Origin of the sequence: Clostridium sp. Marseille-P299, from assembly GCF_900078195.1 — a bacterium.
GTDB lineage: Bacteria > Bacillota > Clostridia > Lachnospirales > Lachnospiraceae > Lachnoclostridium.
In genome coordinates this window covers 130,343-188,013 of the sequence record NZ_FJVE01000005.1, presented here as the reverse complement: position 1 = coordinate 188,013, position 57,671 = coordinate 130,343, and the positions used below count along the sequence as shown (strand labels likewise).

At 31.8% G+C, this 57,671-nt stretch carries 52 protein-coding genes, 3 tRNA genes and 2 riboswitches; of the genes, 40 read left to right on the top strand and 15 right to left on the bottom strand.

Features of this window, described 5'->3' with window-relative positions; genetic code table 11:
• Window positions 1-8: 8 nt before the first annotated feature.
• Window positions 9-518 carry a transcription repressor NadR gene (locus BN4220_RS02665; protein ID WP_066713221.1) on the bottom strand — a complete coding sequence of 170 codons (510 nt, stop codon included), beginning with the start codon at window positions 516-518 and terminating at the stop codon, window positions 9-11.
• 15 nt (window positions 519-533) lie between these two features.
• On the bottom strand, window positions 534-1,226 hold the full coding sequence (locus BN4220_RS02660; protein ID WP_066713218.1) for a 5'-methylthioadenosine/adenosylhomocysteine nucleosidase: 693 nt from the start codon (window positions 1,224-1,226) through the stop codon (window positions 534-536).
• 248 nt (window positions 1,227-1,474) lie between these two features.
• Between BN4220_RS02660 and BN4220_RS02655 the strand changes: the two genes are divergently transcribed.
• Complete coding sequence (locus tag BN4220_RS02655) at window positions 1,475-1,723, top strand: TIGR03905 family TSCPD domain-containing protein (protein WP_066713215.1); 249 nt, start codon at window positions 1,475-1,477, stop codon at window positions 1,721-1,723.
• A 95-nt stretch (window positions 1,724-1,818) separates the two neighbouring features.
• On the top strand, window positions 1,819-2,901 hold the full coding sequence (locus BN4220_RS02650; protein WP_066713211.1) for an undecaprenyldiphospho-muramoylpentapeptide beta-N-acetylglucosaminyltransferase: 1,083 nt from the start codon (window positions 1,819-1,821) through the stop codon (window positions 2,899-2,901).
• Between the two features lie 165 nt (window positions 2,902-3,066).
• Here the strand turns inward: BN4220_RS02650 and BN4220_RS02645 are convergent, their stop codons facing one another.
• On the bottom strand, window positions 3,067-3,483 hold the full coding sequence (locus BN4220_RS02645) for an HIT family protein (RefSeq protein WP_066713209.1): 417 nt from the start codon (window positions 3,481-3,483) through the stop codon (window positions 3,067-3,069).
• Window positions 3,484-3,635: 152 nt separating this feature from the next.
• On the opposite strand from BN4220_RS02645, the gene BN4220_RS02640 reads away from it, so the two are divergent.
• Complete coding sequence (locus tag BN4220_RS02640) at window positions 3,636-4,397, top strand: sensor histidine kinase (protein ID WP_066713207.1); 762 nt, start codon at window positions 3,636-3,638, stop codon at window positions 4,395-4,397.
• 106 nt (window positions 4,398-4,503) lie between these two features.
• Here the strand turns inward: BN4220_RS02640 and BN4220_RS02635 are convergent, their stop codons facing one another.
• The gene (locus BN4220_RS02635; protein ID WP_066713205.1) at window positions 4,504-5,922 is read right to left on the bottom strand and encodes a hypothetical protein; all 1,419 of its coding nucleotides are present in this window, start codon (window positions 5,920-5,922) and stop codon (window positions 4,504-4,506) included.
• Between the two features lie 332 nt (window positions 5,923-6,254).
• Here BN4220_RS02635 and BN4220_RS02630 point away from each other — a divergent pair, with 332 nt between their 5' ends.
• The 3 genes from BN4220_RS02630 to BN4220_RS02620 all read left to right on the top strand — a co-directional run bounded on the left by BN4220_RS02630 (window position 6,255) and on the right by BN4220_RS02620 (window position 11,260).
• On the top strand, window positions 6,255-7,454 hold the full coding sequence (locus BN4220_RS02630; protein ID WP_066713202.1) for a class I SAM-dependent methyltransferase: 1,200 nt from the start codon (window positions 6,255-6,257) through the stop codon (window positions 7,452-7,454).
• A gap of 200 nt (window positions 7,455-7,654) precedes the next feature.
• A complete protein-coding gene (locus tag BN4220_RS02625) occupies window positions 7,655-10,195 on the top strand; it encodes a hypothetical protein (protein ID WP_066713198.1) in 2,541 nt (846 codons plus the stop codon).
• A 48-nt stretch (window positions 10,196-10,243) separates the two neighbouring features.
• On the top strand, window positions 10,244-11,260 hold the full coding sequence (locus tag BN4220_RS02620; RefSeq protein ID WP_066713195.1) for a glycosyltransferase family 2 protein: 1,017 nt from the start codon (window positions 10,244-10,246) through the stop codon (window positions 11,258-11,260).
• A 75-nt stretch (window positions 11,261-11,335) separates the two neighbouring features.
• Here BN4220_RS02620 and BN4220_RS02615 read toward each other — a convergent pair whose 3' ends face one another.
• Window positions 11,336-12,007 (bottom strand): phosphatase PAP2 family protein, encoded by a 672-nt coding sequence (locus BN4220_RS02615; protein WP_066713191.1) that lies wholly within the window; start codon window positions 12,005-12,007, stop codon window positions 11,336-11,338.
• A 195-nt stretch (window positions 12,008-12,202) separates the two neighbouring features.
• On the opposite strand from BN4220_RS02615, the gene BN4220_RS02610 reads away from it, so the two are divergent.
• Together BN4220_RS02610 and dtd are read left to right on the top strand one after the other, a co-directional pair.
• On the top strand, window positions 12,203-13,366 hold the full coding sequence (locus BN4220_RS02610; RefSeq protein ID WP_066713188.1) for a phosphopentomutase: 1,164 nt from the start codon (window positions 12,203-12,205) through the stop codon (window positions 13,364-13,366).
• A gap of 54 nt (window positions 13,367-13,420) precedes the next feature.
• Window positions 13,421-13,876, top strand: a complete 456-nt coding sequence (gene dtd / locus BN4220_RS02605; protein WP_066713185.1) for a D-aminoacyl-tRNA deacylase — start codon at window positions 13,421-13,423, stop codon at window positions 13,874-13,876.
• Window positions 13,877-14,066: 190 nt separating this feature from the next.
• On the opposite strand, the gene BN4220_RS02600 is transcribed toward dtd, so the two are convergent.
• Together BN4220_RS02600 and BN4220_RS02595 are read right to left on the bottom strand one after the other, a co-directional pair.
• Window positions 14,067-14,369 (bottom strand): DUF6514 family protein, encoded by a 303-nt coding sequence (locus BN4220_RS02600; protein WP_066713182.1) that lies wholly within the window; start codon window positions 14,367-14,369, stop codon window positions 14,067-14,069.
• A 144-nt stretch (window positions 14,370-14,513) separates the two neighbouring features.
• Complete coding sequence (locus tag BN4220_RS02595) at window positions 14,514-15,830, bottom strand: response regulator transcription factor (RefSeq protein WP_066713179.1); 1,317 nt, start codon at window positions 15,828-15,830, stop codon at window positions 14,514-14,516.
• Between the two features lie 177 nt (window positions 15,831-16,007).
• Between BN4220_RS02595 and BN4220_RS02590 the strand changes: the two genes are divergently transcribed.
• Window positions 16,008-16,091: transfer RNA gene (locus BN4220_RS02590), tRNA-Leu, on the top strand.
• A gap of 151 nt (window positions 16,092-16,242) precedes the next feature.
• On the opposite strand, the gene BN4220_RS02585 is transcribed toward BN4220_RS02590, so the two are convergent.
• The gene (locus BN4220_RS02585; RefSeq protein WP_066713176.1) at window positions 16,243-16,770 is read right to left on the bottom strand and encodes a nitroreductase family protein; all 528 of its coding nucleotides are present in this window, start codon (window positions 16,768-16,770) and stop codon (window positions 16,243-16,245) included.
• Between the two features lie 211 nt (window positions 16,771-16,981).
• Here BN4220_RS02585 and BN4220_RS02580 point away from each other — a divergent pair, with 211 nt between their 5' ends.
• From BN4220_RS02580 to BN4220_RS02550, 7 genes are all read left to right on the top strand, one after another.
• Complete coding sequence (locus BN4220_RS02580) at window positions 16,982-17,713, top strand: class I SAM-dependent methyltransferase (protein WP_066713173.1); 732 nt, start codon at window positions 16,982-16,984, stop codon at window positions 17,711-17,713.
• Window positions 17,714-17,915: 202 nt separating this feature from the next.
• A tRNA-Asn gene (locus BN4220_RS02575) sits at window positions 17,916-17,987 on the top strand.
• 216 nt (window positions 17,988-18,203) lie between these two features.
• The gene (locus tag BN4220_RS02570; protein WP_066713170.1) at window positions 18,204-19,649 is read left to right on the top strand and encodes a bacterial Ig-like domain-containing protein; all 1,446 of its coding nucleotides are present in this window, start codon (window positions 18,204-18,206) and stop codon (window positions 19,647-19,649) included.
• 578 nt (window positions 19,650-20,227) lie between these two features.
• Window positions 20,228-21,190, top strand: coding sequence for a tyrosine-type recombinase/integrase (locus tag BN4220_RS02565; protein WP_082811993.1), 963 nt, complete (start codon window positions 20,228-20,230; stop codon window positions 21,188-21,190).
• Window positions 21,191-21,196: 6 nt separating this feature from the next.
• Entirely contained in the window at window positions 21,197-21,535 is a 339-nt protein-coding gene (locus BN4220_RS02560; protein WP_066713164.1) for a hypothetical protein, read from the top strand.
• Entirely contained in the window at window positions 21,528-22,649 is a 1,122-nt protein-coding gene (locus BN4220_RS02555; protein ID WP_066713161.1) for a hypothetical protein, read from the top strand. The genes BN4220_RS02560 and BN4220_RS02555 overlap by 8 nt, the downstream gene beginning before the upstream one ends.
• 216 nt (window positions 22,650-22,865) lie before the next feature.
• Entirely contained in the window at window positions 22,866-23,624 is a 759-nt protein-coding gene (locus BN4220_RS02550) for an HNH endonuclease signature motif containing protein (protein WP_066713159.1), read from the top strand.
• A gap of 187 nt (window positions 23,625-23,811) precedes the next feature.
• On the opposite strand, the gene BN4220_RS02545 is transcribed toward BN4220_RS02550, so the two are convergent.
• Window positions 23,812-24,558 carry an Ig-like domain-containing protein gene (locus tag BN4220_RS02545; protein ID WP_066713157.1) on the bottom strand — a complete coding sequence of 249 codons (747 nt, stop codon included), beginning with the start codon at window positions 24,556-24,558 and terminating at the stop codon, window positions 23,812-23,814.
• Window positions 24,559-25,080: 522 nt separating this feature from the next.
• Here BN4220_RS02545 and BN4220_RS02540 point away from each other — a divergent pair.
• The 5 genes from BN4220_RS02540 to BN4220_RS02520 all read left to right on the top strand — a co-directional run bounded on the left by BN4220_RS02540 (window position 25,081) and on the right by BN4220_RS02520 (window position 30,292).
• Window positions 25,081-25,641 carry a recombinase family protein gene (locus BN4220_RS02540; protein ID WP_066713155.1) on the top strand — a complete coding sequence of 187 codons (561 nt, stop codon included), beginning with the start codon at window positions 25,081-25,083 and terminating at the stop codon, window positions 25,639-25,641.
• A gap of 55 nt (window positions 25,642-25,696) precedes the next feature.
• Window positions 25,697-25,951: a hypothetical protein gene (locus tag BN4220_RS02535; RefSeq protein WP_066713152.1), complete on the top strand. Its 255-nt coding sequence runs from the start codon at window positions 25,697-25,699 to the stop codon at window positions 25,949-25,951.
• Between the two features lie 306 nt (window positions 25,952-26,257).
• Window positions 26,258-26,342 (top strand) — tRNA-Leu (locus BN4220_RS02530).
• 192 nt (window positions 26,343-26,534) lie between these two features.
• Window positions 26,535-26,620: riboswitch (cyclic di-GMP riboswitch) on the top strand.
• A gap of 364 nt (window positions 26,621-26,984) precedes the next feature.
• The gene (locus BN4220_RS02525) at window positions 26,985-28,175 is read left to right on the top strand and encodes an IS256 family transposase (RefSeq protein WP_066713149.1); all 1,191 of its coding nucleotides are present in this window, start codon (window positions 26,985-26,987) and stop codon (window positions 28,173-28,175) included.
• 149 nt (window positions 28,176-28,324) lie between these two features.
• Window positions 28,325-30,292 carry a GGDEF domain-containing protein gene (locus tag BN4220_RS02520; protein ID WP_066713146.1) on the top strand — a complete coding sequence of 656 codons (1,968 nt, stop codon included), beginning with the start codon at window positions 28,325-28,327 and terminating at the stop codon, window positions 30,290-30,292.
• A gap of 122 nt (window positions 30,293-30,414) precedes the next feature.
• On the opposite strand, the gene BN4220_RS02515 is transcribed toward BN4220_RS02520, so the two are convergent.
• On the bottom strand, window positions 30,415-30,594 hold the full coding sequence (locus BN4220_RS02515; RefSeq protein ID WP_066713144.1) for a hypothetical protein: 180 nt from the start codon (window positions 30,592-30,594) through the stop codon (window positions 30,415-30,417).
• 253 nt (window positions 30,595-30,847) lie between these two features.
• On the opposite strand from BN4220_RS02515, the gene BN4220_RS02510 reads away from it, so the two are divergent.
• The 5 genes from BN4220_RS02510 to BN4220_RS02485 all read left to right on the top strand — a co-directional run bounded on the left by BN4220_RS02510 (window position 30,848) and on the right by BN4220_RS02485 (window position 36,483).
• Complete coding sequence (locus tag BN4220_RS02510) at window positions 30,848-32,371, top strand: hypothetical protein (protein WP_066713142.1); 1,524 nt, start codon at window positions 30,848-30,850, stop codon at window positions 32,369-32,371.
• 512 nt (window positions 32,372-32,883) lie between these two features.
• Window positions 32,884-34,296, top strand: coding sequence for a group II intron reverse transcriptase/maturase (ltrA, locus tag BN4220_RS02500; RefSeq protein WP_066713136.1), 1,413 nt, complete (start codon window positions 32,884-32,886; stop codon window positions 34,294-34,296).
• 162 nt (window positions 34,297-34,458) lie between these two features.
• Window positions 34,459-34,905 (top strand): GNAT family N-acetyltransferase, encoded by a 447-nt coding sequence (locus tag BN4220_RS02495; RefSeq protein WP_066713129.1) that lies wholly within the window; start codon window positions 34,459-34,461, stop codon window positions 34,903-34,905.
• Window positions 34,906-35,119: 214 nt separating this feature from the next.
• Window positions 35,120-36,142, top strand: a complete 1,023-nt coding sequence (locus BN4220_RS02490) for an SPFH domain-containing protein (RefSeq protein WP_066713126.1) — start codon at window positions 35,120-35,122, stop codon at window positions 36,140-36,142.
• 149 nt (window positions 36,143-36,291) lie between these two features.
• Window positions 36,292-36,483: a hypothetical protein gene (locus tag BN4220_RS02485; protein ID WP_066713992.1), complete on the top strand. Its 192-nt coding sequence runs from the start codon at window positions 36,292-36,294 to the stop codon at window positions 36,481-36,483.
• A gap of 76 nt (window positions 36,484-36,559) precedes the next feature.
• On the opposite strand, the gene BN4220_RS02480 is transcribed toward BN4220_RS02485, so the two are convergent.
• A complete protein-coding gene (locus tag BN4220_RS02480; protein WP_066713124.1) occupies window positions 36,560-37,087 on the bottom strand; it encodes a GNAT family N-acetyltransferase in 528 nt (175 codons plus the stop codon).
• 308 nt (window positions 37,088-37,395) lie between these two features.
• Between BN4220_RS02480 and BN4220_RS02475 the strand changes: the two genes are divergently transcribed.
• From BN4220_RS02475 to BN4220_RS02435, 9 genes are all read left to right on the top strand, one after another.
• The gene (locus tag BN4220_RS02475) at window positions 37,396-38,340 is read left to right on the top strand and encodes a DUF1848 domain-containing protein (RefSeq protein ID WP_066713122.1); all 945 of its coding nucleotides are present in this window, start codon (window positions 37,396-37,398) and stop codon (window positions 38,338-38,340) included.
• Between the two features lie 267 nt (window positions 38,341-38,607).
• Window positions 38,608-38,913, top strand: a complete 306-nt coding sequence (locus BN4220_RS02470; RefSeq protein WP_066713120.1) for a DUF3892 domain-containing protein — start codon at window positions 38,608-38,610, stop codon at window positions 38,911-38,913.
• 287 nt (window positions 38,914-39,200) lie between these two features.
• Entirely contained in the window at window positions 39,201-40,067 is an 867-nt protein-coding gene (locus tag BN4220_RS02465) for a pyridoxamine kinase (RefSeq protein WP_197467880.1), read from the top strand.
• Between the two features lie 10 nt (window positions 40,068-40,077).
• Window positions 40,078-40,752 (top strand): Crp/Fnr family transcriptional regulator, encoded by a 675-nt coding sequence (locus BN4220_RS02460; protein WP_066713116.1) that lies wholly within the window; start codon window positions 40,078-40,080, stop codon window positions 40,750-40,752.
• Between the two features lie 151 nt (window positions 40,753-40,903).
• Complete coding sequence (locus tag BN4220_RS02455) at window positions 40,904-42,097, top strand: anaerobic nitric oxide reductase flavorubredoxin (protein ID WP_066713113.1); 1,194 nt, start codon at window positions 40,904-40,906, stop codon at window positions 42,095-42,097.
• Between the two features lie 36 nt (window positions 42,098-42,133).
• Window positions 42,134-43,348: a DUF438 domain-containing protein gene (locus BN4220_RS02450; protein WP_066713109.1), complete on the top strand. Its 1,215-nt coding sequence runs from the start codon at window positions 42,134-42,136 to the stop codon at window positions 43,346-43,348.
• A gap of 221 nt (window positions 43,349-43,569) precedes the next feature.
• Window positions 43,570-44,901, top strand: a complete 1,332-nt coding sequence (locus BN4220_RS02445; RefSeq protein WP_066713106.1) for a PDC sensor domain-containing protein — start codon at window positions 43,570-43,572, stop codon at window positions 44,899-44,901.
• A 57-nt stretch (window positions 44,902-44,958) separates the two neighbouring features.
• On the top strand, window positions 44,959-45,714 hold the full coding sequence (locus tag BN4220_RS02440) for a methyl-accepting chemotaxis protein (protein WP_066713103.1): 756 nt from the start codon (window positions 44,959-44,961) through the stop codon (window positions 45,712-45,714).
• Between the two features lie 342 nt (window positions 45,715-46,056).
• A complete protein-coding gene (locus BN4220_RS02435) occupies window positions 46,057-47,538 on the top strand; it encodes a glycoside hydrolase family 32 protein (RefSeq protein WP_066713100.1) in 1,482 nt (493 codons plus the stop codon).
• A 268-nt stretch (window positions 47,539-47,806) separates the two neighbouring features.
• A riboswitch (PreQ1 riboswitch) is annotated at window positions 47,807-47,851 on the top strand.
• 284 nt (window positions 47,852-48,135) lie between these two features.
• On the opposite strand, the gene BN4220_RS02430 is transcribed toward BN4220_RS02435, so the two are convergent.
• Window positions 48,136-49,260: an IS91 family transposase gene (locus BN4220_RS02430; protein WP_066713097.1), complete on the bottom strand. Its 1,125-nt coding sequence runs from the start codon at window positions 49,258-49,260 to the stop codon at window positions 48,136-48,138.
• Window positions 49,261-49,447: 187 nt separating this feature from the next.
• On the opposite strand from BN4220_RS02430, the gene BN4220_RS02425 reads away from it, so the two are divergent.
• The 3 genes from BN4220_RS02425 to BN4220_RS02415 all read left to right on the top strand — a co-directional run bounded on the left by BN4220_RS02425 (window position 49,448) and on the right by BN4220_RS02415 (window position 51,766).
• Window positions 49,448-50,437, top strand: coding sequence for a nucleoside hydrolase (locus tag BN4220_RS02425; RefSeq protein ID WP_066713095.1), 990 nt, complete (start codon window positions 49,448-49,450; stop codon window positions 50,435-50,437).
• A gap of 80 nt (window positions 50,438-50,517) precedes the next feature.
• On the top strand, window positions 50,518-51,093 hold the full coding sequence (locus tag BN4220_RS02420; protein ID WP_066713093.1) for an ECF transporter S component: 576 nt from the start codon (window positions 50,518-50,520) through the stop codon (window positions 51,091-51,093).
• A complete protein-coding gene (locus BN4220_RS02415; protein WP_066713091.1) occupies window positions 51,077-51,766 on the top strand; it encodes a radical SAM protein in 690 nt (229 codons plus the stop codon). Before BN4220_RS02420 ends, BN4220_RS02415 begins: the two co-directional genes overlap by 17 nt.
• Before the next feature lie 190 nt (window positions 51,767-51,956).
• Here BN4220_RS02415 and BN4220_RS02410 read toward each other — a convergent pair whose 3' ends face one another.
• The 3 genes from BN4220_RS02410 to BN4220_RS02400 are packed head-to-tail and all read right to left on the bottom strand — an operon-like array spanning window position 51,957 to window position 55,182.
• Complete coding sequence (locus BN4220_RS02410; RefSeq protein ID WP_066713089.1) at window positions 51,957-53,117, bottom strand: ABC transporter permease; 1,161 nt, start codon at window positions 53,115-53,117, stop codon at window positions 51,957-51,959.
• Window positions 53,104-54,240, bottom strand: a complete 1,137-nt coding sequence (locus BN4220_RS02405) for an ABC transporter permease (protein WP_066713086.1) — start codon at window positions 54,238-54,240, stop codon at window positions 53,104-53,106. The genes BN4220_RS02410 and BN4220_RS02405 overlap by 14 nt, the downstream gene beginning before the upstream one ends.
• Before the next feature lie 9 nt (window positions 54,241-54,249).
• A complete protein-coding gene (locus BN4220_RS02400; RefSeq protein ID WP_197467879.1) occupies window positions 54,250-55,182 on the bottom strand; it encodes an ABC transporter ATP-binding protein in 933 nt (310 codons plus the stop codon).
• Window positions 55,183-55,820: 638 nt separating this feature from the next.
• Between BN4220_RS02400 and BN4220_RS02395 the strand changes: the two genes are divergently transcribed.
• A complete protein-coding gene (locus BN4220_RS02395; protein WP_066713083.1) occupies window positions 55,821-56,891 on the top strand; it encodes a sensor histidine kinase in 1,071 nt (356 codons plus the stop codon).
• Complete coding sequence (locus tag BN4220_RS02390; RefSeq protein WP_066713080.1) at window positions 56,888-57,508, top strand: response regulator transcription factor; 621 nt, start codon at window positions 56,888-56,890, stop codon at window positions 57,506-57,508. The genes BN4220_RS02395 and BN4220_RS02390 overlap by 4 nt, the downstream gene beginning before the upstream one ends.
• Window positions 57,509-57,671: the final 163 nt, after the last annotated feature.

Below are 57,671 nucleotides of genomic sequence, written 5' to 3'. Positions count from 1 at the left end.
GCCTTTTCTTATTTAATATATCCTTTTTCTTTAAGAGCAGTTTCAATGCGATCAAGAATTTGCTCGTTATCTGCTTCCACAGTGTGTAAATGGCGATTACATGTAAGCTCTTTTAATGGAACGGTTTTTTTTGCGTTTACCTTTTCCACAAAGTCATAAACATCTTGTCTTGTAGCAATGATTAAATCAACAGAAATTGTTCCATAAATTTCGTGACTAACAATGACATCTAGAACTTTTCCTCCATTATCTACAATAGTGCAAAGCTCATCCTCAATTTGATCAGTAGTATGGAGTACCGAAAAGCAGCGATTTACCTTTTGGTTTTCTCTATGATAGAGCATATAACCTTTCGTGGTTGATAATATATTTTTGTTTACAGCTCTTAGCAATGCGATATCTTGAACAATGACTTGGCGACTAACTCCAAGTCTTTTAGCAAGGTCACTTCCAGAGATGGGAATCATACTTGAGGTTAATAGTTCCAAAATCTTTTCTCTACGTTCTTGTCCCTCCATATTTAACAACTCCTTTTAGATTTCTGAGATTAATGCAGTCATTAATCTAACAGTATGCTCGATTGCTTGAGCTTCAAAAGTAGGATAGTCCATATGTGCACTATCATCCGCTTTATCTGAGATTGCTCGAATAATCAAAAATGGAATATTATTTAGGTATGCAGCCTGTGCAATAGCAGCACCTTCCATTTCAGTACAGATGCCATGAAATTGGCTGGTTAACCAATCTTTTTTGCCTTTATCTGCAATAAATTGATCTCCACTAACAATACGTCCGTTGATAACAGAAATGTCCTTATTTACTTCTTTACAAATGCGTGTTGCAAGTTCAAGAAGGCGCGCATCCGCAGGAAATACGGAAGTCTCCATTCTTGGAATTACACCAAGATCGTAGCCAAATGCAACAGCATCCACATCATGTTGGATGGTATCTGTAGATATTACAATATCACCGATATTAATGTTCGCATCTAAAGAGCCAGCGATTCCTGTATTTATAACTAAAGATACATCAAATAGGTCAATAAGAATCTGAGTGCAAATACCGGCATTTACTTTGCCAATTCCGGAGCGTACAATTACTAACTCTTTTCCATTATATACACCCTTGTAAAAGTCCATTGAAGCTTTTTTAATTACACTGACATCTGTCATAAGCTCCTTTAATTTTGTTACTTCTTCTTCCATTGCACCAATTATTCCTATCATATTTAAACCTCTTTCTTATTTCTATTATATATTCACGTAAAATTATTGTAATCTGTCTATGGTGGATATTATACCCTAAATAAAAATAAATTGCAAAAACCTTTACAATGCGTTAGAATAGAAGTTATGTTAACTGGACAAAAATAATAAGTGTAGCAAAAGAGTAGTTTAAATAATAAAAAAAATTATTTATTTCTTACTTAAGAATATATTAGAATAGGTATAATTTTTTAAAAAAGGAGTAGTTTATGAAATATAAGACAAATGGCGTTTGTGCACGGGAAATTAACATTGAAGTTGAAGAAGTGAACGGAAATAAGATTATAAAATCAGTAGATTTCGTTGGTGGTTGTAGTGGTAATACAGGTGGTATTTCAAAATTAGTTGAAGGAATGCCAGTAGATGAAGTTATTAATCGTCTTGAAGGTGTTAAATGTGGAGTTAAGAATACTTCATGTCCAGACCAATTAGCACATGCTTTACGTGGCTTACAATAATCTATAGAACTACATAGATTTATTCTATAATGTATTCGGGGTAAAATAGTTGATAGTAAAATATAATTAGCCAAATTGAAGAGAGGTTTTTTACGATGAAACGAATCGTTTTAACAGGCGGTGGAACGGCTGGGCATGTAACTCCTAATATTGCGCTGATTTCCAGATTAAAAGATGAGGGGTATGATATAAGATATATTGGCTCTTATAATGGTATTGAAAAAGAATTGATTGAAAAATTAGGAATACCATATTACGGTATATCATCTGGTAAATTAAGAAGATATTTAGACTTAAAGAATTTAACAGATCCCTTTCGAGTTCTAAAAGGATATTTTGAAGCTAAGAAAATTATAAAAAAATTAAATCCTAATATAGTTTTTTCAAAAGGTGGTTTTGTTGCAGTACCTGTTGTACTTGCAGCTAAGAAAAGAAACATTCCGGTAGTAATACACGAGTCAGATATAACTCCTGGGCTAGCAAATAAAATATGTATCCCGTTTGCAACTAAAGTTTGTGCGAATTTCCCTGAAACAATTAATTACTTACCAGAGGGGAAAGCAGTGCTAACTGGAACGCCAATTCGAAAAGAATTGTTTGCTGGGAATCGTATCAAAGGCTTAGAATTCTGTGGTTTTTCTGCGAATATGCCTGTGATTCTAGTAGTCGGTGGCAGTACAGGTGCCTTAAAGGTGAATGAAGCAGTAAGAAATCTCTTACCAACATTATTAAAACGTTTTCAAATTATACATTTATGTGGTAAAGGTAAGCTAGACCCTAATTATGAGAATTTAAAAGGCTATGTTCAATATGAATATATTAGTGCAGAGTTAAGTAACTTATTTGCAGCAGCTGATCTTGTAATTTCAAGAGCAGGAGCAAATGCAATCTGTGAGCTATTGGCATTAAGAAAACCAAATATCTTAATTCCATTATCAGCGAATGCAAGTAGAGGAGATCAGATATTAAATGCTGAATCTTTTGAAAGACAAGGATTTAGCTATGTCATAAAAGAAGAAGTAGTTTCAAATGAGACATTACTTGCTGCTGTGAATAAAGTTTATGAAGATCGTAATCTTTATATCAATAAGATGAAAGAAAGCAACCAGAATGATGCAATTGAAACGATCATAAATCTTTTTAAAGAAGTTGAAAAAAAAGGTTCTGTTACGAAATAGAGGTGTATTTTCTTGTGTTTCCAGAGGTGTGTATATCATTACTATTTGGAAACACAAGTGTATAATCTATTTCAACAGAACTTTTTTTAATGGATTTGTATATACGAGCAGATATACATACGTACAAATTTTCATTAACTTAAAATTAGATTCTTGGCATTAAAACTACAAATTTGCCTTTATTTGATTTGCTAAGCTAGCAGCTTCGCCATCTTCATAAGATCCATTTTTCCAAGGAGTCATTACATGATCATCTGTGTATCTAGGGATGATATGAAAATGTAGATGATTTACGCTTTGACCGGCAGCTTCACCATTATTTTGAACAATGTTTATACCGTCACAATTAAGAACTTCCTTAATTGCAGTTGCTATTTTTTTAATTACGATAAGCGCATTTGTTGCAATTACTTCATCCATTTCAAATATATTTTCGACATGATTCTTCGCTAATACTAAAGTATGTCCCTTACTTGCAGGAGAAATATCAAAAATCGCCTTAAAATTCTCGTCTTCATACACAGTAGTTGAAGAAAATTCTCCCGATATTATTTTACAAAATACGCAATTATTTTCGTTCATATGCCACCTCCATACTTTCTTTTATTATTATATTACACATTTGTGTGAAAGAAAAGCGTTATTTGCTTGCATTTTGTCAGTATCTGTCAATCTTTTTTTCTTGTGAAATAAGTAAAAATTTGCTAGAATTTGTACATGAAAGGGGGGATTTCGTGTTAACAGCAGAAGATTATGAAAAAATGGCACAACTTATGCAACAAAATGATGAATTCTCGTATGTTGTTAGGCAGATAACCGAAGAAAACAAATACTTGCTGTCGAAAACGTCACATGAACTTCGAAATATGCTAACGTTGATAGGGAGTTCACTGCAGTTGATGGAAAAACAGCACCCAGAAGTTGCACAATTTAAATATTGGAACCAAATAACCCAGGATTTAGAAACTACAAACCAATTGTTAGTTGAATTATCTGGCTACAATGAATCAAAAGATATGATTATGCAAAAGGGCGACCTAGCAAAACTAATTTCAAATACAGTTGCTAGTTTTCAGAGTGAATGCCTTAACCGAGGAATTTTGCTAAAAGAGAGTATTAACGAAGAAACACTTGAATATACAAAGGAATACATATTTGATCATTTACGGTTAAAACAAGCTTTGGTAAATTTAATTAAAAATGCTATGGAAGCTTGTGAATATGGAGATACAATAACAGTGTCGATGAATTTAGGTGAAAAGGAAAATGATGGTGATCAGAATTTAATTGTAATATGTATTAGTGATACAGGGACACCCATCGACGAAGAGAATTTGGCTTCAATCTTTGAACCGTATTATACAACGAAAGAAAGTGGTACGGGCCTAGGTTTAGCAATTGTTAAAAGCATAATTCTCAGACATGGGGGAGATATACAGGTAAATTCGACTAGTCAAGCAACATCATTTTTGTTTGAATTACCGTTGGTCGTATAAAAATAAGGGGTGACTTAATTTTATTCTATTTATCTATGATTTGCGTTTTAATAATGCATGTAGATAATAAAATATTTTTAAGTAGCCCCTTTTAATTTAAGAATCATTAATGTCTGAATCTGCGTCTGTCTTTTCTTCTCCTTTTGTGCCTTCTTCTGTGAAGTAATTCTTGAAAGACAAGATTTTCTACTAAATGACGTAAGAAAGGATTGCGTCGTCTTTTATCACCGGAACGGAATTGCGTTGTTTCAAGATCACCCTGCTCTAAATTCATATTTTCAGCGCGTTCTAATATTACATCAGCCATTCTTAATAGAGTATCTTTATCCGGATATTCATCAAATATAAAACTGTCTTCATAGTCTACTAAGTCAAATTCTTTTTGAATTTCAGCAAGCAATACTTTTAAGATGGATGAATACATTTGCTTAATATATTCTAAGTCTTTATCATATGCAAGCTCACATTCCTCAAGTGACATAAAATTTCTTAATGGACTTGGGGGAATTGATGTAATAGTTTGATTATCTTGGCGAGAACGAGGCATTGTACTAGGTGGAGTTACATTTCGCATATTATTCATATCTGACAGATTATCTTCCATGTACGGTTGATTATTTAGAGATGGCATTCTAGTTTCAGTAGTAGGAGAAGTCATCATACGTGGTCTAGGTATAGAAGGTTGAGGCATCATATTAGGCCCAGAAGTAGTAGGAGAAGCCATCATACGTGGTCTAGGCATGGAAGGTTGAGGCATCATATTAGGCCCAGAGGAAGGAGGAGTCATCATCCCAGGTCTAGGCATAGAAAGCTGAGGCATCGTAGCAGGCCCAGAAGTAGTAGGAGGAGTCATCATCTCAGGTCTAGGCATAGAAAGTTGAGGCATCGTAGCAGGCCCAGAGGAAGGAGGAGCCATCATACCAGGTCTAGGCATGGAAGGTTGAGGCATCGTAGCAGGCCTAGAAGTAAAAGGAGGAGCCATCATACCAGGTCTAGGCATATAAGGTTGAGGCATCGTAGTAGGCCCAGAGGAAGGAGGAGTCATCATCCCAGGTCTAGGCATAGTAGTCTGAGGCACCATAGTAGGACCAGTAGAAGGAGGGGGCATAGTACTTGGCCTAGGCATAGGACTTGGAGGTACCATAGTAGGACCAGTCATCGTGGTACTACCTTGTGTCGAGGAAGGTCTAGGAGCAATGGTGCCATTCATCATGTTAGAACCAGTACGGACATTAGTACCAGGAGTTGATGAAGAACCTGGTTGCATAGTCGTATTAGGCATTGTGCTGGTATTACCGCTTGGGAGTGCAACTTCTCTTGTACGTTCTCTTGTTAAAAAATCAATATCGTAATTTTCATTATCGTTAAAATCGGAATTAGAATCCTGGGTTGTGTGAATAAGAGAGCCCGAATAATTTGGAGCTACAGTATAATCGGGCATACATTTTTCATCAAAACTGTATGTCTGACAGAGTTTTGTATCATAGTCCATCATTCTATGACGTTGAAATATGAATGGATCCATAGGGACTCCTAGGTAATTGTTCATAATTAATATATGTATGAAAAAAGAATATGTTAATAATCAAATATTGTTTCAATCTAATAATTATAAAATGATAGAAAAAATGAAACGTAGAAGTAAAAATCGATAATCTAATGCATTATGGAAAACTAAATCTAGAGATTAAGAAATCTCAATTTAGAAATTAAGAAAATTGAATTTAGAAATTAAGAAATCTCAATAAATTACTGAAATGTTAATTAAATCTTAATTGAAGTTTATGGGAAAAACGGGTACAATGAAAAATAGACAAATTAACTTTAAAAGTATGAGATAGAAAGATAGGAGCCCTTATGGATTCAAATATAGTTAAGGCTTTTGAACAATATATAAATGAAAAATTGGAACAAGTTATTTTAAGTAATTCAACAGACCCTGATCGTATAAAAAAAGTTAAAATACGACCAGTTTTAATTAAAGGAGATGTTTTATTTCAAATAACGGAGTATTGTGGCCAGAAGGTGTTACATCAAAATGTAACGAGAACCGAAGTTTTAGAGAAATTAGAGGAATGGTTTACAGGATTATTTAAACAAGCACAAATAAGTGCAAAAGATGCTAGCGTTACTATTTTAGTAAGTAAAAAGGGTAAGGCAACGATTAAGATAAAGAATAAAACCCAAAAAGAAGATAGTATTGAGTGGGATCCATTAAAACCAGTAGGAATTGCTTCCCATAATAGAGTGAAACAGTACATCCTTAAGGAAGGCGTAGGTGTACCTTTTTTAATTGATTTAGGAATTATGACCTCAGAGGGAAAAATCGTTAAATCAAAGTATGATAAATACAAACAAATCAATCGCTTTTTAGAGTTTATAGAAGATATACTTCCTAATCTAGATAAAGATAAGGAAATTTCCATTATTGATTTTGGCTGTGGAAAATCATATTTAACATTTGCAATGTATTATTATTTAAAGGAATTGCAAGGGTATAATGTGAAGATAACTGGTTTAGACTTAAAAGAAGATGTAATAGCCAAATGTAACGAGTTAAAAGAACGTTATGGTTACGATAAAATGCAATTTTTAAAGGGTGATATTGCATCTTATGAGGGAACCAATCAAGTAGATATGGTAGTGACACTTCATGCCTGCGATACGGCAACGGATTATGCTATGTATAAGGCAACGATTTGGGGAGCTAAGGTTATATTATCGGTTCCTTGCTGCCAACATGAATTGAACAAGCAGATTTCATGTGAGGAAATTGGAAGCATATTGCAACATGGCTTAATTAAGGAGCGTATGGCAGCTCTTTTTACGGATGCCCTTCGAGCAAACTTACTAGAAACACTTGGCTATAAAGTGCAAGTTATGGAGTTTATAGATATGGAACACACACCAAAGAATATATTGATTCGTGCAGTAAAAAGTAAGACGGAGATCTCCGAACGTGTGAAAAGTAAAAAGCTTATGGAATATCAAAAAACAATAGATTTTCTGAATGTAAATCCTACGCTATATCAATTAACTCAATCTCAAAATTTATAGAGGAGCGGCTGAAAAAAGCATTTCAACCGACATTAAGCATAGAGTGTGCAAAGGCAAAGGACGTGTAAAAGCGCTTTTGCAATAGTGTCTTGTGCAAAAGTATTTTATGTAAAAGTACTTTATGCAATAGTACTTTATGCAAAAGCACTTTGTGCTTTGATAGTATAATTGAGCTGTTTAATAGTAGCATGGAGGATAACATGAAGCATGTATATAGAGTTTTAATATTATTAGCAATATTCATTGGCTCCATATTGTATTTTGGAAGTAATATGGTGGAAGCAGTATTTAGTATAGAAAAAGAAACAATGGATATGAGTGATGCGAGTCTTCCTTATATTTCTTTTCGTGTAGATAATAAGGATTACAATTTACTTCATGGATATTGTTCAGGACTTGATGCATTAACATTACGCGATTCCATCACACCAATAACAACAGAACAATCCTTTTCAATTGTTATTACAGAAAATGAAAGTGTTGTTAAGAAAGTGAAATATGAAATATCCCCTTTATCTGGTACAAATGTGATTGAAGAAGGTACCATCAATGCTTTGGATAAAGAAGGGGAATTAAAACTTGCAAGAATAAAAATAAAAGAACCATTAGAAGCAAATACAGAATATGTAGCAAAAATAACCTTAATAACAGACCAAAGTAAACGTATTTACTATTACACAAGAATCAAGGTATTGAATCGAGGCTATGTAAACGAGAAGTTAGAGTTTGTTGAGTATTTTCATAATTCTATATTAAATAAAGATACGGCTGAGAATGTATCTATGTATTTGGAAACAAATAAAAATGCTAATAATACATCGTTTGCTTATGTGAATATAAATTCTTCACTTGATATGGTTAGTTATGGAGAGCTTTCCAAGAGTATAGTTTTTGAACAAATTCCAACAATAACTGAAATTTCAAATGAACAGACATCCGTTGCACTGTCATTCGTATTAAAAGTTGATACGGCAAGTGGTGCGGAGTATTATAATGTAAAAGAATATTATCGATTTTCATATACAACTAATAGAGTCTACTTATATAACTATGAAAGAACAATGGAGGCTTTATTTGATGTAAAACATACAAGTCTAAGTAAAAGCCAGTTTAAATTAGGAATTACAAAGGATCCAAATATCGAATTTGTAACCAATAGCGATGACAGTGTGGTTGCTTTTGTATGGAATGGTGAACTTTATTCTTATAGTCTAGGAGAGAATAAAATAGTACAAGTATTTTCATTCCGACAGAAAAATACAGACTATATTCGTGATACTTATGACAAACATGATGTGAAAATTGTTTCAATGGATGAAGCAGGAAATCTTTCATTTATCGTTTATGGTTATATGAATCGAGGCGAGTATGAGGGAAGAGTAGGTATTGTATTATATACTTATGATCGTGTGCTTGGTAGAATTGAAGAACAGATGTATATACCAATTAATACAACATATGAAATCTTAAAAGAAGAGATTGGAGATTTCGCATATCGAAACGATTATGATATTATTTATTTCTCAATCTACAATACGATTTATTCCTATAACTTGTCTACAGAGGTATTAAAAGTCGTAGCTGAAAATATTAATAAAGATCAGTTTGTTTTTTCCAGAGAGAAAAAATTTATTGCATATCAAGAAAATAGTGATACCACTAAAAACAATGCGATTATTGTATTTGATTTAGAAAAAGGATCAAAAAGCAAAATAGAGGTACCAGCAACCAATACAATTGGAATTGTTGGTTCAATTGATGGAAATATTGTTTACGGAGTCAGCAATAAGACGGATATTACAGTGAATAATGATGGTACTCCTTTTGTACCAATGTATAAAATTATTATTTCAGATTATACAGGTGAGATTCTTAAAAGTTATGAAAAAGAAGGCGTTTATACAACCAGTGTAATTGTGAATGATAACGTAATCGAATTACGTCAAACAGTGAAAACAAGCGATACAATTCTTGGATATAAAGAGGTAGCTTCTGACTTTATACTGAATAAAGCAAGTACATCCAAAGAAAAGATTACAGTATCGAAACGTGTTACAGATGTAATGTTAACAGAGTATTATATATCTCTTACTTCTGGTTATGTGATGGAAAAATTGCCAGAATATGAAACGACAAAAAACACTGTTATTTTAGAAGATACAACCGTAAGAATTAATCAGCCAAATTATCAGGAAAATATGTTCTATGCTTACTCATTTGGTAATGTACTTTTAGTATCGGATAAGCCTGGTGAGACGATTAAATTAGCAGATGAATATGTTGGGGCTGTTATTGACGAGTCTGGTAAAAAGATATGGGAGAGAGGGGCAAAAGCCAAAAAGGCTCAGATCTCTAATGTAACTCCTGTTTATGTAAATGGATCCCTAAATAGTATTCAGGCATCCTTAAAGATGTTATTAAGTTATAAAAATGTGAATATAGATACCTCATCCTATTCGAAAAACAAAGATACGATAGAAGGATATCTGTCAAAATATATGAAAGCAACACCTTTGAATTTAAAAGGAATTACTCTTGATCAAGCATTGTATTATGTGTCAGAAGGACGTCCAGTGATAGCATTTAAAAATGAAGATAAGGCAGTTGTTATTATTGGGTATGACTCAACTTCCATTACAGTAATTGATCCTTCAGAAATGAGAACCAAGATGATTGGTATAAAAGAGGCAGCCGAAACGTTTGAAACTTATGGAAATGTATTTATTAGCTATGCCGAATAAAGCTTACTTATGAAAATGGAGGAGCTTGAAAAGTTAGGAGGAGAAAGAATGAAGTTACTATCGGTAGCAGTTCCATGTTATAATTCTGCAGCTTATATGAGTAAAGCAATTGACACCTTATTAACTGGTGGCGATGATATGGAAATTATTATTGTAAATGATGGTTCCCATGATGATACTGGAAAAATAGCGGATTCCTATGCGGAGAGCTATCCTAATATTGTAAAGGCCGTTCATCAAGAAAATGGTGGTCATGGTGAGGCTGTTAATACTGGCCTTAGAAATGCTACAGGAATGTATTTTAAAGTAGTAGATAGTGATGATTGGGTTGACACGGTAGCATTGGAAAAGATACTTGTTGTACTTCGTGACATGGTTGAATCAAGTACCCAATTAGACTTATTCATTGCAAACTATGTCTATGAAAAGGTAAATGAGCAAAAGAAAAGAGTCATCTCTTATAAAACGGCTCTTCCACAAGATCGAATCTTTACTTGGGATGAAGTAAAGCATTTTAGGCAAGGACAATATATTTTAATGCATTCAGTAATTTATCGCACGAAGTTATTACGTGATTGTAAGTTAGAGTTGCCAAAGCATACGTTTTATGTAGATAATATCTTTGTTTACCAACCATTAATTCATGTTAAAACAATGTATTATATGAATGTTAATTTCTATCGTTATTTTATTGGAAGAGATGATCAATCAGTAAATGAAGCGAATATGATTAAGCGCATTGACCAACAGCTACGAGTAAATAAACTTATGATTGATTGTTGCGATGTAATGGCAGTAAAAAATAAAAAATTACGGAATTATTTGATTAAATATTTATCCATTATGATGACGGTTTCATCGGTATACTTAATTAAAGAGGGATCTAAGACAAGCCTTGATAAGAAAGATCAGTTATGGAGTTATCTAGAGAAAAAGGATAAAAGATTGTATAAAAAGATTTCATCGTGCATGCTTGGAAAGTCAATGAATCTTAAATCTGAATTAGGGCGTAAGATTGTAAAACTTGGTTACTTAATTTCAAAGAAAATATATAAATTTGGTTAAAAAATAAAACTTATATTTTATTTGTAGCTTTATTATGAAGCAATCAAATAAAATATAAGTTTTTTCTTTTAGCTATTAACCAGCCATTGTTTTAATGTTCTCTTTTTTTCGTTCTGCTATTTTTGAATAGTCTGGCACGTAAACAATTAAGTACATAACACAGGATAATATCCCGGCACAAATAACATCAAAAAATGAATGTTGCTTTAAAAATACCGTAGAGAGACAAATTAAAACGGCTAATATTACAGTTGGTATTGTAATATACTTCTTTTTCTTTAATTTTTCGGAATGGAAAATTGCAATGCATGCACCAATGGAGTTATATGCATGGATACTCGGACAAATATTAGTTGGAGTATCTGTTTTATAGAGTTTTGAAATAATATCGATGAGTATATTGTCTCTATTTAGCGTTGTTAGATCAGGGCGTAACGTTTGCCCATTTGGCCAAACTGTATAAATAATAAGACAAATGGTCATACCTATGAATAGAAAGGCAGAACAACGATAAAATTCTTTTCTATCAGTAAAAAAGAAGTACGCTACTGTAACAAAAATAAATGCAAACCATATAAAATAAGGAATGGCAAACCATTCAACAAAAGGAATGTAATCATCTATTTTAATATGAACCTCATGAAATGACGTGGTTACAGTTTTTTCAAGGTAAGCAAACCATGGGGCATAAATAAAAAAATAAAGTAAAACCCAAGCATGTTTGTATTTCTGATATAATGCTTTCAATATAGCACGACCTTTCTTTATTTATTCTATCATAAAAAAAGGTTCAAAACTTTGAAATTTATGATAAAATAATAACTAATAAGCAATGGTGATTATATCATAAATATATGCTTATAACAATATGTTACAAAAAATTAATAATTCTTAATTTAGGATAAACTATGTATATGTTTTTTAAAAAGAAAGGAGAAAACAATGAAAAGAGTATTTTTAATTGTTTTAGATAGCGTTGGAATAGGTGAAATGCCAGATTCCGCACAATATGGAGATGAAGGAAGTAATACAATAAAAGCAGCAAGTACAAGTTCATACTTTTCTATGCCAAATATGGATAAGTTAGGTCTATTCCAAATTGAAGGTATTAAAGAGCTTGGAACTGCAAAAGAATTTGAAGGAACTGTCGCTAGAATGGAAGAAGCATCCAAAGGAAAAGATACAACCATTGGTCATTGGGAAATTGCAGGAATCATTTCAGAAAAACCACTTCCAACATTTCCAAATGGGTTCCCAGAAGAATTGATTCAAGCGTTTGAAGAAAAAACAGGTAGAAAAGTAATATGTAATCTTCCATATTCAGGTACAGAAGTAATTAAAGATTATGGTGAAGAGCATGTAAAAACTGGTGCACTTATTGTATATACTTCAGCAGATAGTGTATTCCAGATTGCAGCTCATGAGGATATTGTACCAGTAGAAGAATTATATCGTTACTGTGAAATCGCAAGAGAGTTATGTACTGGTGATTATAATGTTGGTAGAGTTATTGCACGACCATTTACGGGAGAGTATCCATTTACTCGTACATCAAATCGACATGATTACTCGGTGAAACCACCTAAGAAAACCATGTTAAATCTGTTAAAAGATAATTTATATGATGTTATTGCAGTAGGTAAAATAAACGATATCTTTGCAGAAAGTGGAATAACTGAATTTGTAAGAACAAAGGATAATGCGGATGGTATTGAAAAAACTTTAGAATATATGGATAAGGATTTTAAAGGTTTATGTTTTGTGAATTTAGTTGATTTTGATATGCTCTATGGACATCGAAATGATGTTGATGGCTATGCAAAAGCATTAACTTATGTGGATCAAAACTTACCTAGAATATTAGAGAAATTGCAAAAAGATGATATTCTTATGATAACTGCAGATCATGGATGTGATCCACTTACTCCTTCCACAGATCATTCTAGAGAATACACACCTCTTGTGATATACGGAAATAATATTAAGTCAGGTCTTAACTTAGAAACAAGAGGAACCTTTGCTGATATAGGAGCGACAATATTAGATTACTTTAATGTTAAAGTAGATATTGATGGTACTTCACTTTTACCAAAAATACTTAAATAATTTTAATAAACTAAGAAAAATGTGGCTGTTTAAGCCCTATGGGGTAGAGATAAAATGAAGTTAGTCGTACAAAGAGTGGAAGAAGCAAGCGTAACTGTGGATAATCAGTGCATTGGAAAGATTGGTCGTGGATTATTAGTGTTGCTTGGTGTTAGTAATGAAGACACAGAAGCAATTGCAGATGCTTATTTAGATAAATTAATAAAACTACGAATCTTTGCCGATGAACAAGGAAAGACAAATTGTTCCTTACATGATGTGAATGGCGAATTATTAATCGTATCTCAGTTTACACTATATGCTGATTGTAAAAAGGGAAATCGACCTAGTTTCATTAAGGCAGGAGCACCTAATCATGCAAACGCTTTATACGAATATTTTGTTAGTGAATGCAAGAAGAGAGTGGATAAGGTTGAAACAGGCAGCTTTGGTGCAGATATGAAAGTTAGTTTAGTAAATGATGGACCGTTTACGATTATACTAGATGAAAGCAATATGAAAGAGATATAAGAATAAGACTGTTGCATGTTTGGAATATACTGCAACAGTCTTATTTATGTTATTGGTAAAAAGTCTCCTGTGCTTTTTTAAACATTAAAATAAGACAATTCTTTATTAATAGGAAAATCCTCCTATGCAAAAGAGCTTGTCTTATTTTTAAAATATATGAAGTTCAAATTTCTTAATTTTATGTACATAATCATATCAAGCATTCTTCCTCTAACAAATCAGAAACAACATCCACTAGATGGATAGGAAATACCTTATTATCCGTAATTTTTTGAATGAAACCTAAAACGTAGTTACAGTTACTAGAAATATGTTTTACTTCCGCAGTAGATACTATTTGTTTATTGCGGTCTAGCAATTCACATTGAATTCCATATTCCCATAGTTCAAATTCTTCATATACATCGTTCACAGAATATGTTAAATTATAATTAATTTCATATTCTTCTTCAGATACTCTCCAATTTGTTGTATTTTCCACAAATGCTGACATAATTACCCTTCTCCTTTACAACTTAGCATTCTTTGGTAACAATTTCATTATAACAGAAGTCGGGAAATATAAAATACCTCTTAGGTTGATTTTATGTAATAATTTAACAAAATTTGAAGATGAAATGTTATTAAATAATACTTTTTAACTTTGCTCATTCAAAAAATACTTTATTAATTCAACTCTTGATGTAATTGCATATTTTTTATACACGTTTGATAGAGTCTTCTTTACAGTTCCTGTACTAATTCCTAATTTAGTTGCAATATAATCATTTTTTCGTCCTTGAGCTACTAATAATACAATTTCTTTTTCACGTTTAGTTAAACGTACATGAATTGGTGATACAATCTTATTTTTAGAAGAATTTACATTAAGTATAGTAATTACTATCTTCGTAACAATCATATCTTCAATAATAGGGACTATATTAATTTGAAAATGGTAGGTATTATCACGAATATTAAATGTAATTATGCTTTCAATGCGGCTTTTTTCTATTAATAATTGATCAAAATTATTGTGCTCTTGGAATAACTGAGACAGCAATTCGGGAAATCGATTTAGAAGGACTTCCATTCTCTTATTTTGCTTTTCTAACTTTATTATATTTTTATCAAATACTTTTAATATTGCAATTGGGTTCATTGAAGCATTAAATATAGTATCGTATTCTAATATAAGTTCATTTCTACTTCTTTTTATATCAATATCATTAAATATATCTTTAACAAAACAGATACATGATAGTTTATTATCATGGTTAAGTGGTATAAAAATAACATTTAAATAATAAGAACCATTTTGGGGACAATAAAAATTTTGTAAATCAAATTCACTACAATCATATATAAGTTGTTTATTTGTTGTACGCCCATTGCTAAGGCAAGTTACAAAACCTTGAGATAAAAAATTGGCTACCTTCGTTGGAAATATAGATTCGATGTTGTTATTATCAAATTCTTTTTCTAAACCAAGATAATTACAGAAGACAGAATTTATATCTGAAATAATGCATTGATCTGAGTCAGTTAAACTGAGAGTAAATAGGGAATATAAAGTATCACTTTGAGAAGCTAATAATGACATATTTTTTTTTTGTTGATATTCATATAAATATAATTCGCTATAGCTTATGGAACAGGCAATTAAATAAAGACCATTTATAATAAAGGAAAACATAGTAACAGTATGTGGTGTATAGAGATGGTTAGTGTAAATATTTTTTTCGTATTTAATATAATCATACTCTTTTTTTAGAAATTTACAATAAGTTTTGAATTCATTTAAATCGTTCTTATCTAATACTTGTGATACACTGTATTCTTGCTGTAATGGATATTCAAGGTTAATTATTTGACAATAGTATCTATTTACATATCGATAAATAAAATCATCATCTTTTTCTTCCACAACGAATAGAGCTATATCATTACGAAAGTTAGAAATCTTTTGTTCCATATTTTTAAAACCCTCCTACTCATTTGCATTAATGGGTATTATAACAAATAAATTGCAAAATTACAAATAAAGTAAAGTAATATAAAAATATGGAATACATGATAAGGGAGGATGGAATCTAGATTTATTGATAAATATTTGAAAATATGATATAATATTGAAGCTATGGTAAGATTTGCAGTTGTGGCGGAATTGGCATACGCGCATGATTCAGGTTCATGTCAGAGTACTCTGGTGTGGGTTCAAGTCCCATCAACTGCACTACATAAGATAATAAAACGTAACATAACAGCCAATATCTTTAATTATCCTTTATAAACGAAAGAAGTTTAGATTCGGAGTATGAAAGGAACAATAAGTATTGGCTGTTATTTATTATCGGGTTTCTTAACCAAAAGGTGATTACTAAGTGTTAATCATTCAATTGAAATGAATTTTCATGTATTTTGCTAAAGTCTAAGTCTTCCTCAGAATAGGCTTCTTTTACTTCATTTTTATTCCCGATTGCTAATACGGATAGTACACCATAATGTTTTGGAATACCTAATAAAGTTCTAACTTCTTCCTCTGAAGGAGCATTCTCGCCTTCTCTTAAACGCATTTGGATCCAATTAGATCCTAATCCTAAAGCTTCTGCTTCTAACATTATGAATGTAGTTGCAATTGCTGCATCTTCAATCCATACATCACTTTTAGTTCCATCACCAATCATAACAATTGCTAATGTTGCTGTTTCTAAAGCTGTCGAACCAAATTTTTTACATTTTTTTAAGTTGTGAATCGTTTCAGTATCTTCAATGAAAATGAACTCAATGGGTTTTAAGTTCCTAGAAGTTGGTGCTAATAAGGCAGCCTTTTTAAGGCTTTCTATGTTCTCTTTACTAATTTTATCAGAAGTAAACTTACGTATGGATCTTCTTTGTTTATATAATTCAAGCATTTTAATACCTCCGTTTTGTTTTAATGATATGTTAGATGTATCAAGGAATAATAATTTTATGTATATACATTTAATATTTTAGAACAAAAAGAATTTTGATACAAGAGTACGGTAACTTCTTGTTATGGATGTATGTTCTATTTTGCTTTCTATGAGAGTTTTTTGTTATAATAACGTTATTATTGTACATGCTAAGTTTTGGAGGTAACAAATGAAAGAAAATAAATATGATGATGAAGTGTTTTTTGAAAAATATAGCCATATGGATCGTTCCAAGAAAGGGTTAGCAGGGGCTGGAGAATGGGAAACTCTTAAAAAAATGCTTCCCGATTTTCGTGGAAAACGTATTTTGGATTTAGGTTGTGGATATGGATGGCATTGTCAATATGCCATGGAACAAGGCGCAGAGTCGGTAGTTGGAATTGATATTTCTAAAAAGATGTTAGAGAAAGCAATAGAAAAAAATAAATATGAACAGGTTAAGTATATTCATCAACCAATTGAAGATATTAACTTTCCTGAGGATTTCTTTGATTGCGTTATTAGCTCACTTGCATTACATTATGTTGTATCCTTTGAAGATGTTGTAAAGACTGTGAAGAGATGTATAAAAAGTGGTGGTGACTTTGTATTCTCTGTAGAACATCCAGTGTTTACTGCATATGGAACGCAAGATTGGATTTATGATAACGAAGGGAATATCGCACATTTTCCAGTAGATAATTACTATATAGAGGGAAAGCGTAAGGCGATTTTCTTAGGAGAAGAAGTAACAAAGTATCATAAGACATTAACAACATATTTAAATACTTTATTAAAAAATGGCTTTATGATTACCGGAATTGAAGAACCACAACCGCCAAAGCACATGTTAGATATTCCTGGTATGAAAGATGAATTACGCAGGCCCATGATGCTGATTGTTTCTGCTAAAAGCATTTAAAAGGTAGAATTGGGACAAATAAAAAAGAAATATATTATTATCATAAGGTAAATATTATCGTTGATATTTGTGTGAAATAAAATGCATCTATTGCTTTGATAGGATATGAAAAAATTCAAAATTAATGAAAATATTGGCTTGACAGTTGAAGAATCAGGTTCTATAATATACTCATTGGATAAACTTCATATTCTATTTATATTCCTCGATAGCTCAATGGTAGAGCACACGGCTGTTAACCGTGGGGTTGTTGGTTCGAGCCCAACTCGGGGAGTTTTTTTATTTCGTAAAAAAAAATACATATAAATATAAATGTATTGGTTAAGATCGTACAAGAACGCTAAGATAGTTAGTCACTTCGTGATTATGCGTCAGCTTGAGAATGTGCTACTCACAGTCTTATAAAGAATCTTTTCTTTTATTTTCGTTAATGTATTTTAGACAATTGGTCGATATGTATATTAGGTTGATAAAGAGAAAGGAGCTGCTTATGAATACAAAAAAGACAAAAGGAATGTTTATAATAAATAATATTATAATACCTTCCTTTTTTTTCATCCTTTTTTGCGGTGGGATAGTAATAGGGGGTTTTGGAAAACAAAATAAGGTATATGCCAGCAGTAATATAAATACGAATAAATTAGTTGAAATAAATGCTTATTATGCAGGAGAAAGTATAATTGTAGGACAGCCCCTTGATAAAACAAAACTGGTGGTAGAAGCACTCTATGAAGATGGAAGTTTAGTTACTGTATACGATTATCGATTATCTTCTGAAATAGTAAATAAAGCTGGTGACAATACATTTGTAGTTGTTTATAAGAATAAGTCAACTAAATTTACCGTTATGGGTAAGAAAGTTATTGAAGTATCTGCATACTACACAGGGTATGAAATCAGTGTTGGAAATAGTGTTGATTTAAGGGACATAGTAGCAACCGCTACATATAGTGATTATAGTAGTGAAACGATTACAGATTTCACATTGTCAAATGATGTGATAAAGAAAACAGGTATTAATGTTGTTAATTTAATATATAAAGGAGTCTCTACTAAATTTGAAGTTTATGGTTCTGAGCCGAAATCAGTTGATTCATTAACTGCAATATACGAAGGAAGTGGTGTTGCATTAGGTGGGACAATTAATCCTCGTGAATTAACAGTTATGGCTATTTACACGGATGGAAGCTCTGAAGTTATTAATAATTATGTACTGAGTCCAGAGAAGATTACAGTGGCAGGTTCACAACAAGTAACTGTAAGTTTTCGTGGAAGGAAGGCTACATTTACAGTAATAGGTATACAAAAGACAATTACTAGTATTAAAGCTACTTATCATGGAGGAACAGTAGCCATCGGAAATACTGTGCGTACAAAAGACATTGAAGTTATTGCGACCTATAGTGATGGAACAAGTAATGTGATAACAAGTTTTAATATTTTATCTCCCTCCTTTACTTATGAAGGATATCAGACCGTTACAGTAGAGGCTTCTGGTTGTACAGCAGATATTACAGTAGAGGTTGTTTCACAACAGTCTGCTGATTACAGCAATGCAGCAGTATTTAATGCAACGAATGGTAAACATACAGCAAAAGTATCGTTAGCTTTATATGACTCAGAGGATAAAACAAAGATTACTGGCAAATCGGTTACACCAAGCTTAGTTCGAAATGTATTAAAAAGAGCTACAAAATATAATTATTACATCGCATTTGATGTTGAATTATTAGATGAAAATATGGATGCAGAATTTCCATTGACCATGAAGATAACAATACCAAATGAATATAAATTAAAGGGATGTAGTATTTTCTATACACCAAACAAGAAATCAGTAATTGGTGAAATGAATACAGTAACGAATGGTAGTAATGAAATTATCTGTACAATATATAATCCAGGGACTTATATTTTGACGTATTTAAAACAATAGTATTAAATATGTTCATGTAGATAATAAAATAATAATTCATAATAATTCATGAAAAAAATACTTGAAATATGAAGAAAAGCATGGTATACTACATATTGCTTGCTGACGAGGTAAGCGTTATGTAGTAATTAATTTGCAGTCGTGGCGGAATTGGCATACGCGCTAGACTAAGGATTAATAACATAAAAAAACACTTGACAAAAGTGTGATATTAGTGTATAATTAAATCCTTAAATGCAAAAAAGCTAATTGAATATAGGACAATATAGACTTTGGATGTGTTTTTAAAAAGATAAAAATTATCTCCAAAGTGCACTAGATAATACAGGATATATTTTGACATCTAGTGCATATATGTAATTCTATTTTAAATATTGTGTGGCTATTAATTTGTTTCTTTTAACTTAAGAAATATTATATAATAAATTAAATTTCCAGCTTTATTTAAAAATGAGAATGCAAGATATTTTGTTAATGACAGAAATGTTATTAGCTTTATTTCTTACACTCATTTTTAAATATGGTTGGTTTTTTTTATGCATAATTTTAATATAATAAACTAAGAAAGGATAAAAAAGATGAAAAGGATTAAGATGACACAAAAAACAAACGAAACAATAAGAGAAGGGTTTGATAATTTTATTAGTAGAAAGAATTACGAAAATGTATCTCCTAATACTGTTAAAACGTATTCTTTGCATTTTGAAGTATTTATGAAGTTTATAAATAATGAAAAAATGCTATTAGAAGAAATAGATACTAAGACTATTGGAAACTTTATAATTCATTTAAGAACAAATAGGAAATGCAAGGATGCCACTATAAAATCTTATATAGGTACATTAAGAGCTTTCTTATATAACTGTATGGATAATGGAGAAATTGAGGAATTTAGAATTAAGATGCCGAAATGTAAAACCATCGCTAAGGAATGTTATACAAAAGAAGAATTACAGATTTTAATTAAAAAACCACAGTCAAATTCATTTGTAGAGTTTAGAACATGGTTTTATATTAACCTACTTTATGGTACGGGTATGAGGTTAGAATCTGCGTTACGGTTGAAGATAAAAGATATAAATCTAAGTGGTCAAACAATAACGCTATATAATACAAAAAGTAGAATAACGCAAACTATACAGATAGATACTGCATTACAAAGGATTATAAAAGAGTATTTAAGTATTAGAAAAGGCGAGCCAGAAGATTATTTGCTTTGTGACGATTGTGGCAATCCAATAAAGAAGAGAACCTTACAAGATTCACTTGCAAGATATAACAAAAGTAGAGGTATAACAAAGACTTCATCGCATTTATTTCGCCACACATTTTCCACTGCTTATATTGGTGCTACTGGTAATATAATCGATTTACAGCGAAGATTAGGACATAAGAGTTCGACAACTACAGAAAATTACATTAGGACATATGTACCTGATTTTGATGAGAATTTTGACGAAATAAGCCCTTTGGCTTGGTTATATGGTGCAAAAAATAAAACTAACAAAATTAATATGAAACAAAATAGAAAGAGAGCATGAGAAACGATGGATAAATTAACAAAAAACAAACAAGATAATCTCACATTGAACGACTTTATATACATAGTAAATAATGTTGATAATGAAATATTCGTTACCATTACATATAGTTGTGAGAATATTCAAATGAATATTATTATGGAAGATGCATTAATAAGACAGATTACGGATAATGAAATATCTATTAACAACTATAAAGAAACGGAATTTTTTATATCTTCTGATGCAATTAATAGAATTATAGAAGAAGGATTAGACCCTATTATTGATAGAATAGTATATAGGATTGAATTAATAAATGGAATTATTATCTATGTTTCGTATGGAGGACAGATAGATGTCTAAAGATTATGAATTTATTGAGAGGATAGGAATTGATAAAACTATAATAGGAAATATTAAAATAGTTTCAATAGATTTTGATAAACTTAACAAGAAGATAGAAAAAGGAAGAGTCACATTACATGCTGAGAGTAGCAGAGAGGCATTCTATATTTTAGATAGTGGAGAAATGTTTTCTTATCTAAAGATAATTGATAATAAGGTATTTAGCGATTTTATTGCTGGTGTAAAGATTTGTAAAGGCGCTAAGAAGGAGTATGCAAAAATAAGTTTGACTATAAGGAATAATTTACAAAATAAGACTTGCGCTGAATATAAAGACTTTCTAAAAGAGGTTTTTTTATATCTTGAAAATGAATATGGAATTTTTGTTGATTACTCAAAAGTTAAATTTTGTGAAATTGAAATTAATTTAACTTTCAATCTTAAAAATGGTAGTTTTAAAGATTATAGAAGAACTTTATTAATGATGATAAGAAACGCACCAAGGGATAGATATGCTAGAAAAAGCAATATCAAAAATAAGAAATCAAATATTACATATTGTACTTTTTACGAGGCAGATAAACAACTACAAGAGGATAAATTACAGACACTTTATGTAGGAAATAAAGAAATTGAACTAAAGATATATGATAAAGGAAAGCAATTAGCAAATAAACTTGGAACTAATATGCCAAGTAATTTAGCGAGAATAGAATATACCCTAAAAACTGAAAGAAAGATAAGAAATGCACTGAAAACAACTAACGTTAGAGATATTTACGACAAACAAATAAAAGATTATTTCCTTGTACAGTTTAATGAAGATGTTACAAAGCAATTAAAAAAGTGGAGAATTAATAATAGAAAAAAATTAAAAAAACTTGTGACAAAGCATTTTAATACTAATGATAAACGAGGTTGGATATCAAATATGTTTAGAGAAATTCGAACTTATGAAAGTATAAAAAGTGTACCTTTATTATTTGATGTTAATGACTTAGAGCCAATTATTAAGGGGATAACTAAAAGCCATGTTAGAACTATATCAAGTATTCAAAGTGAAGCGTTCAAACATGAGATAGACTTAATGGTAATAATGAAAAATTGGAGGAAATTATTAACAAAGTATTAGAGTGTGGAAACTAATTTTTGTAGATACTGCAAACTTAAAAATTCAGAAATAATAATAATGGTAATTACTGAAAATGATATAAATTTATTAAAAAATAATGCTTGCGTTGCAGTAGGGATTAACATAGTAAGGTAATATTGATAAATAATAGTAATTACCATTAGTATTTTTATAATGTAATTTTGATATTTACTAATGATAGAAAGGATTAAATTGATGAAGATAACTAAAAAAAGATTATACGGAAAGCTAGATGTATCTAACAAAGGAATAGCCCTTATAAAAGAAGATGAAATATTTGTAAAAGTAGTTGGATGGAAAAATTACTGGATTAGTAATTATAGCAGGCTATTAGAATTTGATGAAAAAGCTAATTGTTATAAGATAGTTAAGTTATATCAAGATAAGAGCGAAAGCAATCATCAATATTATTATAGACAATTAAATCCAAATAATAAAGTTAATAAAAAAGAGCCCACAAAACAATTTCTCCATAGATTAACAGCAAAAGCATTTTGTCAAAATGATAATCCTAGTATTAAAACAGAGGTACATCATATTAAACCATTTAATCCTAATAAAAAATGTGAAATTAATAATCGGGCAGATAATTTGCTTTGGGTAGAGCCTAAAGTACATAGAATGTTAGATGATATTGATTATATAGTAATAACAGATAGTAACAATAAAACTAAAAAGTATTCTAATCCATTAGAGGCATTTAAAAGTATTGGTATGAATGAAGATATATTTTATCAAGATGTAGTATGTAAGTATGAACCATTAATCACTAATCATGAAATGAAATACACTAAGTATAATATTTGTATTTCTGGAGAAAAAAAGAAGATATATTTAATTACGATTTATTCAAAGGAAATGAAAGGTAATAAAACAAATTATGTTATAGGTGATTTTGCAAAAAGTGCAAAAGACGAAATTCGAAAGTATGGAGAGGTAAGAAAACATAATTAATAGATTCCTTAACTTAAACGCACTTATTAGACTCAAATTTCATTTAAAATAAAAAAGGTGAACATTTTATCAAGCAAAGTAATTTGATTGAAATTTGAACATTAGAGTACGTTAAAGTATTAGGAGTTGGTATTGTAGAGTGATAAAAAAATAAGAGATAAGCTAATTTAGCTTACCTCTTTATAGTTTAATGGATTTCGTAATTTTCTTCTTCTTGATAATCAGCTACTATGGATTTAATGTCTTTTACTTTGATAGTGGATTCGTTATCTAGTGTTGGAGTATAGCTTTTTACATATGTTGTTAATGCTAAATAACCATCAAAATAATCGCTTGTTAGATAATTAGCATATGGTTCACCATCTCTAGGGTAAATACTAACAGTAGCATAACCTCTTGTATAGCCACCAAATCCGTTTTGAGCTGAGTAGTCGAATAATACTGTCTGTATGTCTTCAAAAGTTGTTCCGTCACCATATTCAATATCTCTTGTTCCAGCTTTAATACTATGTATTTGTATTGATTCAGGATTTACTAAGCTATCCTGTAATAAAATCCATCCATAAACAGCCATTTCTTTATCTGTTAAAGTACCATCAGTTACAGTAACTTTACATGTATATTTCTTTTTGTTAACTGTGGCAGTAATAACAGTAGTACCTTTTTTTCTTGCATAAACTCTTCCTTTAGCTGATACAGATGCTACTTTTTTGTCACTTGAAGTCCATTTAACTGTAGATTTAGTGCCCCATACTTTAAGTGTGACACCTTCTTTTACTCTTAGTTGAACTTCTTTTTTACTAATTTTCACTTTAGATGTTTGCGCTTTAGATGCCTGCGCTACGATTTGATTAGATTGCATTAGAATTGGTATAACTAAGGTTATTATCATTGCTAATGAAAGAATTGTGATTAGTTTTCTGATTATTTTCATAATGCTCTCCTTTGTATGTAATAATAAGAGTATTATAGCACATTCTAAATTCAATTTCCAGTATTTTGATAAATTGGTAAATAGTAGAATAGTTATGATTTAGTAAAAGGTAAAATATCGAAAAAAACATACATTTTCTAATCTGAATAGCGTTTATTTTCTTCATACGACTATACGTATAATAATTTAATACTATTCGTCTAGAAATACAATATAGATGATACTTTTACGACAATATTTTATTTATATATGCGACAATGATATTTAATTAAAAATCTATATTGTCTATTACTGTTCTTTATGAATAGTTATTTTGTAACGACAAATAACTTGATAACTAATTAAATTAATGATTCTGATATTAGTGTGTCATAAACGATTGTTTTTGACACACTTTAGTAAGTGACGTAAAATCAAGGATTGTAGAGATTAAAAATGTGTCAAAAAACGTATCAGTATCTATTTACATTTTGAAACGTTTATGATACAATACAGACATCATATACATAAGGAGTGATTTTCATGCTATTAGCATATGCAAGAGTATCAACAGATGAACAGAACCTTGATAGACAAATTGATGCATTAGTGAAATACGGAGTAGATAAGCGCAACATCTACATGGAAAAGATAACTGGTACTAAAAGAGAACGTGAACAACTAAACAAAATGATTTCTGAACTACAAGACGGTGATACGGTAATAATTACAGACTTAACACGTATAAGTAGAAGTACAAAGGATTTGTTAGATATCATAGAGCAGATTAAGAGTAAGAGAGCTAGCATTAAAAGTATTAAAGATACTTGGCTAGATACCACTACAGATAATCCGTACAATGACTTTCTATTAACTGTAATGAGTGGACTAAGTCAATTAGAGAGAGATTTAATATCACAAAGAACAAAAGAAGGTTTAGCATCTGCAAAGGCAAGAGGGAGAAATGGGGGAAGACCTAGCAAACAAAATGAAAAAGGTGAAACTGTAAAGGTTTTATATAGTAGTGGAATGAAGATAGTCGATATTGTGAAACAAACTGGATTATCAAGGAGTACAGTAAATAGAATAATTAAAAAAATATAGTAAACAGGCATAAAAAGAATTAAATTAACATGATTAAAAGAAGGATAGAATAACAATGAATGACGATAATAACAAAAGATATTGTGGGCGTTTTAATATGTCAGCTAGAGAATTCCAAAACTATAAAGAATGGAAAAAGATTAGAGTAATACTTTATATCGTTGCAATGATAGGTAGTTCGATTTTTATTGATAGAATAAGTTTATGGTTTATATTAACCATTTATTTAATGTTTAAAATAGGTCATGAACATAAATGTGAAGAACAATGGATTAAGGATGGTTCAATTACTAAAGAAGATTTAAAATAGCAGTAGCTTAAGTCAGAGGATACATAACAGTATCCTCTTTTTTTAGTAGCAGGGGATATTAACACTTAAATGTAAGTTGTATTGATTAAATAATTAAATAGCTGATATTTTTTGATACTTGTTTTTATATATTAAGTACGACATTATAATTTGTATATTATGGATGAACAAAAAAATAAATTAAGTATTGCAATTTATTAATATACCTGTTATAATAATGTTCGTTCGTAAGATAATATCTAGCGAAGAAATTGGCAAAATATCTAGTTCATATATGATTAGATTGCCTAATTTAATAGGTTTTTTGCAGTCGTGGCGGAATTGGCATACGCGCTAGACTAAGGATCTAGTCCGGGTTGACTGGGTACGGGTTCAAGTCCCGTCGACTGCAGTAATTAGAATAGGAGTTTCAGAGTTTTATAAACTTTGAAGCTCTTATTTTTTTGTAAATATATATAGTATTTAAAATGAGAGAATATTAGATGAGAAACAATAAAGAAACAGACTTATTAGATATATTGAATGAGTATTTTGTTTATTTTGACAATTGACAATGAAATAAATTATATATAAAATTATTATATAAATATAAAGGCAAACTCCTTGAAAAGGGATGTACGCAAAGCTATAGGGCCTTCATCTGAATAGATATGGTAGCCAGTTATTATATTCATATTTTGCGTACACTTTTAGTGTACTTTTTTTGTGTAGAAAATTCACACACTTTAGTAAAGAACAGTTATTAAACTACATTATATGACTGTATCAAAAGAAAGTACCTTAAGGAGTTATCCGAAGTACAGGTTTTTTGATACTGCTCAAATAGTGTAGTTTTTTTGTTATTCAAATGCAATTATATAGTTTAAATGAATTTAGTAACAGCTTAGGCATGTATTAAATTTAAGATAATACGGTGTAGCATATAATGGATAGTGTAAAATATTTTGTGTAAATAAAAATAGAGAAGTTCCATCTGACATGGTAAAATGTTTAACGACGAAGAAAAACATAACCAAGAAAGAAGGACTTCCCTATGACTAATAATAACAAAAATCAAAAAGAAAATCTAGACTTAAACTCTTTTTTTGAAGAGTATATTCTTGGTCTATTAAAACAAACCATGGAAACCTTGATGAAGGAAGAACTCACTAACATTCTCCAGTACAGTAAATATAGCTACGAAGGACATGGTACTGGCAATTCACGCAACGGATACTATACCCGTAATTATGAAACCAAATACGGTCTGATTGAGAATCTTAAAATTCCTCGTGACCGTAATAATGAGTTTGAACAACAACTCATTCCACCATATGCAAGAAGAGATGATTGGCTAGAAACCATGATCATCCGCATGTATGCAAGTGGAGTATCTACACGTGAAATTGCTAACATCATTGAAAAACTTTATGGAAATTCTTATAGTGCGGCTACAGTAAGTAATATCACTGATGTTGCTCTTGAAGAAATTGAACAGTGGCATAAGCGTCCTCTAAAGAAGAGGTACAGTGTCATTTATATTGATGCTTTACATCTTAAATTAAGAAGAGATACAGTATCAAGTGACGCCGTTTACTTCATTTTAGGTGTCGATGAAGATGGATACCGTGAAGTATTAGACTTCTTTATCGGTGTAAATGAAAGCGCTTATGTTTGGGAGGATAATCTTCGCCAGATAAAAGAACGAGGCGTAGATGAAGTTCTCCTCTTCGTCATGGACGGTCTCTCTGGACTTGACGATGCTGTTCATAGAGTATATCCAAAAGCGGATATTCAACGATGTATTGTCCATAAAGTTCGTAATGCAATTCGTAGTGTTCGTAAGAAAGATATCAACGATTTTACAGCTGATTTAAAAGTTGTATACGAATCTCCAAACCTAGAGCAGTGTAGAGCAGCTTTAGACGAATTTGCTGTTAAATGGAGTAAATCTTATAAACGTGTAGTGGAATCCTGGTTAAATGACGAGGACTTATTCACATACTATAAATACCCTGTTTCTATGCGAAAATCCATCTATACAACGAATTGGATCGAGCGCTTTAATAAAGAAGTACGTCGTCTTGTAAAAACTAAGGATGCACTACCCACAGAAGACGCATGTAGTAAACTCGTTTATTATAAAGTGATTTCTTATAATGAATCATGGTCTACAAGAAAGCTTAGAGGCTTTGCTTGTTCATCAGATAAACTTCAGGATATGTTTACCGAAAGGTACGCATAAACTATTTACACAAAATTATTGACACTACCATATAATGACGAATGAAACTATATTGTTAACAAATAATAATGTATTCCTTCTAAGACATAACAATTCTTGATTATATATGTTGCGAAAATAGATGTATTCGCTTAGAAATGGAGGTAAATATGAAGAAAATATTATTTAAACAAATAGTCATTGGATTGAGCATTATAGCTGGTATAGTGTCTGTTTTGTCTTTGGGGATAATTTTTTCAATACAAAGCAAAGCGGTAATACAAGATTTAGAAGAGATCATTGAGCAAGTCGAGAGTACATACGATACTAGTAAGTTAGAGGTAGAAGAGAAAAAAATACTGTTTCAAAATGATTATTTAAATAGGGCATACGCAGTCGACTTTATTTTAAATCAAGATATTAATCAGAGTTATACTATTTCAAAACTAAAAAAAATAGAACAGCTGATGGAATTGGAGTCAATCAACCTCATAGATGATGAAGGAAACATAGTTTTTAGTAGTGAGGAGGAATATGTCGGTTTAAATTTCAAGGATTATCATGAAGACTTTCCTTTTTGGGAGCTGATTGAGAATAAGGATTCAAATGCAAATGTAGTGACTCTTGATACCGATACGATATTGGAACAAGAGGATCCGATATATATAGGAATAAAATCAAGCTCAGAAAAATATTCTGTTGTACAAATAGAAATCGATTCCAGTAAGTTACGAGTTTTATTAAAAGCTAGCACGATTGGATCAATTGTGGATGCTACGCCAAGTTTATATGAAATGGCAGTATTCGTAGTAGATAGAAGCAGTGGAGAAGTAGAAGGAATGACAAAAAATAATGAACGCGACTTGCATTTAGAAAATGTAAATACAAAGGAAGCGTTCATATCTGTGCTGGATAGTGGCAAAGATGGTAAGCTTATTAGGATTAATGGTTCTATGAAATATTTAAAAACTAAAGATTTGGGGAATAAGATTTTATGTGCTTATGCACAAATGGATTTAGTATATAGAACCGTGTTAATACAATTTGTTGCTTTTCTTAGCGCTTTTTTGGTGATAATTGCATGTATATGGATGATGCTAATGTACTATTTAAAAAAATACATATTAAAAGATCTTTATTCCATTGCGTCTAACATTAAAATTTTGATAGATGGAAATTATGACATTACATTTGAGACGATACATAATACAGAGTTTAAGAAAATATGTGAAATATTGAATGACTGGAAAGATAGTTATAAATCTAGAGCTCAAAGAATGACACGAATCATTAATGCTATTAATAGTCAGGCTGCAATATTTGAATGTCTATATTCAATTAATCAGTGTTTTTTCTCTGATAATATTAAGGATATTTTAGGTGTAGAGGATGATATATGGAATCAAATGAAAAATTCACCGGAACAATTTGAAAAGTATATAAATACATTAACTTCTTCTGCTGATAGTGAAGATAATATAATTCGGGTAAATGATAGATTTATAAGTATTGCTTCATATCATTTTAAAGATGAATTTTATGGAATGATCCTTGATAAAACCAAGGATGTAGAACAGAAGATGAGAATTCAGCAAGACCTCCAAGAAAAACTTCAGGAAAAACAAGAAGAGTCTGAAACTGACCCATTAACTAAGTTGGCTAATAGAGCAGGTCTAGAAAAGAAAGTAAAAAAAGCATTGGAAAACTCTCCTGGAAAAGGGATTATGATTATCTTTGATTTGGACAATTTTAAAACAATCAATGATACACTTGGACATCCAGAAGGAGATAAAGTACTTAAGAAATTTGCAAATTGTTTGAGATCCTGCTTTAGAAAAAATGATATTGTTGCAAGGATGGGCGGAGATGAATTTGCGGTTTTTATAGATATGAACATGACTGTGCATGAGATAACTGTTAAGATCGAGTCTATACTACAAATTATTCGAAGAGAATTAAAAGATTATTATAAACGTTATAAGCTTTCAACAAGTATTGGAGTAGCATATGTAGATAAAGTTTCTAGTAATTATGAAGACTTGTATAAGAGCGCAGATGTTGCATTATATGTTGCGAAGAAGTATGGAAAAGACGGATTTTATATCAATGATTATAATATTAGTAATAAGAAATATTAGTGTATTTATAGAACCTAGGATAGTAGTGAAAATTGCTTAATTCATAATAGTCATATGGAAGAGTAAGGTGAATGAAGTTTTAAAGTATAAAAATAGCGTGGATTTTATGTCCACGCCTTTTTTTATTTTGTATTTTTAGCATTACTTTCTGAATTAAATTTATGCCCATATGATGTTGGGGTAGAGTCGCCGCTAACATAATTACTTGCATTTGACCCGGATTCACGATTGTTAATAACGGAATTCCCATTTCCTTTTCCTGCTTTTTTCTTATTGCTAGTAGTTGGATTCATGTTGTTCATATATATATTCTCCTTATTAAAATTAATGAGTATACTAAATCCTAGAATATCCTTAGATAATTTAAATATAGTATTAACCGTAGGGATCGCAAGTATACAAAAGAAATATTACTAAGCTACCATTAAGTAGAATGAAAATAAATGGTAAAAAATGCTCGTATTTATTCTTATCAATAAAATTGAAAATAAATGTATAAAATGGTATAATCTGAATAATATTTCAAAATTTTAGTATGTTATGGGGAGGGTTTAAATGAAAAAGAACTTAATGAGATTTATATTTAGTATTATGATACTAATTGGAGTTATGTTGCTGGCACAGACCAGTGCTCAAGCTGCATCGGAGATTGCGTCCTCGGGATTTACTATGGACAGCTCTACAAAGAGTACTATTTTTGAATTTGAAATGCCTAAAGATGGAAAAGTTAAAATTAATATTGATGTAAAGGAGCGAGATAGCGTTCCGGGTAGCTTAACAATCACAATTCAGAAGGGTTATTCTGAATCCTCAGAAAAAATTAAGGAATTTACAGATATAAAATCGGACAGTCCTGTTACTGATGCGGAGATAGCATTAAGTAGGGGTAAATATTATATCAGCTATAAGTTAACAAATGAAATGGGGGATTTAACAGATACTGCTTTATGGGTAAATCTAAAAGTGGAATTACTACCTACCATACCAGTTAATATAGCAAAGTTAAAGGTGAATAGTATTACTTCTCTAAAAGGATTTACGAAAAAGGGATATGAAGTACTTAAGTTTGGTGATGCCGATATGGATTTGGTTATTCCTTTCACCGTAAAAAACGGTGGTGGAATATATATTTCTATGGGAGTAAAAGATTATGGATTTAATTCCATAGAAGGTACGATATATAAAGATAAAGAATGTAAGATACCTGTTGGAAAAAGCTTTGTACTGAAAGAAAGAGATGAATTTGTAGATTATGTGCGAACATTATCTGGTAAGGGTACCTATTATATTAAGTTTACTATGGACAGCAATGAGTCTATGGGAGAAACTGCATTTTTTATTAAATTGTATGATCTAAATGGTAATAATAGAGTTATATCGGAAGGTAAAACGACGATTGCGTATCAAGATAAGGCAAATCAAAAAATATTATATATGATAACGACAAAATCAACATGTATATTGGTAGTTAATGTGAATCCTCTTGATAATTCCGAGGGAGGAATGGCAACATTTAGTTTACTGGATAAAAATAAGAAGGTAATATCGAAAAGTAGTAAGCTCTATAACAAACTGACAGAGGATGGCACTGAATTTGGGGAGATACAAAAAGTTTATACCGTGCCGGCAGGGACTTATTATATACAGGTAACTGCCTCTAGCAATGTATATCAACTAGAAAGCTTTTTCCTTAACGTAGAGTCGAATGCTGGAAAAAGTAAAGAAAAGGCTAGAGTTATGAAGGTTCAAGAAACTGTAGGAAAAGGTTATTTGACTAGTGCAGATAAAACTTCTAAGGTTGACTGGTATAAATTTACCCTAAATTCAGATCATTATGTACAATTATATATGGAATATAGTCTTGACGGAGCGTTTGATTTTGAAGTTTTAGATTCAAGTGGTAATGTAAAGTTTAAATACAGTGAGGAGTTGGATAGTAACGAAGGGAATTATAGTACTTGGTTTGGAAAAACATTCAAGAAAGGAACCTATTATATAAAAGTCTATAAAAGAGGAGGTTCCAGCTCGGTTAAATATAATTTTAAACTGTTCAATTATGATTATGGTAGTTATAATTAAACTTAGACTAATATATAGTAAGCATTTATAATGTCGAATTATTTAGTCAATGAGAGGTTAAGGGAGTGTTAAGCTCCCTTAACCTCTCTATAGTGTGCCCAGCATGGGCGCAATCTAATGGGTTAAAGTCCCTAACACAGCCTAGTAGTGGCAAGTGTATAGCCCAAGACAAGGGTGTCGTTCGTGAGGGCGAATCTGAAGGAAGTCCGTGGGCAAATCTCTGGTCTGACGAACAGAAATCACATACAAGGCATTAATTAAGGATAAGATTGCTATACAAATCGAAGTCCAATAACTACTCGAAATTAATTAATGTAAATGTGGCAGATAGATGGAGAGGAAGATTGCGTTCTTACCTGGGGAGGTCTTAGTGATACGTCATGGAAGTGAACTCTGAAATGACAACCCATGCAGTGATGTATGGCTGAACACTAAGAAGTCAGCAGAGGTCATAGTACCGGAGGTAGTCGACGACCTTTGGGAAGGACTGAACAATAGGAGGTTTTGAAAGTTTGAAAGAAACAAAGAAATGTGATGACAGCAGACAACTGAATACAGAATCAGGTCATTTGCAAAAGGATAGAGTGGAACTCGAAAGCTATGCAAAGGCGCCGAGCATTTCTATGACGTCGGATAACAGACAGAACGCCCGAAGAGAATATCACTATGGATTGCTAGAGAAAATCATTAGTAATGAAAATCTAAATGAAGCCTTTAAACGTGTAAAGAAGAATAAAGGAAGTCATGGAATCGACAAGATGGGAGTAGATGAACTTCTACCATATCTAAGAAGTCATGGCGAAGAGCTTAAGCAATCCATAGCAGATGGAAGTTATAAACCGAATCCCGTAAGAAGGGTAGAGATACCAAAGGATAACGGGAAAACAAGACCATTAGGGATACCAACTGTAGTAGACCGAGTGATACAACAGGCAGTATCACAAGTACTAACGCCAATCTTTGAGAAGAAATTTTCAGAGAATAGTTATGGATTTAGACCAAATCGAAACGCGCATCAAGCAATTCTAAAATGTAAAGAATACATGGATGAAGGCTATAAATGGGCGGTAGATATAGATTTAGAAAAGTACTTTGATACTGTCAACCACGATAGGTTAATTGGGCTGATTTATAAAGAAGTCAAGGATATACGAGTAATCGGACTGATAAGGAAGTATCTAAATGCAGGAGTGATGGAAAAGGGATTAGTAAGTGCTACTGTAGAAGGGGTGCCTCAAGGTGGGAACTTATCTCCACTATTAAGTAATATCATGTTGCATGAACTAGATATGGAATTAGAACGAAGAGGACTTAAGTTCTGCCGTTATGCAGATGATTGCAATGTATACGTGAAATCAAAGAAATCAGCAGAGCGAGTTATGAAAAGTATCACGGAGTTTATAGAAAAGGACTTGAAGCTTAAAGTTAACAAAGAGAAAAGTAAGGTAGACCGACCATGGAAACTAAAATATCTAGGATATACCTTTTACAATAAGAAAGGTGAAATGGGAATAAGAGTACATCAAGTTTCTGTTAAGAAGTTAAAAGGAAAACTTAAGAGTATCACTGGAAGAAGTAATGCAATGAGTATGGAACTCAGAGCTATTAAACTAAAACAATTAATTGTTGGCTGGATAAGTTACTTCAAACTAGCAGATATGAAAGGTACTTTACGAGAACTTGATGAGTGGCTAAGAAGACGTTTACGTCTTTGTTACTGGAAACAGTGGAAAAAGATTAAAACGAAACATGATAACTTAGTTAAACTAGGGGTAGAGAATTGGAAAGCATGGGAACATGCGAATACAAGGAAAGGCTACTGGAGAATCTCCAATAGCCCAATCTTAAATTCAACTCTTACCAATAAATATATTAGAGAACAAGGTTTTATAACACTTAGTGAAAGATATTCGCAAATAAGGTAATCTTATTGAACCGCCGTATACCGAACGGTACGTACGGTGGTGTGAGAGGACGGAAATTCAATTAATGAATTTCCTCCTACTCGATTGATATATGCGGTTTTGCATTAGTTAAAATAAATGCGAGATGATAAAAATCAAACGAAATTTGTTGAGGTAATTAAGATGGAAATAAGAAAATATCAGGAAAAGGATTGTGAAGCGATCACTCAATTATTCTTTGATACAGTTCATACTGTAAATGCGAAAGATTACTCGAAAGAGCAATTAGATGCATGGGCGACGGGTAATATTGATATGGATGCATGGAACACTTCGTTTTTAGAACATTATACTGTTGTGGCAATAGAAAATGATATCATTGTTGGTTTTGGCGATATGGATAAATCGGGATATCTTGACCGCCTTTATGTTCATAAAGATTTTCAAAAGCAAGGCATAGCAACTGCAATTTGCAACGTTCTTGAAGAACAATGTGATAATAACAATTTTACAACCCATGCGTCAATTACAGCAAAACCTTTCTTTGAAAGAAGAGGCTATCGTGTTATCAAGGAGCAACAAGTAGAACGTTTTGGACAAAGGCTTACAAACTATGTCATGAAAAAGTAGAAGAGAGTATAAATAATATTAAAAGAATTTCTATGAAAAACTATCGATATGTACTGAAATTAAAAGTTTTATCTTGATAACAAACCAAAATTGCTGCTGTAAATTTTTATGGCAGCATTTTTGTTGGAAAATATTAGTTGACAAATCAAAGAACTGTTATTATAATGATATCAAAATGATATCATTATAATATAATCCAATGGAGGAAACATTTATGAGTCATCAGGAAGAAAGCATTAGTAAAGTTAATGTAATTGAAGAAAAAGAAATTAGGCCAATGGGTGGAGGAATTATACTTTTACTTGTAGTGGCGGGATTTGTACTATCTATTGTAACTTTTGTTTTAGGTATAATAAATATTGATTCGGGAAATTCAGTAGTGGGTGGTACTTTATTGACCTTTGGCATTGTTTTATTTATTGGATTGTGTTTTACACCAAGTGGATTCCATATACTAAATCCTAACGAAGCATTAGTTCTGACCTTGTTTGGTAAGTATTATGGTACAATTAAAAAAGAGGGATTTTATTTTACAAATCCATTTGCAAGCGCGATAAATCCAGTTAGAGGTCAAGTAGCGAATATTAATATTGCAACAGGAACTTCAGGAACTTCCGCAGGTGCAAGTATTCCTTCGATGTCAGGTAAGAAAATATCCACTAAGACATTAACCCTTGATAACGAGAAGCAAAAAGTAAACGATGTGCTAGGGAATCCAATTATTATTGCAGCAGTTGTAATTTGGAGAGTAGCTGATCCTACAAAGGCTGTATTTAGCGTAGATAATTATAAGACATTTTTATCAATTCAATGTGATTCGACAATTCGTAATATCGCAAGATTATATCCTTATGATACGATGGAAGATGATGCAGATGAAAAGACACTTCGTGGTAGTAGTCAGGAAATCGCTGAAAGTATGAGACAAGAATTGCAACAACGCGTAAAAGAAGCAGGTCTTGAAATAAAAGAAGTTAGAATAACTCATTTATCATATGCCGAAGAAATTGCAGCAGCAATGCTTCAAAGACAACAAGCAGTTGCCATTATAGCAGCTCGTCAAAAAATTGTGGAAGGTGCAGTTAGTATGGTTAAGATGGCAATTGACCAACTAGGTGAAGAAGAAATTGTTGTTTTAGATGAGGAAAGAAAAGCGGCTATGGTAAGTAATTTACTTGTAGTTTTATGTGGGAATAAGGATGCCCAGCCAATTGTTAATAGTGGATCGATTTATTAGGAGTATTTGTCTTTAATAGTTACTAGTTAATAGTTAGAATATCCGCTTTGTCTTTAAGGTCCAAAATTGAAAGGCGTAGGTATAAGATGGAAGATAATATTATTGCTAAGGAAGAAAAACTTAAGGCTAGACTCGAAAGCATTAAGGAAATGGAAAAAGAGGTAGCAAAAAGAGAAAAAGCCCTGAAAGAAAAAGAAAAGTCAAAAAAACAAGTTCTTCTACGGCTCTCACCAAGTCTTTGGAATGAGTTAGCATCTTGGGCGGAAGATGATTTTCGTTCTATCAATGGACAGATAGAATATTTGCTAGCCGAATGTGTTCGCCAAAGAAAAAATAAGTAATAAGTTGCTTCAATTGTTAGAGATATGTTCTAGCAATTGGAGCTATTTATATATTTTTAATTTAATTTTATTTACATCAAAACTTTAAAATATATTCTTTCCCTTCGTAAATATTCGTACCACAATTGCATTCATAGGGGATATCCTTTACATAGGAAAAGCCTAGCTTTTTTAATATATTCCCAGAGGCAGGATTTTCCCCTGCATGTCTACCTATTATTTCAGGTATTCCTAATATTTCTATTGCAAAACGCAGGATTTCACTCATGGCTTCCGTTGTATAGCCAAAACCCCATGCTTTTTTACCTAAGTTATAAGCAATTTCAAAATTCTGATATTCTTCCTCAAAATAGATAATACCAGTTCCAAGAAGTTCTTGGGTTTCTTTTAATACAAAAGCCCATCGATACCAATCATTAGATTCAATTTTAGAAATTTCTTTTTCAACCCATGCAATTGTTTTGCTAATTTCGTTGTGGCTGGTCCATAGCATATATTTAGCTACATCTGGATCACTTTCCCAGCATTCATATACATCCTTTGCATCTTCCAAGCAAAATGGTCTTAGGATTAATCGTGTTGTTTCTAGTATAGGTGTATTCACAAAAGTCCTCCCATCGTATTAATTTTATATATAATAAAACAAAAAGAAAGAAGTTACTATATAATTTTAAATAATTATAAAATAATGGAAAGAATATATCCTTATAGAGAATTACCATGTTATAATAAAGCTATATTTTTAACTAGTAGATAAAATATAGGAGTGGCTATAATAATAAAATAATATGAAAAATAGCTAGACGCCTTATTGTTATATTGAAGATATTAAGATAATATTTTTGAGTTTATAAATTTGCATATGGTTTAAATCATCATATTTCTAAGTGAATTATAAAGATTGAGGTTATTATGATTATAAGTGCAAGCAGAAGAACAGATATACCAAACTATTATTCCGATTGGTTTATTAAAAGGATGGAAGAAGGATTTGTATATGTAAGAAATCCTATGAATCCGCATCAGATTAGTAAGGTGAGCTTAAAGAAAGAGCTTGTGGATTGCATTGTATTTTGGACAAAAAATCCTAAAAATATGATACCTAAATTAAAGAAATTAAAGGATTATCCGTTCTATTTTCAGTTTACATTAACCGGTTATGGGAAGGATGTTGAACCAAATTTACCTTCCAAACGAGAAGAGTTGATATCTACATTTATTGGATTGTCAAAACTTATTGGGCGCGAGAAGGTAATCTTAAGATACGACCCCATTTTTATTAATGAAACATATACCGTAGACTATCATAAGAAGGCATTTGGGGAGATTACTGAAAAATTAAGTCCGTATACCGAAAAAGTTATCTTTAGTTTTATGGATTTTTATACAAAGACATTACGCAATACGAAACATTTAAACATTAGAGAATTAACAATTAATGATATGAAAGAAATCGCAAAGTCTTTTTCTGAAATAGCACAGAGAAATCACTTAGCAATCGAAACTTGTGCAGAAAAGATTGAGTTAAATGAGTTTCAAATTGGACATGCTAAGTGTATTGATGATAAATTAATCCAGCGAATTTTAGGATGTAAATTAGATATTCGTAAAGATGGAAATCAACGGTTGGAATGTGGATGTGTGGAGAGTATTGATATTGGAGCATATGACACTTGTAACAATGGATGCTGTTATTGTTATGCGAATGTAAATGATTTAAAGGTAAAAGAAAATAATCAAATATATGATATAAATTCACCTCTACTTTGTAGTAATGTAAATGAAGGTGATCAAGTTTTTGAGAGAAAGGTGAAATCCTTTAGAGTAGAGCAATTAAGTTTGTTTGATAAAATTTAACTTATCAAAGAAATATACATCTTCATAAGAGAAGGTAAGATAACCTTGTATTACATGGATAATCAAAACTCTGATATAGTAGCAAGCTGTTAATTTTTACTTAATAATAAAAAAATATTTGAAAGAAAATCCATATCAAAATATGGCATCATGCTTGATAGAATATTTTAAATCATTATAGGTAAACTACTTTTGAGAGCTGAAATTTAGTCTCTAATGGTATAGTATCATAAACCGATATACGCATATAATGGGAGGCGAAAAGTGATGCCAAATAATAATGACCGAACAAGCTTACCAATGATGGCGCTGGATGATATACCAGAACCAACTGCAGATGCAAAAGAAATTGTCGCTTTAGTAAAAGATAGCGGACGTGTTACGGGGTACCAATTATCCGATGGACGTGTACTAGATAAAGAAGAAGGTGTAGAATGCGCGAAACAAGGAGGTATACAAGGTGTTGGAGTTGCCTCAAGAAATGGGAATGAATATTTAAAATCTTTACCGGATGGAAAAGAAGAGAACAATTTAAGTAATTTACCTTCAATTTCAGCAAAAGATAGTTTATAAAATCATGAGATGTTACAATAAGAAACTTAAAGGAAGGATCATATTGTAGCATCTCTTTTATTTATGTTTTTCTATGTTTATTTATGTTTTTCTATGTTTAGTTAGTTGAGAAGCATTTTACTGGTATAATTCCGTGTCTTTATTATTAACCAGTATTTCAATCTGGACTTATTAAAAAATATGAAACTGGTTATTGTAAGCATATCAGATTTGCTCTAGTATAGACAGCATACATATATATATCTTTCTACAAGAGTTTTAAGAAGAGAATGAAAGAGGTGCTTCCTATGCAAAAAAGAGTTGTAGCAATTCATGATATATCCTGCTTTGGACGTTGTTCCTTAACAGTAGCATTACCAGTGTTATCAGCAGCAGGTATAGAAACAAGTATTATACCTACCGCAGTTTTATCCACCCATACTGGTGGTTTTACAGGATTTACTTACAGGGATCTTACCGATGATATTCTACCAATTGCGAATCATTGGAAAACAATAGATATTGGTTTTAATGCCATTTACACTGGTTACTTAGGATCTTTTGAACAATTAGATATTATCGCAAAAGTTTTTGATTTATACGAAAATGAAGGAACTTTAAAATTTGTAGACCCAGTTATGGCAGACCATGGAAAGCTTTATTCTACATTTTCACCAGATTTTCCGAAGGGAATGGCTAAATTATGCGCAAAGGCGGATGTTATTGTACCAAATATGACTGAAGCTGTTTTAATGCTTAATGAGGAATATATAAAGGGCCCATATACAAAGGAATATATTGAACAGTTACTTGTAAAGTTAGGTGAGCTAGGCCCAGAAAAAGTTGTTTTAACAGGTGTTTACTTTGATGAAAGTCAGATTGGCGCTGCAACTTATGATAAGAAGACGAAAGAAATTAATTATATTTTCCATGACAAGATACCAGGATCTTATCATGGTACAGGAGATGTATTTGGTAGTTACCTATTAGGTGCTTTATTAAATGGATTTGATTTAAATAAGGCAACTGAAATAGCGGTAAACTTTACGACCCAGGCGATCCAGCGTACCTATGAAGCAAAAACAGACAATCGTTTTGGTGTTAACTTTGAATATAGCTTAGGAGATTTTGCAAAGCTTATGAACCCTAGTAAGTCAGATGAAAACGAGAAATAGGTGATTAATAATGCTTTCCACATTAAAAACATGCCCTCTATTTGCGAATATGACAGATGAGGATATTAACGATTGTTTATTGTGTAGTGGTTCAGAAGTTATCAACTATAATAAAGATGAGAGTATATTCTATCAACAAGATGAACCTAAATATCTTTATATTCTTTTGGAGGGGGTTGTTGATGTATGCAGTGATACGGTGGCTGGTAAGCGAGTAATTATCACATCAATAAATCAAAAAGGAGAGATATTTGGTGAAGTATTTCTATTTTTGAATCATAAGAATTACGATAATTATGCGATTGCAGTGGTTCCATCGAAGGTTTTATTAATACCTGGAAGTTATTTTTATCATAGATGCGCTAAAAATTGCATTTACCATAACTTATTAATATCAAACATGCTTTCAATTCTTTCCCAAAAGGCATTCTATTTGAATCGAAAATTACAGATTATGTCCAGCAGTTCGTTACGGCAAAAGATTGCACGAGTTCTTTTACAAAATGTAAAAGAAGATGGAATGGTAGAACTAGGGATGAATCGAGAAGAATTAGCTGATTTCTTAGGTGTTGCAAGGCCTTCTTTATCTCGAGAATTAATGGATATGCAAAAGGACGGTCTAATTAGAACAAATCGAAAAGTAATTCAAATCCTAGATCAAGATGAATTACAACAATATTTATAAGTTAAAAAACAAATAAATAAAAAGTTTCGTAACATATGTTACGGAACTTTTTTTGTTTCACTGTTACTATATTTACAGAAGCAAATACAAAAGATTTTAGACGAGAAGTCTAGTAATAAACAAAAAATAAAACATAGGAAGGTGATTTACTATGAGTAAAAAAGTAACAGATAAAGTAACATGGGTCGGAAAAATTGACTGGGATTTAAAGAAATTTCATGGAGACGAATATTCAATCGATAGAGGTTCTTCCTATAATTCTTATTTAATTCGAGATAAGAAAGTAGCTTTAATCGATACGGTGTGGCAGCCATTTGATAAAGAGTTTGTATCAAGGCTAAAGCAAGAAATTGACTTAAAAGAAATTGATTACATTGTTGCAAATCATAATGAAATTGACCATAGTGGCGCTCTTCCTGAGTTAATGAGAGAAATTCCTAACACCCCTATTTATTGTACAGCAAATGGCGCAAAAATTATTAAAGGGCATTATCATGAGGATTGGAATTTCGTTATTGTAAAAACAGGCGACACCTTAGATCTTGGAACGAATAAACTCATTTTTATTGAGGCTCCAATGTTACACTGGCCAGATACGATGTTTACATATCTTACTGGTGAAAATATTTTATTTAGTAACGATGGTTTTGGTCAACATTATGCGTCTGAATTACTATTTAACGATAAAGTGGATCAGGGTGAATTATATGAGCAGGCAATGAAATACTATGCGAATATCTTGACACCATTTAATACATTTGTGAAAAAGAAAATAAATGAAATTTTAGCGTTAAATTTACCAATCTCTATGATCTGCCCGAGTCATGGAGTTATTTGGAAGGATAATCCAACACAAATTGTTGAGCAGTACTTAAGATGGGCTGATAATTACCAAGAAGATCAAGTTACCTTTGTTTATGACACAATGTGGAATTCCACTAGAAAAATGGCGGAAGCCATGGCAGAAGGAATTCAAGAAGTGTCTCCAGCTACTAAAATAAAGTTAATGAATTCATCAAAAGATGATAAAAATGATATTCTTACCGAAGTATTCCGTTCAAAAGCAATCTTACTTGGTTCCTCAACTATCAATAATGGATATCTATTCTCAATTGGTGGAATATTAGAAATGATAAAAGGATTAAAACTAAAGAATAAAAGTGCAGTAGCGTTTGGTAGCTATGGATGGGGTGGTGAAGCTGTAAAACAATTAACAAAAGGTCTTCTTGAATGTGGTTTTCATATTGTTAATGACGGATATCGCTCTCAATGGGTCCCAGATGATACAGAACTAAATAATTGCAAAGAATATGGAAAACAATTTGCAAAGGCTGTCTTGAAATAAATTATATAGTTAAAAAAGTTGTAAGGAGGCGATAAAATGAGTGCTGAAATTAATAATCGTGAATTTAGAAAAGAAAAATTAAAAGAAATTATATCGCAGTTACACGAAGGTAAAAGTGTAGAAGAAGTTCGTGATATATTTGCTACGATATTTCATGGAGTATCAGCTGATGAAATTTCACAGGCGGAGCAAGCTCTAATATCCGAAGGGCTACCCATTACGGAAGTTCAACGCCTATGTGATGTTCATGCGTCTGTTTTTAAAGGTTCTATTGAGGAAATTCACCAACCTAAAGAAGAATCAGACATTCCTGGTCATCCAGCATATGTATTAAAACAAGAAAACAGGGCGTTAGAAAAGCTTATTCATGAGATTAAAAATCAATTATCAAACTTACCAGCCAATGAAAGCGTTGATGCACTTGCAAAGCAGTTTGAGAATCTTTTTGAAATTGACCGTCATTATAAGAAAAAAGAAAATATATTCTTTCCTTATATGGAGAAGTATGGAATTACAGCGCCACCTATGGTAATGTGGGGTGTTGATGATGAAATCCGTGAGCAACTAAAAGAAATAAAAGCTAAGATTGAAAAGGAAGACTTGAATGAGTTAAAAAATTATATTGAAACGGTATTGCATCGTATAGAAGAAATGATTTTTAAAGAAGAGAATATTCTTTTACCAATATTGCATGAAAATCTGACCATAGAGGAATGGGTACAGATTGCAAAGGATTCTGTTGAGTTTGGTTATTGTTTATTGGACCATGTTCCTGAATGGAAGCCTACAATTAAGGAAAAACAAGAAAAAGAAGAATCTAATGAAGCAAACAATACAGAAGTGGAAGGCACTATTAAAATGCCTACAGGGGTATTAAATGTGGAGGAATTAGTTCGTATCTTTGATACACTTCCAGTGGATATTACCTTTGTTGATAAGAACGATACTGTAAAGTATTTTTCACAAGGGAAAGAACGAGTTTTTCCAAGAACAGTATCTGTCATAGGCCGAAATGTATCAAATTGTCATCCACCAGCAAGCGTACACATTGTTGAAAAGATAGTAGAAGATTTTAAGACAGGAAGAAAAGATCGCGAGGATTTTTGGCTTCACTTAGGAGATAAATATATACTAATTAGTTATTTTGCTGTTCGTTCTGATAGCGGCGATTACCTTGGAGTATTAGAAGTTACACAAAATATAAAATCCATTCAAGAAATCACTGGGGAAAAGAGATTGGTTTCTGAATAGTTCATATAGATTCATTTTAAGAGGGATGTAGCGATTCTAACTTTGCTACAGCCCCTTTTTGTACCCAAAATGAAACAAAGTAATTAAAACAAGGATATAAGTCGAATACTCTTATTTTTAGGGTAACTTGTAGTAAAAAATTGGGTATTTTTATGTCGTAAATGATAGTATACTGGATTTGTGAATCATTATAATTTGCCAGAAAGAGAAGGTGTAGTCGTATGAGGGATGGGAAATCGATGCGCAGACAGGCAATACAAAGCAAGATGATGAAACAAAATACAGATAGGAATAATCAAAAAGAACGTAAAAAGAAAGAAAAAGAGGAAGGTCTTTTACAAAAGAAATTAAGGATAGGAATTAAAATTAAATTAATTGCGGCATTTATGATTCCTGTAGCCTTTATTGTGATATTGGGATCAATTTCATATCAAAGTGCTAAAAAAGCAGTAATTGAAAAGTATGAAAGTGCTTCTTTAACTGCCGTTGATATGACCGCAAAATGTATCGAAATAATAACGGATACCGTTAATTCCAAAGCAATTCAGGTGTTGACTAATACAGAAGTAACGAATCTGTATCAAGGGATTTATAAGGTGAACTCTACAGATGCAATGTCTTCCTTACGAACCATTAATACGAATTTATTAACCTTAACGGCAAGCGAGGATTATATTTATGCCATGACAATTGTTTCTCCTTTGGCATCGACAGCCTCTACACTTGGAACATTAAATTCCTTTGACTATAATGATTTTATGGAGAGTGAAGAATATCAAGTTGGAGCGAGTTCAGGCAGTAATAATGCCTGGATTGGTAAACATACATATCTTGATAAGATTGCTGAAAAGGATACTAATATGTATTCTTTATCATTGATGAGAAAATTAAGTAAAGGTGATGGTTACTTATTTATCGATTTAAAATTAAATAATATTTTAAGCCTTTTAACTGAAGTGGATGTAAGCGATGATGCTAAAATTACATTAATAACGAGAGATGGCAGAGAAATTAAAGCAATGGACGAAGATAAGTTATCAGTTAGCAATTTGGGTATATATCAAGAGCTAATGCTTGATAATGAACTTGATAAAGGATATGAATACACAGATATCAACGGAGAAGATTACTTATTCTTGTATTCAAAGGTGGGAGAAACAGGATTAATGCTTTGTGGTTTAGTACCGAAAGCAACTATTTTAGCGGCTGCAACGAATATCAAGAATGTAACAGTGGGTATTGTTATTCTTGCGGCTATCATAGCGATTCTCATTGGAGTATTCATATCTTCCGGTATCGCTAAGACAATTAATAAACTAGCAAGTGGTATGCAAAAGGCTTCCGATGGTGATTTGACATTTTTAATGGATGTAAAGAGAAATGATGAATTTCAGTTACTCTCTAATAGTACAAATCAGATGTTAAAAGGCGTAAAGAGTTTGATTGAGCAAGCAATTGGAGTTAGTAAGCAAGTTACAAATTCTTCGGGAATATTAAATCATAGCGCTGACGAACTTTTAGCAACAAGTACAGATATTAATTTTGCAGTGTAAAGTATCGAATCAGGAATTATTGAACAAGCAGAGGATACCAATAATTGTTTGAATAAAATGGTCTTCCTTTCAGAACGTATTGAAGAAGTATGTGATACGATAACCCAAATAAAGAATATAATAGGAAAAACCCAGGATATAGCTCAAAGTGGTAAATCCTCCATTGAAACTTTAAGAGAGAGAACGACGGAAACAAAACAAGCAACGGCTATTTTAACGGAATCTATGATAGCTCTTGAAAAGCAATCCTCTATGATAGAAACCATCGTAAAAGTAATCAATGAAATTGCGGAGCAAACGAATCTACTATCGTTAAATGCTGCAATTGAGGCTGCTAGAGCAGGGGATGCTGGAAGGGGTTTTGGGGTAGTTGCAAGTGAAATAAGAAATCTTGCTACAAAAACCCTAGAAGCATCTACAGAGATTAAGGATATCATTGGTGATATTCAAATGTATATGAAAAATGTTGTGCAAACCACAAATAAAACGGATAAAATAGTTATGGCTCAAGAGATAGCTATGAATTCCAATGTTGAGATGTTTAATAATATTACAGACTTTGTTTTAGACATCGCTCATGACTTAGAGAATATTACAAATGGCATGGGTAATATCGAACTTGCTAAGAATGATACACAAAGGGCAATGGAATCAATTGCGGCAGTGGCTGAAGAAACAGCAGCAACTACAGAGCAAGTAACTTCTACAATTGTACAGCAAAAGGAGATGATTCATAAGTTAAATGAGGAGTCGGAAAGTCTAAATCGAAATGTTGGGATGTTAGATACAGCCATTAACATATTCAAGATATAATGTAATAGTTGTTTCGAAATTATTGGAAAGAATGAGTGTCGTAGTTTATCTCTCATTCTTTCTTTTTTTTATGATATAAATTACGTCCTATTATTTAAAATCGCTCCGCTAAGGATGCGCAGTTACGCCCGCGGAACAAAAGGTGTGCTATATAAGTAATTGCTCGGGAGAGTATGCGAAGCGCAATTTTTATTCTTAAGGAAAGTCGATAAAAACAGATAGAAAGCTGATAAAACCGATAGAAAGCTGATAGAAGGGGCTATCATGAATGCTTTTTACATTATTGGTAATTATAGAGAGTAATGCGTATTTACCATATAAAAATTAGTAGGAGTTAATATCATGAAATTAAGCCTTCGAGAGCATATTTTTAATATAGAAAAAGCACATAAGAAACGAAGACAAGTAGATCCATATCAGCAAAAATATCATGTCATGCCTCCAGTCGGTGGAATATATGAACCTAGTGGACTTTGTGACTGTGATGGTGATTACTATGTATTTATTCAGTATTCACCAATGGATATTGATAGAAATGGACAGTGTTTTTCATTATATAAAAGCAGAGATTTGCTTCATTTTATGTATGTTGGAGTGCCTATTATAGCGGATCAAAATATTGATAAAGATGGAGTATTTTCCGGAAGTACCCTTATGATAGGCAAGGAAATGTATTTTTATTATACAGGCAAAGTGATACAACAAGCTGAGAGTAATGAACTAGAAAGATATGAGTTCAATACAATAGTTGTTAAAGTATCTAAGGATTCATACTTTAATGATGTGTACTCAGATAAGTTAGTTGTCTTAAAGAGTACAGATTATAATGAAATGGCTTCTGGTAGAGTCTGTGGTCCTAAGGTTTGGCAGGAAAATGAAGCACACTTTATGGTGCATGCTGTAAGGTTAATCAATGGGGGTGGAATGATACTTTTCTTTACTTCTAAGGATAAGATAAAATGGGAATATAAGAAAAAACTAGATGTGAAAGAAGAGTTTGATATATTTGAGTGTCCTGATTTTTTTTATTTAGATAATAAACCAATACTGAGTATTAACATGCTAAATGATCCATCTCAGGATCAATCTATGAATAGTTTTAGAAATGATGTGAAAAGTAATGTGGAATATATTACTAGAGTTAATAAAACAAGTGATGATTATAAAGTGGGATATTATTTTATAGAAGGTAAATCCATAGATGATTATGTGTTGGGGGAGTTTCATGAATGGGATAAAGGGTTTGATTTTTACGCTCCCCAGACCTTTATGGATAGAAACGAACGTGTGATTATGATTGCTTTAATGGGGATACCTAATAATCTGTATATAAACCCGACGAAGGAACTTGGATGGCAGCATTGCTTAACAATACCCAGGGAATTAGCTCTTAAGGAGGGAAAGCTATTTCAAAGCCCTATTAAGGAATTTGAAATGCTTCGAAAAAATGGCCAGTCAGAAATTATTAAAGAAGAATTAGAAGTAATACTTAAAAATACTTCTGAAATCATACTTTCATACGCAAAAGAGAGTAGAGAATGTAACGTTGACATTAATAATATATTGAAACTTATCTATGATAGAAAGAAACAAAAATTCTCAATGAAATTTGTAGGTGGAATGGGCTATGGAAGGTCAAAACGAGAAATCCGATTAAAGCATTTAAGTGAAATACGTATTTTACTAGATTCCTCCTCTGCCGAGATATTTTTAAATGATGGGGAAGAGGTATTAACTACTAGGATTTTTAAAAGAGAAAAAGAATATGTGGTAAAGGTTAGAAGTAATTCTGCAAGCTTGAAATGGTGGGATATTGAAATCTAACTAGGCAATTGAGATTTATGGAGTGTTTGAGCTTTATTGGATGCTTGAAATTATGGATGTTTCAGATTGATTGGAATTTAAGATTTATAGGATATATGAAATTATGGAATGTTTAAATTAATAGGTATTTGGGATTTATTATGTTTAAATTTAAGAAGAAGTTGAAGCTTAAGGAGCCATTTGATTCCCAGTTTAAAAATAAACGAATTTATTTACTAATTGGATGAAAGATGTTATACTACCAAGGTATTAAAACTTAGGTAATTTACCTAGACTGGTTCGAAAACTTCCCAGTATAAAAAACTAAGGATTGAAAAGTAAAAGATTAAAAATCACGTTTAAGGGAATGTAGTTGAAAAACTACCTTTAAAGGTGTATTTTTGCTGACTTAAAACACGTCGTATCCTTAGGATATGGCGTTTTTTGATTATTAGGAAACTTCTCAAATCTGAAAAATAGTGTATAATAGAATAGAAATAAAAAATTGCATGACAAAAGAGCGAAGTGCGGACTTCGCGATGACTTTGATTATGATGTTTTTTGTTTTTGGTTCGAACTGCATTATTTGACGTTTGAGAAAGAAATTAGAGATTGGATTTATCCATATCCCATTGCCTTTCGATATTGTTCAAATAGTGCAGTTTTTTTGTGGTAAACTTCTAGAACCAACATAGAAGAGCCACACTTCGAACATTTTAAAGGATCATATCCGAAGTTTAAAAGAATTGATTGTCTCCAATCAAGCAGGGATTTTAAGAACTTACGTTTTTCATCAGAAAGATATTTAAAAAGATGTTTTTCCTGCTTGTGATGCTTGGCATAAATACCGTAGTATCGCACCATTTTAAAGTGTTTTTCAGGTATATGTATAATCAGGCGCTTGATGAAATCAAGTGCAGGAATTGTTTCGGTTACAAGAGAATTATCTTCATGTTTTTTATAATGGAAAGTAACTTGTTCACCATCATAGTGATCAATACGTGAGGAAGCGATTACTGGTCTGCCAAGGTAGCGAGTGATATATTTCACAGTCTGATCAGGAGTACAATCATTCGGCTTTGCACGAACGTAAAACCCATCAGAATGTAGCGTATACATTTCATTTTTTATTTTACGAAAAGAAGGACCGATACGATTCGTTAAGCGATCCAAAAGAACTTTTCGAAAAGCTTTCCGTAGAAAGTGATAATCAAAGTGTTTAACAATACGCCAGGGAGTATGGTTGCCAGCTCCACCTTCAGAGATAAGAGCATGGATATGAGGATTCCACTTCAAATCTCGACCAAAGGTATGAAGAACACAAACAATACCAGGAGTAAAGTTTTCAGATTTATTCAATTTAGAAAACATACGAAGAATTGCATCACGGACTGAATGAAAAAGTTCACCAAGAAGAGTGCGTTCGTTTAGAAAGAATGCACGCAGTTCTTCGGGGATAGTAAAAACGCAATGTCTGTGTACACAAGAAATAAGCTTAGATGATATGCGAAAAGATCGTTTTTGATTATACATGTTTCCACAAGAAGGACAAAAACGGCTTTTGCAGGTATAAGGAACAAACTTAAGCTCACCACAATCAGGGCAGCCCCAAAAGGCACCACCCTTAGATGAATCACCACAGTCTATCATCTTATTTACATTTTCAATGACAGACTTACGTGGATGTAAAATATATAGTATCTCTTCATAATGTTCTTTAAAAATCTCTTTTAATCTACTCATGATACTATTATGAAGGAAGTTTAAGAAAAAAGAAACCCCTTCCCCTCATGATTGAGGGGCCAGGGGAGTTGAGAGTGTCGTAGACACTTTGTTCCGTTAATTTCAGGTTAGCAATGCAAGAAAAGGTCAGCCTCTTTCTGATCCTTACATTATGAATTTTCAAAATCATATGAAGGAGAATTAAAAAATGTTAGAAAAGAGAAAAGTCATTATTGATTGTGACCCAGGGATTGATGATAGTTTAGCTTTAATGCTAGCGCTTTCGTCACCAGAATTGGAGGTTGTGGGTATTACCGTGGTTTGTGGTAATGCACCTACAAATCTTGGAGTTGAGAATGCTCTAAAGGTGCTTAATCTTATGAACCGTTTGGACATTCCAGTATACTTTGGAGAAGAAAAGCCCTTAGTGCGTGAATATGTTAGCGCTCAGGATACTCATGGTATGGATGGGCTTGGAGAAACCAATTATCAAAAAGTATTAAAAGGTAATGTTAAGGAGAATGCACCAGAATTTATAATTCGTGCTTTAAAGGAGCAGGCGCAACTATCCATTATCGCCTTAGGTCCATTAACGAATATTGCTGTGGCACTTTCAAAAGATAAGGAGATATTTAAGCGACTAGATACCTTTGTTTCCATGGGAGGAAACTTTAAAAGCCATGGAAATTGTTCGCCAGTTGCTGAATATAACTATTGGTGTGATCCGGATGCAGCAAAGATGGTATTTGAAGAATTTGAGAAACTAGAGAAGAAAGTTCATATGGTGGGCTTAGATGTTACCCGCCAAATTGTATTAACTCCTAGTTTATTATCATATATAAAAAGAATTGATGAAGAGAGAGGTAGTTTTGTAGAGAACATTGTACAGTTTTATTTTGATTTTCATTGGGAGTATGAAAAAATTATTGGCTGTGTAATTAATGATCCATTAGCAGTTGCTTATTTTATAGACCCTATGATATGTAATGGTTTTGAGGCCTTTACTACAGTAGAAACGAAAGGGATATGTATTGGTCAATCCGTAGTAGATTCCATGGACTTTTGGAAGAGGAATAAAAATAGCGTAGTGTTAACAGAAGTTAATGCAAGAGCCTTTTTTGAAATGTTTATCAATAGAATCTTTGGGGGAGATCATGCTCTAACGAAAGAGATACTTACATCCATAGGTATTAAATAATAGTTTGATATTTACGCCACGTCTGACAATAAAATTAGTCAGAATGTATTTACAAGAAGTATGTTAGAGAGGTAAATAAAATGAAACGAGTTTCTACAATAAAAATTACAACAATTGCTTTGTCAGCAGTCATTAATATCGTTGGTGCGCAAATCGCATTAATGTTAAAGCTACCAGTTTATCTTGATATGATTGGGACTATCTTCACCGCTGCAATCTTAGGCCCATTTTATGGTATATTTCCAGGGTTACTAAGTGGATTGCTTACAGGAATTAGTACTGATATATTTTCTTTATATTTTTTGCCAGTACAAATAATAACAGGTATAATGGCAGGTCTTATCTTTAAAACAAAATGGATGAAAAATAAAAGAGTTCTGTTTGGTGCATTTTTAGTATCGATTCCAGGAACTTTAGTTGCTTCAATGATTAGTGCTTTTTTATTTGGAGGGGTTACCTCTTCTGGATCATCATTAATTGTAATGATATTAAGAAAAATTGGATTTAATGAGATAGCTAGTGTATTTATCGTACAAATCGCAACGGATTATTTGGATCGAATGATTGCTGTTGCTATCGTACTTTTCTTAGTATCCATCTTGCCAAAGGACATAATTATTAGAGTAAAGGGGACAAGTTATGAATCGATACAGTAAAATTACAAATAAAAATTGCAGAGAGATTGTACTATTAAAGGCCTTTCCATGTGCTTGGGGAAAATGTTCCTTCTGTGATTATACAGACGATAATTCAACCAATGAAGAAGAGATGGTTTTATTAAATGAAGAAGTGTTATCCAATGTAACTGGCGAATTTGGAGTGCTTGAAGTAATTAATTCTGGAAGTTGTTTTGAACTACCAAAGAAAACACTACAATTAATTCGTGATATTATTAAAGAGAAGAACATTAAGAAATTGTTTTTTGAAAGCCATTGGATATACCGTAATAAATTGCAGGAAATGAAAGAGTTTATGGGCATACCAATTGTATTTAAAATCGGTGTTGAAAGCTTTGATCATCATTTCCGCCAAGAGGTATTAAACAAACATGCGAATTTTACAACACCAGAGGAAGTGTCGAAGTATTTTGATTCTCCATGTCTTATGGTGGGAATTAAAGGTCAGACAAAGGAAATGATTGATCGAGATATCAGTATATTACAGAGCCATTTTAAATTAGGTACTATTAATGTTTATGTTAATAATACGACTGACATTAAGAGAGATGAAGAGTTAGTAGAGTGGTTTACAACAAAATATCGTTACTTAGACAATGATCCTACAATAGAGGTACTTTATAATAATGTTGATTTCGGTGTAGGTGATTAATCTGTAAAATATATGATTTAAGTATTTTACAAACAGGGTCTGGCACAAAATAGAGAACAAATCTATTCAGTGGCAGACCCTTGCTATATCGTAATAATAATTCACTGGCTACCTTAGTGCAGTCTCTTTTGCTCGAGAAAAAAACGAAAGGGGGCATTTTAAATTTCGGTGGTCGTGATTTTAAATGCTGCTAGTTTTCTTGTAATTTTTTCTTACTAAAAACCAAAGCAATGCAAAAAATAGCGAATGCAAAACAGAGTTGGACAAAGTATCCATTAAATATTTCTGAACGAAGTTTACCTGAAACTTCGGAAATATTCATTAAAAGATCATTTGTCTTAGTGTACCAGTACGTTGGTACAAATCTAGAAAAAGATTTCACATTCTCAGACATGACGGATAGGGGAACAAATACACCGCCAAGAAAAGCTAAGGCAAGTGAAAGTACGGTACCATATGCAGAGATTGCCTCAAGGTTATGGCCGATAATTCCGATTAGATATCCCAAGCTGATGCTAACAATTAAAAAAATAAAACTATTAAGCAGATAATAAGGAATGGTTGCAGAGTTAGATATTTCTTTGCGATATAAAATAAAACCAACCACAGTTACCAATAAATATATACAAGTGGACACAAAAAAGCTACCAAGTACTAATTGGAAATTACGGCTCTTTAGGGACTGAGAAGAGCAGATATTTCTTTTTCGGACATCTGTTTTATTAAAAACAAACAAAGTAGTACTAATTGTTTGAATCATGAGTGCGATTAGTATATAGGGTAGAAATTTGTAGTAATAATAATACTTTGGTGTAGATACTGACGCTTCTTTATCAAGTGATAAGCTTACTTTTGTTTCTGTTGCTAATACTTCTTTTGTCTTTGCCATGGCAGTGGATACGTCATAGCCTGCACTTAAAAAGCTACGTAAGGTCCTTAATAGCTGTTCAATTTGAAGGTCTACATATAATCCACTATCCGAGTTAGGGATTTTAATACAATCAAGAGAGAGATCAGCGCCATTAAATAGTGAAATCTCAAATTCTGAAGGAATAATTAAGATATATTCTACATTTCGATAGTATAATTCATCTTGCATCAATTCTTTATCATCGGCAAGAGAAACGACCTTGTGATATTCGGATAAATAATCAATAATCCCTTTGCTTGTGGAACTTAAATCACGATCAACAATACCTAAGGAGATAGAGGTGGCTTTAAATGCTGAATCATCGGTTGCTTTTGCGCTATTAGCCATAATGATAGCAAGACCTATAAATATACCTACATATAATAAAACTGCGATTAAATTCTGTTTTACAATTCTGATATTTGTCTTAAATACTGGCATACTTTTCCCTCCTAGTTACTATAAAACATGCGATGCTAAAAAAGATTGCCATGATCACCAAAGAGAGTAAATTCCTAAAAAAACGATTATAGTCATTGTAAACAGTGAGACAATAAAAAGCATCTGTGAGTAAAGTGGTCGGATTGATTCGATTAATAACTGGGATGTTTTTCTCAATAGCATTTGGTATTGTTGCAATCATTAAACCACTTAGAAAACTAAGAATTAGGGTGATAGCTGTGAGTAAAGTAGTTTTTAATTGCTCTCCGCCTTTTACAATTGCGCCAAGAAATTGACCAAGGCAAACGCCAATAAGGCAACCAACAAAACAACAAAGTAAAAATAGTACAGGTTGATCTCCAATTGGAATACGAAGTACAAAACGAAGGTATAAAAAAACTAGAACAATTTCGGAGTAATGTATAGTAATTGCAGCCAATGTCTCGGTTATGATTAGGAACATTTTATGGGTAGGTGTAATCGCTCTTCTAGCAGCGATGGTTGATTGATTCGCTTGTGTTTCTTGCGTGTTTTTTAAACCGTAATAACAACCAAGCATGCAAGTCATTGCCATCAAAGCATAATAATATTGAATTAAAGCATTGGTAGAAATTCCATTTAAGTTCACTTCATTAAGCACGGAGCTAGACGTGTTTAGTGATTCAATGACACTTGTTAATGATTCAGGCTTAGTTGTGGATATTTCGCTAATAATCTTTGTGCTTTGTTGATATTGATCCATAAAGCTTTTTAAAATACTTTGGTTCATACCGGATGATTTTACTATTAGGGTGGGATTTTCTGATAATAGGATGATTCCATCCACTTCTTTTTCATTAAGCATAGCCATTGCTGCTTCTTTATCGGTTTCAGTTACATGAAATAATTTCTGATTATTTTCATCAGATACAGCATTTAGAATTTCTAAAAAGTCACTTGGTGTGTCTGTTTCAGTTACTAAAGCAACAGGAATCGTTTGAAAGCTTTCGTCTAAGTCCATTGTATTTCCAAACCCAGCGAAGAATAGTGTACCAAGTATGATTGGATAGCACAAAGACCAAAAGAACAACGATTTATTTTTGGCTAGACATTTGATTCTAGTTATATATAAATGAAAGAACATAATAGCCTCCTAATCTCTTAATTCTTTTCCTGTGATCTCAAGGAAAACGTCATTTAAAGTTGGTAATTCAGAGTAGACTCTACCAAAAGATATTGAGTGTTCTTTAAGGTAATCAAGAACTCGAATTAAATTATGTTTTCCACCGCTAAATTCAAGTTTTAATACATTATTTTCATAGGAAACCTTATAAACGTGGGGAAGTTCCTTTAAGTTATGAATGTGTTCATCATCGATTTGCAAGACTTCCATAGTGATTGTTTCACCTGTTTTTATCAGTGCTTTTAGCTCTTCTTTTGTACCCACTGCAATGTTCTTACCTTTATCAATAATGGCGATACGGGAGCAGATTTGTTCTACTTCCTCCATATAATGAGTGGTATAAATGATGGTAGCACCACGACGATTTAATTCCATAATGCCCTCTAAGATTTTATTGCGGCTTTGTGGGTCGACTGCAACGGTTGGTTCATCAAGAATGATTAAATCAGGCTTATGTGCAATTCCACATGCTATGTTTAATCTACGTAAAAGTCCACCAGATAATTTTTTTGGATAAAATTTCGTGAAATCTTCTAGCCCTACAAAAGCAATTGCTTCTGCTACATATTGTTTTCGAACCTTTTTATCTTTTATATATAAACCACAGAAATAATCAATGTTTTCGTAGACCGTAAGTTCATCAAAAACTGCGACATTTTGAAGTACTACTCCAATTCTTCGTTTACTATCATAGCTATCTGGTCTCATAGGCTTGCCAAATACTTCAATAGTTCCCTTGTCATAGGTAAGTAAAGATAAGATACAGCTAATTGCTGTGGATTTGCCGGAACCGTTTGGACCTAGTAGACCAAATATTTCCCCTTCTTTAATCTCTAAGGTTAGATGATCTAGGGCAACTAGCTCTTTATAACGTTTTACTAAGTTATTTACTTGTACAATCATATACGTTCCCTTTCTTTTTTATTTAATTGATTTAACATAAAAAATTCGTATAAAGATTTCGCATTAAAAAATTCTCATAAAAGATTTTTCATAAAAGATTTTACTTAAAAGGTTTCACTTAAAAGATTTCGCGTAAAAGTTTATTATATAAAGATTTCAATAAAAATTGATTTAACGTTAAAATAATGATTAAACGATCTATTGTCTTTACCGATTATTGTACTTACTTTAGATCTTCAAGTCATATGTTAAGTTTGTAAGCATAGTATAAACGGTTTAAATATCACTTGTTAGTGAGGGGAGTCAATATTTTAAATGACAAATGTCACATCCTAGTAGTAAAAATTCATATTGGTGAGTTTAATTCATTCATTAATGGGTAAATCATAAAACAAAGCGCTATCCGTGTAATTAGAATTTTAAGTATTCTTAGGAGTGGGAGTAACAGTATTTCTTAAATTAATATGGATAAATTTAACATTATTTTCTATATTTTATAGACGAAAGAAAGTATCATCATATATAATGAAAGGCAGAAGAAGGGAAGCAGTAATGTAAACCAGTGTTTTTACATAATAATGACCTTTTAGAATTTGTATCAAGAAAAATATAGTAAGGAAGGTTAAGCGGAAATAACTATGGAGACGTTATCTGATCGTTTCATACTTTTTTTAGGTTGCGTTTTAATTTTAATATTAGAACCAATTACAATTACAAGCGTTATTGTATTGCTTATTGCAATGTCTGTTAGTGCATTGAATCTAGTTTATGAAGAATCACATTTCGTAAAAATACTATGCATTATTTATGTAGCGTTATGTGTAATTGAACCATTGTTTAGCGTATTTCTACCACTTATTTTTTACGATACGCTTATGTTTAAAGAATACTTTATAAGTGGTTTACTAGTGGTATTGTTATTAAGGTATTTCATAAATAAAGAATCAATAGATGTTTTCCTCTTGTTATTTTTTACGGTCATATCTTACATACTTATGACTAAAACGAAACGTAATGTAAAATTACTTACGGAATACAAGAAACTTAGAGATACCAGCAAAGAACTTAGTTTATTGCTAGAAAGTAAGAATCGGGATTTAATTGAAAAACAGGACTATGAAATACATGTAGCTACTTTAAAAGAGAGAAATCGAATTGCAAGAGAAATTCATGACAATGTAGGACATTTACTATCACGAACTATTTTAATGATGGGTGCAATTACCGCTATGAATAGGGATAAATCTTTGGATGATTCCTTAGAAGTAATTAAAACAACTTTATCAAATGCAATGGACAATATAAGGCAAAGTGTGCATGATTTACATGATGAATCAATTGATTTGGAAACTGAGATAAAGCGTTTGGTAAACGATTTTAGTTTTTGTGAGGTTACTTACGAATACGACATGGAGCTTGTAGGAAATCGAATATTAAAATACTGTTTTATTGCTATTATAAAAGAAGCCTTATCAAATGTTATGAAACATAGCAATGCAACAAAGGTTCACATTATTGTAAGGGAACATCCGGGAATTTATCAGCTTTTAATTCATGATAATGGAACTAAAAAAATAAAAACTAAAGAAGAAGGCATTGGTATTGTTAATATGAAAGAGCGAATATCAAGTTTAAAAGGAACGATCTTTATTTCAGATGAAAAAGGGTTCCGTATCTTTATATCTGTTCCAAAACAGGGGGTTGTATGAGAGTAGTTATTGTTGATGATGATAAATTAGTTTGTAGTTCACTTAAAATAATCTTAGAGACAGATGCAGAAATTGAGGTAATTGCAGTTGGCCATGATGGTAGTGATGCAATTAAGCTTTATGAGGTACATCATCCAGATGTATTGTTAATGGATATCCGTATGGGACTTATTTCTGGATTAGAGGCAGCAGAGAAGATCTTAAAGAAACATAAATTCGCAAAAATATTATTTTTGACAACATTCTCAGACGATGAATACATTGTAAAAGCGTTAAAAATAGGTGCAAAAGGTTTTATTTTAAAACAAGATTATGAAAGCATAATACCAGCACTGAAAGCAGTAAACATAAATCAGAGTGTTTTTGATGGAGATGTAGTAGATAAATTACCACTTTTAATGCAAAATACAAAAAACTTTAATTATAAAAAATATGGTATTTCAGAGAAGGAATATGAACTGATTGAATGGGTGGCTGAAGGATTAAGTAATAAAGAAATAGCAGAAAAATTATTCTTAAGTGAAGGAACCGTTCGTAATTATCTAAGTATCATACTTGAAAAATTGGTGTTAAGAGATAGAACTCAATTGGCTATTTTCTATTATAAAAACAATTAGCGTTTAGAGACATCCCATGTGTTTTAACATCTATATTATCTGAATGTAAGAATCAAATTTAATGAATGATATTGTCTAAGAGGCAGACTAAGAATAGAGATTTATATAAAATCTAACTATTTTTAGTCTGTCATTTTATTTTAAATGTAGAAACAGCAGGTTT

Bases quoted from the DNA above. Each gene is read 5' to 3' on its own strand.
- BN4220_RS02665 (WP_066713221.1), bottom strand. From the start codon at position 518: ATGGAGGGACAAGAACGTAGAGAAAAGATTTTGGAACTATTAACCTCA.
- BN4220_RS02660 (WP_066713218.1), bottom strand. From the start codon at position 1,226: ATGATAGGAATAATTGGTGCAATGGAAGAAGAAGTAACAAAATTAAAG.
- BN4220_RS02655 (WP_066713215.1), top strand. From the start codon at position 1,475: ATGAAATATAAGACAAATGGCGTTTGTGCACGGGAAATTAACATTGAA.
- BN4220_RS02650 (WP_066713211.1), top strand. From the start codon at position 1,819: ATGAAACGAATCGTTTTAACAGGCGGTGGAACGGCTGGGCATGTAACT.
- BN4220_RS02645 (WP_066713209.1), bottom strand. From the start codon at position 3,483: ATGAACGAAAATAATTGCGTATTTTGTAAAATAATATCGGGAGAATTT.
- BN4220_RS02635 (WP_066713205.1), bottom strand. From the start codon at position 5,922: ATGGATCCATTCATATTTCAACGTCATAGAATGATGGACTATGATACA.
- BN4220_RS02630 (WP_066713202.1), top strand. From the start codon at position 6,255: ATGGATTCAAATATAGTTAAGGCTTTTGAACAATATATAAATGAAAAA.
- BN4220_RS02625 (WP_066713198.1), top strand. From the start codon at position 7,655: ATGAAGCATGTATATAGAGTTTTAATATTATTAGCAATATTCATTGGC.
- BN4220_RS02620 (WP_066713195.1), top strand. From the start codon at position 10,244: ATGAAGTTACTATCGGTAGCAGTTCCATGTTATAATTCTGCAGCTTAT.
- BN4220_RS02610 (WP_066713188.1), top strand. From the start codon at position 12,203: ATGAAAAGAGTATTTTTAATTGTTTTAGATAGCGTTGGAATAGGTGAA.
- dtd (WP_066713185.1), top strand. From the start codon at position 13,421: ATGAAGTTAGTCGTACAAAGAGTGGAAGAAGCAAGCGTAACTGTGGAT.
- BN4220_RS02600 (WP_066713182.1), bottom strand. From the start codon at position 14,369: ATGTCAGCATTTGTGGAAAATACAACAAATTGGAGAGTATCTGAAGAA.
- BN4220_RS02595 (WP_066713179.1), bottom strand. From the start codon at position 15,830: ATGGAACAAAAGATTTCTAACTTTCGTAATGATATAGCTCTATTCGTT.
- BN4220_RS02585 (WP_066713176.1), bottom strand. From the start codon at position 16,770: ATGCTTGAATTATATAAACAAAGAAGATCCATACGTAAGTTTACTTCT.
- BN4220_RS02580 (WP_066713173.1), top strand. From the start codon at position 16,982: ATGAAAGAAAATAAATATGATGATGAAGTGTTTTTTGAAAAATATAGC.
- BN4220_RS02570 (WP_066713170.1), top strand. From the start codon at position 18,204: ATGAATACAAAAAAGACAAAAGGAATGTTTATAATAAATAATATTATA.
- BN4220_RS02565 (WP_082811993.1), top strand. From the start codon at position 20,228: ATGAAAAGGATTAAGATGACACAAAAAACAAACGAAACAATAAGAGAA.
- BN4220_RS02560 (WP_066713164.1), top strand. From the start codon at position 21,197: ATGGATAAATTAACAAAAAACAAACAAGATAATCTCACATTGAACGAC.
- BN4220_RS02555 (WP_066713161.1), top strand. From the start codon at position 21,528: ATGTCTAAAGATTATGAATTTATTGAGAGGATAGGAATTGATAAAACT.
- BN4220_RS02550 (WP_066713159.1), top strand. From the start codon at position 22,866: ATGAAGATAACTAAAAAAAGATTATACGGAAAGCTAGATGTATCTAAC.
- BN4220_RS02545 (WP_066713157.1), bottom strand. From the start codon at position 24,558: ATGAAAATAATCAGAAAACTAATCACAATTCTTTCATTAGCAATGATA.
- BN4220_RS02540 (WP_066713155.1), top strand. From the start codon at position 25,081: ATGCTATTAGCATATGCAAGAGTATCAACAGATGAACAGAACCTTGAT.
- BN4220_RS02535 (WP_066713152.1), top strand. From the start codon at position 25,697: ATGAATGACGATAATAACAAAAGATATTGTGGGCGTTTTAATATGTCA.
- BN4220_RS02525 (WP_066713149.1), top strand. From the start codon at position 26,985: ATGACTAATAATAACAAAAATCAAAAAGAAAATCTAGACTTAAACTCT.
- BN4220_RS02520 (WP_066713146.1), top strand. From the start codon at position 28,325: ATGAAGAAAATATTATTTAAACAAATAGTCATTGGATTGAGCATTATA.
- BN4220_RS02515 (WP_066713144.1), bottom strand. From the start codon at position 30,594: ATGAACAACATGAATCCAACTACTAGCAATAAGAAAAAAGCAGGAAAA.
- BN4220_RS02510 (WP_066713142.1), top strand. From the start codon at position 30,848: ATGAAAAAGAACTTAATGAGATTTATATTTAGTATTATGATACTAATT.
- BN4220_RS02495 (WP_066713129.1), top strand. From the start codon at position 34,459: ATGGAAATAAGAAAATATCAGGAAAAGGATTGTGAAGCGATCACTCAA.
- BN4220_RS02490 (WP_066713126.1), top strand. From the start codon at position 35,120: ATGAGTCATCAGGAAGAAAGCATTAGTAAAGTTAATGTAATTGAAGAA.
- BN4220_RS02485 (WP_066713992.1), top strand. From the start codon at position 36,292: ATGGAAAAAGAGGTAGCAAAAAGAGAAAAAGCCCTGAAAGAAAAAGAA.
- BN4220_RS02475 (WP_066713122.1), top strand. From the start codon at position 37,396: ATGATTATAAGTGCAAGCAGAAGAACAGATATACCAAACTATTATTCC.
- BN4220_RS02470 (WP_066713120.1), top strand. From the start codon at position 38,608: ATGCCAAATAATAATGACCGAACAAGCTTACCAATGATGGCGCTGGAT.
- BN4220_RS02465 (WP_197467880.1), top strand. From the start codon at position 39,201: ATGCAAAAAAGAGTTGTAGCAATTCATGATATATCCTGCTTTGGACGT.
- BN4220_RS02460 (WP_066713116.1), top strand. From the start codon at position 40,078: ATGCTTTCCACATTAAAAACATGCCCTCTATTTGCGAATATGACAGAT.
- BN4220_RS02455 (WP_066713113.1), top strand. From the start codon at position 40,904: ATGAGTAAAAAAGTAACAGATAAAGTAACATGGGTCGGAAAAATTGAC.
- BN4220_RS02450 (WP_066713109.1), top strand. From the start codon at position 42,134: ATGAGTGCTGAAATTAATAATCGTGAATTTAGAAAAGAAAAATTAAAA.
- BN4220_RS02445 (WP_066713106.1), top strand. From the start codon at position 43,570: ATGAGGGATGGGAAATCGATGCGCAGACAGGCAATACAAAGCAAGATG.
- BN4220_RS02440 (WP_066713103.1), top strand. From the start codon at position 44,959: ATGGTCTTCCTTTCAGAACGTATTGAAGAAGTATGTGATACGATAACC.
- BN4220_RS02435 (WP_066713100.1), top strand. From the start codon at position 46,057: ATGAAATTAAGCCTTCGAGAGCATATTTTTAATATAGAAAAAGCACAT.
- BN4220_RS02430 (WP_066713097.1), bottom strand. From the start codon at position 49,260: ATGAGTAGATTAAAAGAGATTTTTAAAGAACATTATGAAGAGATACTA.
- BN4220_RS02425 (WP_066713095.1), top strand. From the start codon at position 49,448: ATGTTAGAAAAGAGAAAAGTCATTATTGATTGTGACCCAGGGATTGAT.
- BN4220_RS02420 (WP_066713093.1), top strand. From the start codon at position 50,518: ATGAAACGAGTTTCTACAATAAAAATTACAACAATTGCTTTGTCAGCA.
- BN4220_RS02415 (WP_066713091.1), top strand. From the start codon at position 51,077: ATGAATCGATACAGTAAAATTACAAATAAAAATTGCAGAGAGATTGTA.
- BN4220_RS02410 (WP_066713089.1), bottom strand. From the start codon at position 53,117: ATGCCAGTATTTAAGACAAATATCAGAATTGTAAAACAGAATTTAATC.
- BN4220_RS02405 (WP_066713086.1), bottom strand. From the start codon at position 54,240: ATGTTCTTTCATTTATATATAACTAGAATCAAATGTCTAGCCAAAAAT.
- BN4220_RS02400 (WP_197467879.1), bottom strand. From the start codon at position 55,182: ATGATTGTACAAGTAAATAACTTAGTAAAACGTTATAAAGAGCTAGTT.
- BN4220_RS02395 (WP_066713083.1), top strand. From the start codon at position 55,821: ATGGAGACGTTATCTGATCGTTTCATACTTTTTTTAGGTTGCGTTTTA.
- BN4220_RS02390 (WP_066713080.1), top strand. From the start codon at position 56,888: ATGAGAGTAGTTATTGTTGATGATGATAAATTAGTTTGTAGTTCACTT.